At 55.6% G+C, this 57,671-nt stretch carries 42 protein-coding genes (2 of these 42 running past the window's edge); 23 read left to right on the forward strand and 19 right to left on the reverse strand.

Features of this window, described 5'->3' with window-relative positions; all coding sequences use genetic code 11:
• From Q371_RS04750 to Q371_RS04765, 4 genes are all read left to right on the forward strand, one after another.
• On the forward strand, positions 1–491 hold the end of the coding sequence (locus Q371_RS04750; protein WP_034336819.1) for a reverse transcriptase domain-containing protein. Its footprint begins 1,120 nt before the window's first position; the window shows 491 of its 1,611 coding nt (coding positions 1,121–1,611); the start codon falls outside the window, past its left edge; its stop codon occupies positions 489–491.
• A 38-nt stretch (positions 492–529) separates the two neighbouring features.
• Positions 530–3,712: a type I restriction endonuclease subunit R gene (locus Q371_RS04755; protein WP_034336822.1), complete on the forward strand. Its 3,183-nt coding sequence runs from the start codon at positions 530–532 to the stop codon at positions 3,710–3,712.
• Complete coding sequence (locus Q371_RS04760) at positions 3,709–4,461, forward strand: M48 family metallopeptidase (protein ID WP_051963271.1); 753 nt, start codon at positions 3,709–3,711, stop codon at positions 4,459–4,461. Before Q371_RS04755 ends, Q371_RS04760 begins: the two co-directional genes overlap by 4 nt.
• 241 nt (positions 4,462–4,702) lie before the next feature.
• Entirely contained in the window at positions 4,703–6,070 is a 1,368-nt protein-coding gene (locus Q371_RS04765) for a hypothetical protein (protein WP_157442519.1), read from the forward strand.
• A gap of 98 nt (positions 6,071–6,168) precedes the next feature.
• Here the strand turns inward: Q371_RS04765 and Q371_RS04770 are convergent, their stop codons facing one another.
• Complete coding sequence (locus Q371_RS04770) at positions 6,169–7,212, reverse strand: LacI family DNA-binding transcriptional regulator (RefSeq protein WP_034336827.1); 1,044 nt, start codon at positions 7,210–7,212, stop codon at positions 6,169–6,171.
• A 313-nt stretch (positions 7,213–7,525) separates the two neighbouring features.
• On the opposite strand from Q371_RS04770, the gene Q371_RS04775 reads away from it, so the two are divergent.
• The gene (locus tag Q371_RS04775) at positions 7,526–9,745 is read left to right on the forward strand and encodes a discoidin domain-containing protein (RefSeq protein ID WP_034336831.1); all 2,220 of its coding nucleotides are present in this window, start codon (positions 7,526–7,528) and stop codon (positions 9,743–9,745) included.
• 135 nt (positions 9,746–9,880) lie between these two features.
• On the opposite strand, the gene Q371_RS04780 is transcribed toward Q371_RS04775, so the two are convergent.
• Together Q371_RS04780 and Q371_RS04785 are read right to left on the reverse strand one after the other, a co-directional pair.
• The gene (locus Q371_RS04780) at positions 9,881–10,273 is read right to left on the reverse strand and encodes a hypothetical protein (protein WP_157442521.1); all 393 of its coding nucleotides are present in this window, start codon (positions 10,271–10,273) and stop codon (positions 9,881–9,883) included.
• Positions 10,274–10,692: 419 nt separating this feature from the next.
• Positions 10,693–12,597, reverse strand: a complete 1,905-nt coding sequence (locus Q371_RS04785) for a discoidin domain-containing protein (protein WP_034336836.1) — start codon at positions 12,595–12,597, stop codon at positions 10,693–10,695.
• Between the two features lie 439 nt (positions 12,598–13,036).
• Here Q371_RS04785 and Q371_RS04790 point away from each other — a divergent pair, with 439 nt between their 5' ends.
• Positions 13,037–13,840, forward strand: a complete 804-nt coding sequence (locus Q371_RS04790; RefSeq protein WP_034336838.1) for an AfsR/SARP family transcriptional regulator — start codon at positions 13,037–13,039, stop codon at positions 13,838–13,840.
• A gap of 130 nt (positions 13,841–13,970) precedes the next feature.
• On the opposite strand, the gene Q371_RS28055 is transcribed toward Q371_RS04790, so the two are convergent.
• The 6 genes from Q371_RS28055 to Q371_RS04815 all read right to left on the reverse strand — a co-directional run bounded on the left by Q371_RS28055 (position 13,971) and on the right by Q371_RS04815 (position 22,740).
• On the reverse strand, positions 13,971–17,009 hold the full coding sequence (locus tag Q371_RS28055) for an alpha-amylase family glycosyl hydrolase (RefSeq protein ID WP_051963273.1): 3,039 nt from the start codon (positions 17,007–17,009) through the stop codon (positions 13,971–13,973).
• Between the two features lie 319 nt (positions 17,010–17,328).
• On the reverse strand, positions 17,329–17,679 hold the full coding sequence (locus Q371_RS04800) for a hypothetical protein (RefSeq protein ID WP_034336839.1): 351 nt from the start codon (positions 17,677–17,679) through the stop codon (positions 17,329–17,331).
• A 245-nt stretch (positions 17,680–17,924) separates the two neighbouring features.
• The gene (locus Q371_RS04805) at positions 17,925–18,947 is read right to left on the reverse strand and encodes a helix-turn-helix transcriptional regulator (RefSeq protein ID WP_034336842.1); all 1,023 of its coding nucleotides are present in this window, start codon (positions 18,945–18,947) and stop codon (positions 17,925–17,927) included.
• Between the two features lie 143 nt (positions 18,948–19,090).
• Positions 19,091–19,258: a hypothetical protein gene (locus Q371_RS26840; RefSeq protein ID WP_157442522.1), complete on the reverse strand. Its 168-nt coding sequence runs from the start codon at positions 19,256–19,258 to the stop codon at positions 19,091–19,093.
• 258 nt (positions 19,259–19,516) lie between these two features.
• Positions 19,517–21,169, reverse strand: coding sequence for a tetratricopeptide repeat protein (locus Q371_RS04810; protein ID WP_034336845.1), 1,653 nt, complete (start codon positions 21,167–21,169; stop codon positions 19,517–19,519).
• Between the two features lie 248 nt (positions 21,170–21,417).
• Positions 21,418–22,740, reverse strand: a complete 1,323-nt coding sequence (locus Q371_RS04815; RefSeq protein WP_169743789.1) for a phosphotransferase — start codon at positions 22,738–22,740, stop codon at positions 21,418–21,420.
• Positions 22,741–23,117: 377 nt separating this feature from the next.
• Here Q371_RS04815 and hrpB point away from each other — a divergent pair, with 377 nt between their 5' ends.
• From hrpB to Q371_RS04840, 5 genes are all read left to right on the forward strand, one after another.
• The gene (gene hrpB / locus Q371_RS04820; protein WP_034336850.1) at positions 23,118–25,601 is read left to right on the forward strand and encodes an ATP-dependent helicase HrpB; all 2,484 of its coding nucleotides are present in this window, start codon (positions 23,118–23,120) and stop codon (positions 25,599–25,601) included.
• A 24-nt stretch (positions 25,602–25,625) separates the two neighbouring features.
• Positions 25,626–26,000: an ACT domain-containing protein gene (locus Q371_RS04825; protein WP_034336851.1), complete on the forward strand. Its 375-nt coding sequence runs from the start codon at positions 25,626–25,628 to the stop codon at positions 25,998–26,000.
• 271 nt (positions 26,001–26,271) lie between these two features.
• Positions 26,272–26,751 carry a MarR family winged helix-turn-helix transcriptional regulator gene (locus tag Q371_RS04830; protein ID WP_051963274.1) on the forward strand — a complete coding sequence of 160 codons (480 nt, stop codon included), beginning with the start codon at positions 26,272–26,274 and terminating at the stop codon, positions 26,749–26,751.
• A 119-nt stretch (positions 26,752–26,870) separates the two neighbouring features.
• Positions 26,871–27,830 carry a VOC family protein gene (locus Q371_RS04835; protein WP_034337109.1) on the forward strand — a complete coding sequence of 320 codons (960 nt, stop codon included), beginning with the start codon at positions 26,871–26,873 and terminating at the stop codon, positions 27,828–27,830.
• A 16-nt stretch (positions 27,831–27,846) separates the two neighbouring features.
• A complete protein-coding gene (locus tag Q371_RS04840; RefSeq protein ID WP_034336855.1) occupies positions 27,847–28,464 on the forward strand; it encodes an alpha/beta hydrolase in 618 nt (205 codons plus the stop codon).
• Between the two features lie 488 nt (positions 28,465–28,952).
• Here Q371_RS04840 and Q371_RS04845 read toward each other — a convergent pair whose 3' ends face one another.
• The 5 genes from Q371_RS04845 to Q371_RS04865 form a co-directional block, all read right to left on the reverse strand.
• Positions 28,953–29,933, reverse strand: coding sequence for a ring-cleaving dioxygenase (locus tag Q371_RS04845; protein ID WP_034336857.1), 981 nt, complete (start codon positions 29,931–29,933; stop codon positions 28,953–28,955).
• Positions 29,934–30,071: 138 nt separating this feature from the next.
• Positions 30,072–30,530, reverse strand: a complete 459-nt coding sequence (locus Q371_RS04850; RefSeq protein ID WP_034336860.1) for a MarR family winged helix-turn-helix transcriptional regulator — start codon at positions 30,528–30,530, stop codon at positions 30,072–30,074.
• Positions 30,531–30,803: 273 nt separating this feature from the next.
• Entirely contained in the window at positions 30,804–32,057 is a 1,254-nt protein-coding gene (locus Q371_RS04855) for an SLC13 family permease (protein ID WP_034336863.1), read from the reverse strand.
• Between the two features lie 104 nt (positions 32,058–32,161).
• Positions 32,162–33,106, reverse strand: coding sequence for a hypothetical protein (locus tag Q371_RS04860; protein WP_034336867.1), 945 nt, complete (start codon positions 33,104–33,106; stop codon positions 32,162–32,164).
• 182 nt (positions 33,107–33,288) lie between these two features.
• Complete coding sequence (locus tag Q371_RS04865) at positions 33,289–34,062, reverse strand: inositol monophosphatase family protein (protein ID WP_034336870.1); 774 nt, start codon at positions 34,060–34,062, stop codon at positions 33,289–33,291.
• Positions 34,063–34,422: 360 nt separating this feature from the next.
• Here Q371_RS04865 and Q371_RS04875 point away from each other — a divergent pair, with 360 nt between their 5' ends.
• From Q371_RS04875 to Q371_RS25355, 3 genes are all read left to right on the forward strand, one after another.
• Positions 34,423–35,589 (forward strand): HEAT repeat domain-containing protein, encoded by a 1,167-nt coding sequence (locus Q371_RS04875; RefSeq protein ID WP_034336876.1) that lies wholly within the window; start codon positions 34,423–34,425, stop codon positions 35,587–35,589.
• Position 35,590: 1 nt separating this feature from the next.
• Positions 35,591–36,997 carry a glycosyltransferase family 2 protein gene (locus Q371_RS04880; RefSeq protein WP_034336879.1) on the forward strand — a complete coding sequence of 469 codons (1,407 nt, stop codon included), beginning with the start codon at positions 35,591–35,593 and terminating at the stop codon, positions 36,995–36,997.
• Between the two features lie 176 nt (positions 36,998–37,173).
• A complete protein-coding gene (locus Q371_RS25355) occupies positions 37,174–39,027 on the forward strand; it encodes a PAS domain S-box protein (RefSeq protein WP_157442523.1) in 1,854 nt (617 codons plus the stop codon).
• A gap of 165 nt (positions 39,028–39,192) precedes the next feature.
• Here the strand turns inward: Q371_RS25355 and Q371_RS04890 are convergent, their stop codons facing one another.
• Entirely contained in the window at positions 39,193–41,421 is a 2,229-nt protein-coding gene (locus Q371_RS04890) for a tetratricopeptide repeat protein (protein WP_034336882.1), read from the reverse strand.
• A 189-nt stretch (positions 41,422–41,610) separates the two neighbouring features.
• On the opposite strand from Q371_RS04890, the gene zwf reads away from it, so the two are divergent.
• Positions 41,611–43,044, forward strand: coding sequence for a glucose-6-phosphate dehydrogenase (gene zwf, locus Q371_RS04895; RefSeq protein ID WP_034336885.1), 1,434 nt, complete (start codon positions 41,611–41,613; stop codon positions 43,042–43,044).
• A 179-nt stretch (positions 43,045–43,223) separates the two neighbouring features.
• On the opposite strand, the gene Q371_RS04900 is transcribed toward zwf, so the two are convergent.
• Positions 43,224–45,269, reverse strand: a complete 2,046-nt coding sequence (locus Q371_RS04900; RefSeq protein ID WP_034336887.1) for a glycosyl hydrolase — start codon at positions 45,267–45,269, stop codon at positions 43,224–43,226.
• A 378-nt stretch (positions 45,270–45,647) separates the two neighbouring features.
• Positions 45,648–45,920, reverse strand: coding sequence for a hypothetical protein (locus Q371_RS26845; RefSeq protein WP_157442524.1), 273 nt, complete (start codon positions 45,918–45,920; stop codon positions 45,648–45,650).
• Between Q371_RS26845 and Q371_RS04905 the strand changes: the two genes are divergently transcribed.
• The 6 genes from Q371_RS04905 to Q371_RS04935 all read left to right on the forward strand — a co-directional run bounded on the left by Q371_RS04905 (position 45,919) and on the right by Q371_RS04935 (position 54,493).
• Positions 45,919–46,794 (forward strand): MurR/RpiR family transcriptional regulator, encoded by an 876-nt coding sequence (locus Q371_RS04905; RefSeq protein WP_034337112.1) that lies wholly within the window; start codon positions 45,919–45,921, stop codon positions 46,792–46,794. The genes Q371_RS26845 and Q371_RS04905 overlap by 2 nt on opposite strands.
• Before the next feature lie 3 nt (positions 46,795–46,797).
• Entirely contained in the window at positions 46,798–48,282 is a 1,485-nt protein-coding gene (locus tag Q371_RS04910) for a gluconokinase (protein WP_051963277.1), read from the forward strand.
• Positions 48,283–48,295: 13 nt separating this feature from the next.
• Complete coding sequence (locus Q371_RS04915; RefSeq protein WP_034336890.1) at positions 48,296–49,624, forward strand: GH1 family beta-glucosidase; 1,329 nt, start codon at positions 48,296–48,298, stop codon at positions 49,622–49,624.
• A gap of 2 nt (positions 49,625–49,626) precedes the next feature.
• Entirely contained in the window at positions 49,627–50,514 is an 888-nt protein-coding gene (locus tag Q371_RS04920) for an aldo/keto reductase (protein WP_034336893.1), read from the forward strand.
• 526 nt (positions 50,515–51,040) lie between these two features.
• Positions 51,041–52,321: an MFS transporter gene (locus tag Q371_RS04930; protein ID WP_034336898.1), complete on the forward strand. Its 1,281-nt coding sequence runs from the start codon at positions 51,041–51,043 to the stop codon at positions 52,319–52,321.
• Between the two features lie 342 nt (positions 52,322–52,663).
• Positions 52,664–54,493 (forward strand): glycoside hydrolase family 3 protein, encoded by a 1,830-nt coding sequence (locus tag Q371_RS04935; RefSeq protein ID WP_034336902.1) that lies wholly within the window; start codon positions 52,664–52,666, stop codon positions 54,491–54,493.
• Between the two features lie 181 nt (positions 54,494–54,674).
• On the opposite strand, the gene Q371_RS25360 is transcribed toward Q371_RS04935, so the two are convergent.
• Positions 54,675–56,231, reverse strand: a complete 1,557-nt coding sequence (locus Q371_RS25360; protein ID WP_157442525.1) for an RCC1 domain-containing protein — start codon at positions 56,229–56,231, stop codon at positions 54,675–54,677.
• Between the two features lie 620 nt (positions 56,232–56,851).
• Here Q371_RS25360 and Q371_RS04945 point away from each other — a divergent pair.
• Entirely contained in the window at positions 56,852–57,136 is a 285-nt protein-coding gene (locus Q371_RS04945) for a helix-turn-helix transcriptional regulator (RefSeq protein WP_034336905.1), read from the forward strand.
• A gap of 203 nt (positions 57,137–57,339) precedes the next feature.
• Positions 57,340–57,552, forward strand: coding sequence for a hypothetical protein (locus Q371_RS04950; protein ID WP_034336908.1), 213 nt, complete (start codon positions 57,340–57,342; stop codon positions 57,550–57,552).
• A gap of 24 nt (positions 57,553–57,576) precedes the next feature.
• Here the strand turns inward: Q371_RS04950 and Q371_RS04955 are convergent, their stop codons facing one another.
• Positions 57,577–57,671, reverse strand: the final stretch of a protein-coding gene (locus Q371_RS04955) for a hypothetical protein (protein ID WP_034336910.1). Its footprint extends 139 nt past the window's final position; the window shows 95 of its 234 coding nt (coding positions 140–234); its start codon lies beyond the right edge, outside the window; it ends in the stop codon at positions 57,577–57,579.

Raw genomic sequence — 57,671 nt, forward strand, 5'->3', positions numbered from 1 at the left:
ATTATATAAAATTCGTGGGATTCAACATAAATACCAAGACAATACTAATAAGTCATAGTAATATAAAAAAATTTAAAAATAAATGGAACAGAAAAATGATTGATGCCCACAAGCATTTTGGAAGCTTTAGCGATCCAAGATTTAGACTAAGATTAACTCTTCAAAGAGTGATAAATTTTAGGGTAGACGGTGTATCTTATTATGAAACTTGTCAAAAATGTGGACAAACATATTTAAAGCGAAGAAACTGGATTAAGTATTTTTGTAGGATCTCAAATATGAATCAAATTAAAAGATTGAATAATTGGATAAAGAAGCGATTATATCATGAGTTTGATGATATAAACAATTTAAATGTAGAAGAGCTTAAAACTCTGGGTTTTTCTAGTCTTGTAAAGGCATACTATAGGGGAAAATTTTACATGGAATGTGATCATCAAACTCAAAGTATTGAAGTGCATGAGCAGAATGATTCTCAACTACCATTTTAGTATACAGATCAATATATACTAAGACGAAGGAGTAAGAAATGCCATCCCGTTCAGGCTCCACCCGAGAAAACATCATCAGTTTGATCCCTGCCCTCACCCTCCTGAGCACCATGGGTTACAAATACCTGACCCCCTCAGAGGCAGATGCTTTGCGGGACCACAAGCGCTCTGGTGTGGTGCTCACGCAGGTCTTGAGGGAACAACTGGCAAAACTGAACCGTTTTGAGTTCAAAGGGAACCTGTACCCTTTTAGTGAGGCCAATCTGGATCTGGCGACCCGTGAACTGGCAAGCCTGCCTTTTGAGTCCCTGATGTCTTCGAGCATGAAGGTTTACGATCTGCTCACCCTCGGGCGCAGCATGCAGGAAACCATTGAAGGTTACGTGCGCTCCCACCAACTGAAATTCATTGACTGGCAGAACCCAGAGAACAACGTTTATCACGTTTCGGATGAGTTTGTGGTGGAACGGGTGGGCAGCACCAGAACCCGCAGGCCGGACATGGTGCTTTTTGTGAACGGGATTCCTCTGGTGGTCATCGAGTGCAAGCGTCCAGAGGTCGGGGTGGCAGAGGGGGTCAGCCAGCACCTCAGGAACCAGAAGCCAGAGGAGATCCCTCATTTGTATCCCTTTGCTCAGGTGTTGCTTTCGGTGTCCCAGAACGAGGCCCTTTATGGAGCCACAGGGGCCTCCAAAGAGTACTGGGGGTTCTGGAGGGAAGACGACCAGATCACTCAGGACCAGACGCTGGAGCGCTTGATCAATGCCCCTCTGTCTGCTGCCCTGAAAGACAAATTGATGTCGTGGCGCGAAAGGAAAGACCAGCTTCAGATGCAGGAGGTGTGGGCTTCTGGGGCCAGACAGGTCACAGCTCAGGACCGTTTGTTGCACAGCCTGATCCGCCCTGAGCGTCTGCTGGAAATCGTTTATGGCTACACCCTTTTTGACAACAAGATCAAGAAGATCACCCGTTACCAGCAGTATTTCGCCATCAAAGAAACCCTGAAAAGGGTCACACGCATCCTTCCAGATGGAACCCGTGAAGGCGGGGTGATCTGGCACACCACCGGCTCTGGCAAGTCCCTGACCATGGTGATGCTGGCCAAAGCTCTGGCGTTGGAGCCTTCCATCAAAGATCCCAGAGTGGTGCTGGTGACCGACCGTGTGGACCTCGATGATCAGATTTACCGGACCTTCAAAGCCTGCCAGAAGGAAGTCAAAAAAGCAGACTCGGGCCGCCATTTGCTGCACCTCCTGCTGAACAACGAGGGGCAGATCATCACCACCATCATTGACAAGTTTGATACGGCCCGCACGCTGGCCCAGAACCAGACTTATGGTTCCTCGGATGTCTTTGTTCTGATCGATGAATCCCACCGCAGCCAGTACGGCAGCAACCACGAAAAAATGAAACTGCTGCTCCCCAACGCCTGCTATATTGGGTTCACCGGGACGCCCCTCCTCAAAAAAGACAAGAGCACGTCCCAGAAGTTTGGGGGCTTCATCCACAAGTACACCATGAATCAGGCGGTGCAGGATGGTGCCGTGGTGCCCCTCCGGTACGAGGGTCGCATGAGTGACCTGCGTGCAGACCAGCAACAACTGGACCGCTGGTTTGACCGCATCACCACAGGCCTCACCGATGACCAGAAGGCTGACCTGAAAAAGAAATTCCACCGTGAAGGGGAACTGCTGAAATCCAATGACCGGATTCAAGAAATTGCCTATGACATCGGGCAGCACTTCAACAGCACCTTCAAAGACACCCAGTTGAAAGGCCAGTTTGCGGTTTCCAGCAAGGAAATGGCCATCCGCTACAAGCAGGCGTTCGAGCAATTCCGGGATGTCACGGTAGAGGTCATCATCAGCCCGCCAGACACCCGAGAAGGCCACGAGAGCACTGACGAACTGAGCACCCCTCTGGTCCAGCAGTTCTGGAACGCCATGATGCACCGCTATGGAGATGCAGACACTTACCAGAAGTCCGTCATTGAGGCCTTCAAGAACAGCGATGATCCTGAAATCCTGATCGTGGTGGACAAACTGCTCACCGGATTTGATGCCCCCAGAAATGCGGTCCTTTACCTCGACAAGAAGCTGAAAGAGCACAACATCTTGCAGGCCATTGCCCGTGTGAACCGGGTCTTTGAAGGCAAGGATTACGGATTGGTGATCGACTACCGGGGCATTTTCGGTGACCTGACCGACGCCATGGACATGTATGCTGCTCTGGAACAGGAAGGCTTTGACCTTGAAGACATCGAGGGGACCATGGTGGATGTCTGGGAGGAGATCCAGAAGCTCCCAGAGGTGCATGCCAGCGTCTGGGCGGTCTTCAATGGGGTTCATAACAAGTCCGACCATGAGGCCATGCAGAGGCATCTGGAGCCCGAGAACATCCGCGACGAGTTCTATGCTGCTTTGCGTTCCTATGCCAGACTGATGCAGTTGGCATTCTCCAATGGTCGTTTTATTGACAACACACCTCTGGCAGAACAACGCAAGTACAAGGACGACCTGAAATACTTCCTGAACCTGCGGGTGGTGGTCAAGCAACGCTACGGTGAAACGGTGGATTACTCCCGTTACGAGGTGCAGATCCGCAATCTGGTTCAGAAGCATGTGGGTGCAGATCAGGTGAAGGTGATCATGGAACCTGTGGACATCAACAGCACTGCAAAATTCGAGGCAGAAATCGACTCCATTCCGGGTGAGGCTGCCAAAGCAGATGCCATTGCCAGCCGGATCCGCCGGACCATCACGGTCAACATGGAAGAGGACCCCACCTTTTACCGCCAGTTGTCCCAGATCATTCAGGAAGTGATCGATGAGCACCGCGCCAAGCGCCTCTCTGACCTCGAATACCTCAGAAAAATCCGTGAAGTGCTGGAAAAAGCCCAGAACAAAGTGCGCGATGATCTGCCCGTGATGCTCATTCAGCGTTCTGCTGCACAGGCCTATTACGGCATCATCAAAGAAACCCTGAAAGACCTGTCCATCACCAACGACCAGAGTGCAGAGGTGGCTCTGGAGCTGGATGACATCATCCTCAGGCATCAGGTGATTGATTGGTACAGCAAAGAAGACGTTCAGAAAGCCATGAAAAACGACATGGAAGACTTTCTGGTGGGTTTCAAGCGAATTTCAGGGGTTCCCATCAGTTTCACCCTGATGGATGACATCATGGACCGTGTGATTCAGGTGGCCCGCAACAGAGCATGAAGTTCCAAAAAGCCGAACGCATCCTTGAAAACATCACCGATCAGGTGCAATACGGCACCCTGTCTTTGCATTACACCTTGCATTATGTTCGGCGAAAAACCCTCGCCATCCATGTGGAAAGCAACGGTGATGTGGTCGTGGAAGCTCCTGAGGGTGTTCCACTGCGCAAGATCCGTGAGGCAGTCAAAACAAAAGCGGCTTGGATTCAAGCCCAGAAACGTGAAGTCACCCAACTGGCTTCTCCACTGCCAGAGCGTGAGTACGTTTCTGGTGAATCCTACCGCTATCTGGGCAGACAGTATCGCCTGAAAGTCATGGAGGCAGGTTACAACGAGGTTCAGCTCACCAGAGGCATCCTGTACCTGTGTGTTCAAAACCGGGAAGATGCTGCACTGCGAGAACAGTTGCTGAAAGACTGGTACCTGAAACGCGCCAAAAAGATTTTTGCGGACAGGATGCAAGTGGTGGCACCTCTGGCAAACCGCGCTGGAATCCCAGAGCCTTCACGCCTCTCTGTTCGCAGAATGACCACCCGTTGGGGTTCCTGTTCAAAGGCAGGCCATGTGGTGCTCAACACCGAACTGGTCCGTGCGCCCAAAGACTGCATTGATTACGTGATCTTGCACGAACTCTGCCATCTGGTTATTCCCAGACATAACACAGATTTTTACCACCTGCTCACCCGTGTCTGCCCAGACTGGAAATCCCTGCGGGCAAAACTCAATGCCCTTGTGGAGCTGAAACTCTAGCACATGCCTCAATCCCCCTTCGTGAAGGGGGACCGCCCAGAGTGCAGCGATGGGCAGGGGGTTGGCAGGAGAATCATTCCTGCGCACTGCCCGGAAACCTGCGTTTGACAACCCGCTCTGATGAACTTACGCTGAGTTCACCTGCTCTGGTTGGATGTTGGGTTCCAGAGGCTTTGGCTTTCAGTTGGGCCATTTGATGCAGCGTGCCCCTCATCACATCTTGACCGAAGGAGTTTCAGTCATGTCCTCGATGAATGCCAATCGCACCTTGCAATACGCTGAAGCACTTCGCAGAAGCATTCGGGGGGTGGTGCCTCCCGAGCATGACACGGTTTTGCAGGCCATGGTCCATGTTTTTCACCGGCATTTGATGGAGCACCGCAGGGATGAATTTCGCTTGAATGTCCTGCATCAGGCCACCACTGTGGATTTCTTCTCACCGCATCTTTCAAGATTGATTCGTCAGCCGAATTGTCCTGAAGGCATCCACTCAGAAGTCCAGTCTTTGATGTATTTTGCAGCCAACCCCCAACCCATGGTGCCGGAGTCGCAACTGGATGTCCGTCTGGATTTGCAAAAAACCTACGGGAAGCTTCCACAATTTGCCAACATGGAATTTCCTCCATTCGAACTGGACACCCTCAGTGGGATCGAGCGGACCCTGATTGCTTGCATTCGCATTTTCATGCATGAAATGAAGCACCCCCGCCGGGTGGGGTTGTTCAAGGTGTCTCCGCTGACCTCGTTGAGGAAAACCAGTCTGGTGTTCCGCAACGACCACCTCGGGCTTCAGGGGTTGATTGCCACCCACCAGCACCTGAGGGCGCAGGAAATGCAGCAACTGGACCAGCAGCAGATCGTGCGAGAAAAAGACTGGACAGAACAGATGTTGGCTTTCCAGAGCGCATGGCTTTATGTGCACAACCAGTTGGCTGCACGGTTCTCTGGAGGGATTGTGGTGCACTCGATCGGGTGGTTTGATCCAGATGAACCCCTCAAGGTTTTTCAGGAGGGTTACGAGAACAGCCATGAGGACATCCATGCCCGGCTCGCAAAGGAGTATGGGCCTGTCCTGTCCGGGTTGTGTTCGCCCTGGTGGTTTGACCTTGCGGAAGGATTCACCGTGTCTTTTCAGGGGAGCCTGCCTCAGGCCAACGATGCCCTGTTCGCTTTTGGCCAGCAGGTGTTTCCGCACTTGCAGGGTGAAGTTCATGTGGTGGATGTGTCGGGTTCAGGGATGTTCGCAGAAACCTTGCAAGAAACCCACAGCCACCTCACTGTGAATTCGTTGACCACATCCAGTGAAGGTGTCCAGCTTTTGCAAGAATGGCACCAACAGGCCACAGGGGGTGGTCCTGTGCAAAAAACCGTGCTCTGGTTGGGTGCCTTGCCAGTGACAGATGAACTTGTGGCTTTGATGCGCAATGCATCCCGCTGGGGTTTTCGTTTGTTGCATGCCGGAGAGGTTTTTGAGGCCAGTTCCAGAGCAGCTTTGCCAGAGCGCACCGTGCTCTGGCAGAACGGGTACGTTCTGCGGCTTCAAGATGACACCTGGCATTTTCAGAGCCCAGAGTTCCTGAAGGACGCAGGGGCCAGATGGTGGCGTTGATGGAAGTGCCCCTCTGGTGGGTTCGTCTGCAAAGAAGGCCAGAAGATGGCTCTGACCGCTTTGCATCTTGATGTGAATGGGCTTTGGGGTTCAGCGGATCAGGCTGGGGTCTGGGGTGGAGCCGTGGATTCCCTGACCACCAGTTCGGTGGGGAAGGGTCCGGGTTGCTCTGGGGTGTGGCCTTCAATCAGGGCAACCAGCATTTGCACAGCCACTTCACCCATGCGTTGCAAGGGTTGATGGACGGTGGTCAGTGCGGGCCTTGAGGCAGCTGCAATCGGCAAATCATCGAAACCCACGATGGAGACATCCTGAGGCACCCGAAACCCGAGGTCCTGTGCCATGTGAATGGCCCCCAGAGCCATCTGGTCTCCTGAGACAAAAAGAGCTGTGGGTGGATGGGGTTGTGAGAGCAGGGCTCGGGCAGCTTCCTCTCCGCTGCGTTTGGTGTAATCTCCGTGCTGGATGTACTTTTCTTGGACGAGAAGCCCGGCATCCTGCAAGCTGTCCAGATAACCCCTGTGGCGTTCATCGGCGTCGTTGCGCTCGGGGGCAGGAGAAGGTTGGTCGGGCTGTCGGCCTTCGTCTTTCAGTCCGCTGATGAAGCCGATCCGGGTGTGTCCGAGGTTCAGCAGGTGTTGCATGGCCTGACGTGCTCCGCCGTAGTTGTCCACGGTGAGTGGGCGGTCGCCGGGTCCATCCACACTGACCACTTGTGCAGGCAGGTCGGTGTGCTTCCAGCGTCCTTCTCTGGAGGGTTGGATCAGCAGGGCACCGCTGGACAGGCGGGTCATCAATGAGAGGTCGGAGGTGTTGTTTTCGACCAGCATCATGACCACCAGATCGTAATTGAGGGTTTCGGCTGCGCGGGCAGCTCCCTGCACCACTTCTGAGGCGTAGGGTTTGTTGAGTTGTGGGGTGAACACGCTGATCAGGCGGCTGCGTCCTCCTGCAAGCGCACGGGCCATGGGGTTGACCCGGTATCCGGTGGCTTCGATGGCCTTCAGGACCTTGTCCCGGGTGGTGGGGCGCACGTTGTTTTTTCCGTTGATCACGTTCGATACGGTCATTGGGGAAACGCCTGCGTGTTTGGCGACATCGTCCAGTGTGATGGGGGAAGTGTCTTGTGGGGGCAGGGTCATGTCTTTGAACCTCTTTCTCGCTCTGGTTGCATTGTTTCACAAGGTTGCACCCGGTGTCATCATTTTAGCGCTACAATCCCTATTGCAATTTCCGTAATTATAGCGCTAAAATGCAGCAGTACACAGACAATTCTACATTTGCTTTTTGCTGTCTTTGCTGCTGCCAGCGGCCTTTCCGTTTTGGTCTGGTCAGGGCAGATGGATGTCCTGAAGGCTTTTGCCTTTCAGGCTGTGCTCAAACCGTTCCTGCAGGGCCATACACGCCCTGAGGGCTTTTTCTGCACCCACATGGGTGCACTTCATGGAGGATCTCATGCGCAAACACACCTTGCTGATGACCGGACTTCTCGCCTTGTTGGGCAGCTGTGGCACCCAACTTTCCCCCAACCAGAGCACCTCCAGCAAACAGGCGGTCTGCAACCCCGGCAACATTGCAGTGGGTAAAAACGCCACTGCTTCCTCCTCTGAATGGGGCGGCGACCTGTCTGTTGCTGCCAAACAGGCTTTTGATGGCAACACCGCTTCAAGGTGGTCCAGCCTCCACAGCGACCCCCAATGGATTCAGGTCGATCTGGGCAGTGTGCAACAACTCTGCGAAATCACTTTGCAATGGGAAACCGCTTATGGCAAGGCCTTCAGAATTGAAGTCTCCAACGATGGCAGCACCGGCTGGAGCCAGATTTACAGCACCACCACAGGCACCGGAGGCACCCAGGTGCTGCCCGTGACTGGCTCGGGGCGTTATGTGCGCCTGACCGGAACCCAGAGGGGAACCCAGTGGGGCTACTCCCTGTGGGAAATGGGCATCAAAAACACCAGCAGCATCACCTTGCCCACCTCTGACACGCCTGATTTTGGCCCGAATGTGAAAATTTTCAGTCCCACCGATTCCGCAGCCACAGTGCAGGCCGCTCTGGACAACGCCTTCACCCCTTACAACAAAAATGCCACCGCGCAATTTGGCAACCAGCGCTTCGCTTTCCTGTTCAAACCCGGCACCTACAATGTGTGGGCCAACGTGGGGTTCTACACCCATCTGGCTGGACTGGGCCTCAACCCGGATGATGTGACCATCACCCGCAACATCAACGTGGACAGCGGCTGGAACTTCGGAGACGAGAGAAACGCCACCCAGAATTTCTGGCGTTCCGTGGAAAACCTCGCTGTGCTCCCCGAGGGAGGCAGCACCCGCTGGGCGGTGTCTCAGGCCGCTCCCATGCGTCGCGTGCACATCCGGGGCAACATGAATCTGGGACCCTCCAACATGGACTTCGGACAGGGCTACGCCAGTGGTGGATACCTTGCAGACAGCCGTGTGGATGGACAGGTTGTGTCTGGTTCTCAACAGCAGTGGTACACCCGAGACAGCAACATCGGAAGCTGGGCTGGAGGGGTGTGGAACATGGTGTTCTCTGGCGTGACTGGGGCACCTGCCAACAGTTTCCCCAACCCGGTTCATACCACCCTCGCCACCACCCCCGTCACCCGAGAGAAGCCTTACCTGTACATCCAACCAGACGGCAAATACCGGGTGTTCCTCCCGAGCCTGCGGACCAACAGCAGTGGTGCCACCTGGCCCAACACCCCTGGAACCTCTCTGCCTATGAGCCAGTTTTACGTGGCCAAACCTTCGGACAGCACGGCCACCCTCAATCAGGCTCTGGCGCAGGGCCTCAACCTGTTCTTCACACCCGGGGTGTACCACCTGACGGAGACCCTGAACGTGACCCGGGCCAACACCGTGGTGATGGGCATCGGACTGGCCACTCTGGTTCCGGATGGTGGCATCAACGCCATGAATGTTGCCGATGTGGACGGGGTGCGCATCTCCGACCTGTTGTTCGATGCAGGCACCACCAACTCTGCTGCACTGCTGACCATTGGACAGGCCGGAGCAAGCCTGAGCCACGCCACGAACCCGATCAGCGTGCAAGACGTGTACTTCCGCATCGGGGGTGCAGTGGCCGGGAAAGCCACCACCAGCCTGATTGTGAACAGCCACAACACCCTCATTGACCACATCTGGGCATGGCGTGCAGACCACGGCAACTCACCCACAGGCTGGACCATCAACACCGCAGACACCGGCGTGATCGTGAATGGAAACAATGTGCTGGCCACCGGACTGTTTGTGGAGCACTACCAGAAACACGAAGTGATCTGGAATGGACAGGGTGGGAAAACCATCTTCTTCCAGAATGAAATGCCCTACGATGTGCCCAGTCAGGGCGTCTGGAGCAGCGCTGCAGGCACCAACGGTTACGCCTCCTACAAAGTGGGCAACAACGTCACCAGCCATGAAGCGTGGGGCCTCGGGGTGTACTGCTTCTTCAACATTGGCGGAACCAACACCAACATTGTGGCCTCCAGAGGCATTGAAACCCCCAACAATCCCAACGTCAAATTCCACAGCCTGCTCACAGTGTCTCTGGGCAACAACGGGACCATCAGCAATGTCATCAACACCACTGGGGCAGCGGTGCCCTTGCCCAACACCAACACCGTTCCCAGCAACGTGATCAGTTACCCTTGATTTGCAGTCCATTTACAATGCATTGGCAATCCAATTGAAAACCAGCAGAGGCCCATTGGGCCTCTTTTTGTTGCGGTGTGTCCATCCTGGGTTGGATGTGCAGGTATCACATGCTTGCAGAGCAATTGAGCTGATTCATCGAGGAGGGACTTTTACATCCACTTTTGCGGTGAAAGGGTTGTCGCCCCGTATCTGGCAGATGAAAAACTGAGACTTCTGGCTGCCATCTGCAAATCGAATTTTCATGTTGCCCACCCATCTGGCTCCTTGACCACCAGCCAAAACCACCAATGATTGTCTCTTTGGATCGATTTCATCTTTTTCGAGAGAAATGGAGCTGATTTTGATGGTAAATTGGCGTCTTATTTCTATTAAACATCCCATTTCGTAGTCTGTTTTGGTTAAAGGGTTGCTGGATTTGACAGAAAATGGCCACTGCATATACCAGATCCCGGCCCACAAAATGAAGCCAAATGAAATAAGAAAAACAAGTCTTGAAATGGGTTTTCGATGTAGAATTGGTGGCATATGGTAATTTATCACAAATTGATGGTCGTTTTATTGCTGGGGATCATCGCAAGATTATTGATATGATAAGCATTTCTTTTATGCCGAGAATGGATCAAGGCTCAATGCTCATCGGTCGGCAGGACCAACAATAACCGTATCCAACATTCTACCTTAATTTGCAAAAGTGGTTGTACCATCTCGGAGATCTTTTGTGGGAATGTGGACCTGCGCTGGCGGCCCTGAGGGAACAATGGCTGACCCCAGAGGAGCAACTCAAAATCCAACAGGAGCTGAGAGACATGGAAAAATTCGGGTTTTGAAGCGTTTTTGCAGTGGTTTTGTAGCGTTTTTGAAGCTTTGGGTGGGCATCCCACAACAGCCAGAGCCTGAAAGACATCTGTCTTTCAGGCTCTGGTGCAAGGTTTCAAACAGGGGAATTATCTTTTCTGGTAAACCCGCACATAATCCACTTGCATGCTGTGCGGCATGTTGTTTTCTGCCAGAGCGGCCAGTCCATCTGCAGTTTTGGGGCCAGTGAAATTGAGAGGGTTGTTGCGGTACGCGGCAGGGTAAGCTCCATCGTAAGCCACATTCAGAAGGATGAAATTCTTGCGGTTGAACACCCAGAACCCTCGGGCTTCCACTTCACTTCTGAGGATGGTGCGGTACACCTGATCGTCCAGCTTGAACAGCACCTTGGTGTTGTCCCATTCCACTTCGTAGGTGTGCCAGTCGGTGGCCGAATGGTTGGGGAAGTTTCCTGCCACAATGCCTCCAGAGGTGTCCACTTTGTTGAAGGACTCCCCGATGCTGCCCCCTCCGTAGTAACCGGGACCGTGCAGGGAAGCACTGTGCCACCACGAATATCCGATGTTCTCCATGATGTCGATTTCGCCAGCGTTCGGCCAGCCCTGATAAGGGTCGTTCACATCGAAGCCCAGCATCCAGAAGGCTCCCCACACGCCAACCGCACCGTTTTTGGCTCCGCTGGCGGTGCTGGGCATGTTCATCTTGATGCGTGCCTGAATGCGGCCATACAGGAATTCCTGCTTTCCAGCCGTGGTGATGCGCCCAGAGGTGTAGGCTCGACCCTGATCGTTTTTGCGCAACACGATGTTCAGGAGGCCGTTTTGCTGAAAAACGTTGGTGAGGCTGTCGGTGTAATACTGCCGCTCTCCGTTGCCCCATCCGCAAATCCCCTGAGCGCATCCATCGCCGATCTCGTAATTCCACTGGGTGGTGTTGACTCTGGAGGGGGTGGCGGTGCTGTTGAATTCATCTGACCACACCAGAGTCCAGACGCTGCCGGTGGGTTGAGGCTCTGGAAGGGTGGGTGGGTTGTCTGCTCCACCTGCACCGTACACTTTGAATTCGTACAGGGAAACCCCGTACTGGCTGCCATCGCCCGCGGACCAGCCGCGTTTGGTGGAGTTGACCCGGATGTAACGGTAGGCTTGCGTGAGGTTCAGGGGCACCACATCGGTGTATTCTGCAGCTGTGGGTTTGGGGGTTTGACCATCCACCACCTGAGGGTTGGTCTGGAGGCCACCCACGGCAGTCCAGTTTTGACGGTCGTTGGACACCTCAAGGGTGTATTCGCTGGACCATGCGGTTTCCCAGTTGAGTTCCACCCGGTCAATGCGTGCAGGTGCCCCGAGGTCCATCATCAACCAGGCTCTGGGTGCGATGCCACTGGCCCACCGTGTGGTCAGGTTGTTGTCTGCTGCAAAAGGGGTGTCTGTGCCGCGGTCCTGTGTGGTGGAGGCGTAAAGTTTCTGGTTGTCTGAAATCAGCACAGTGGGTCCAGAGGGCAGACCGCTGGTGGGCGCAAACACCTGCAGTTCGCGGATGGAGTACCCGTAGGGGGCCAGAGCACGGGTCAGGCCCCAGATGCGCACAAACCGGGCTCTGGTTCCTGCAGGCAGGGTGACGATGTCTGCGACCCCATCGGTGTTGCTGGTTTTGGTGACGGTGCGGACCCCAGTTCGCCAGTTGGTTCCATCGTCTGACAGGTCAACGCGGTAACTGGTGGCGTAAGCCGCTTCCCAGAACACCTGCACCTCTGAGATGTCCTGTACACTCCCGAGGTCCACGCGCAGCCACTGGTTGTCTTGCTGGAAAGCGCTGGCCCACCTGCTCGCCAGCACACCATCCACTGCACTGGAAGCTGGAAGGGCCTGAGGGTTTTCAAATGTGCTGGCGGTAACGGGTTTGCCAAGGGCCAGATTGACCGCCTGTTTTTGGGCCAATGTTGGGTGTGTGGTCGGGGTTTGCTGGCTGCAAGCACCCAACAGCAAAGTCAGGGCCAGAGGAATGCTGGTGTAAGTCCACCGTTGAAACATGTTTCACCTCTTTTGAAGGGGGCCAGATGGGCAGGCCCCTTGTGTGGGCTCTGGTCTGTGGATTGGGACTCAGAAAGTTCTGGCATGGGTGACTCGGGTCCATGAACCTGACCCCAACCCCGAGCGTTGCCGCTGCTGCAGGGTGGATGTCAGGAGGGAGCGGGAACAGGACCCGAGCACGTCAACCTCCTTGTTGGGCTTTTCTTTGGGAGAATGCCTTTTGGGATGTGCTTGAAGTATAGGCTCTGGGGGTCAAACAGCCGTCAAAAGGAAAAGCCCGGCTGAAAGGTGATCCAAGCACCTTCTGGTGAAAATTATAGCGCTACAATTCTCGTGTCAGAGCCAGAATCAACCCATCGGTCCTAGGGGAAATCCCCATGTCTTTGCTGCATTTCTCCAGACCCAAAGGGCGTTCACCAGCCTTCCAGAAAGGAGTTGCATGGGCCGCACAAAACGATCCACCCAACACCATCCAGTACAGGTGTTTCTGTTTGGCGCACCCCGCATCCAGAGGGCCAACAGAACCAAACCCCTGAAACCCGAGAAAGCCTTGTGGTTGCTGACCTTTTTGGCAGCCCAAGACCGCTGGGTTGCCCGAGAAGAAATCTGTGCCCTGCTCTGGCCAGATGCTGAAACCCCCAGAGCCCGGCACAGCTTGCGACAACTTTTGCAAAGGATTCACAGTCTGCGATGGACCAACACCCTGCAAACCCAATCCGACCAACTGCGTTGGACCCAAGGCAGCGACCTACACGAATTTCGCAGGTGCTTGCACCAAAGAGAATGGCAAAGTGCACTGGACCACCACACAGGAACTTTGTTGCAAGGCATGTCACCAACTGCGTTGGAAGGGTATGGGCTCTGGTTGGAAGAAGAACGCAGGCAACTGCACAGCCAATGGGTCAAAACCGCCACGGCTCTGGCCCAGCAACTGGAGCACCAGAATCAACACGACGCAGCCAGAGAAGTGCTGGAAACCTTGCTGCAGAAAGATCCCCTGTCAGAGCATGCCGTGCAACACCTTCTGAGGTTGTGTGGTACCGTCCAGCACAGGGCTCTGGCCATCCAGCACTACCTCCGGTTTGCCCAGCATTTGCAGCAAGAAATGGGCATGCAGCCCAGTCCTGAAACCGTGGTGCTTTACCAGAACATCTTGCAAGAACATTCCCACTGGTTCATGGACTCCACGGCTTTGCAGTCCAGACTGGTGAATGTAAAACAGGGACCCCTTGAAAGGATTTGACAGATAAACCAGAGGTGATCCAACGTGCAACATCAGGGCAAAGTGGAATGTTTGGGTTGAACGTGCAAGCCAAAGAGAAGCCCTCTGGAATTCCAGAGGGCTTCTCGCTGTGAACTGAAAGCTGTGAACTTTAAGGTTGGGTGTCGGTCCAGCGGTTGAGGGCCACGTCGTACCAGCCTTCTTTGTTTCTGAACAGGTCAGGGGTTTTCTGGGTGGTGTTGTCACCGTTCACGAAGAGCAGGTTGGCGGAGATGGCTTTGGGGAAGGTGTACTTGTACCATCCGTTGCCTTCGGAGACCATGGTCACGCCGGGCCACGTGCTGTTGGCAATGGCAGGGTTGGCGGCCACATTCCAGAAGTGGATGTTCACTTTGGTCCAGGTGGAGGGGGGACGGACGTGGACGGTCAGGTCATCGCTGGGTTTGGTGTTGTACCAGGTGCCGTTGTTGCCGTCGTACCATCCGGTGGTGGTGCGGCTCAGGTCGGGGGTCTTGACGGTGGTGTTGTTGCCGTCCACGAAGAGCAGGTTGGCAGCGGTGGCATTGGCGAAGGTGTAGCGGTACCAGTCACCGGATTCCAGAGCCATGGTCACGCCGGGCCAGGTGGTGTTGGCAATGGCTGGGCTGGCAGAGACATTCCAGAAGTGGATGTTGGCTTTGCCCCAGCTCCAGGGTTTCTTGAAGTACACGGTGATGCCGGTGGTGGTGGTTCCGGTGGGGGTGGCGGTGGTGGTCAGTCCAGCACTGTCGCCAGAGGCGGCGGTGGCCACGATGCGGTAGTTGTAGGTGGTGCCATTGACCACGGTGGTGTCTGCAAAAGTCAGGGTGGTGCCGGTCACGGTGGCCAGAGGGGTGGTGGGGTAGGCGGTCTGGGCAGAGGTCTTTCGGAAGATCTTGTAGCCGGTCACGCAGTCGTTGGCTGCAGTCCAGTTGAGGGTGACTCTGGCATTGCCTGCTGTGCTGGTGAAGCTTCCGGGGTTGCTGGGTGCGGGTCTGGTGTTGGTCCAGGTGTTTGTGTTTCCGTCGTACCATCCGGTGGTGGTGCGGGTCAGGTCAACGGTTTTCTGGGTCAGGTTGGCGCTGTTCACGAACAGCAGGTTCAGGCTGCTGGTGGCTGGGAAGCTGTACTTGTGCCAAGGGGCGCAGAAGCTGGGCATGGCGACGCCGGGCCAGGTGGATCCTGCAATGGCTGGGCTTGCGACCACATTCCAGAAGTGGATGTTGGGGGTGGCCCAAGCGGCGGGTTTCTTGAAGTAGATGTCGATGGCTGCAGGCACGTTGGGGGTGGCGGTGGTGGTGACGGGCACATCGGCTGCGGTGCCTTTGGCGGTCAGGCGGAAGGTGTAGTTGGTGCCGTTCAACAGGTTGCCGTAGGTGTAGTTGGTGGCGGTGGCGGGCAGGCTGACCAGTCCGGTGTAGGTGGTGGCACTGGTGGCTTTGTACTCAAGGGTGAAGCCCTTCAGGCGGCAGTCGTTGATGGCATCCCACTTGAGGGCCACACTGGCGTTGCCTGCCGTGCCTGCAAAGTTGGTGGGGGTGGGGGTGAAGGCCACTGTTGAGCAGGTGCTGCCTCCAGAGGTGATGGCCAGCACGCTTCTGGCGGGGATGTTTCCAAGCACCTTGCCTGTGCTGTTCACGGTCAGGTTGTGGGCTTTTCCGGTGATTTCGGTGACACTTGCGTTGGCGGGCAAGGCTCCACCGCTGCCGATGCCTCCCAGAGCGGTCAGGTCGATGCTCTGGTCGCTGCCGTTCACCAGCACCATCACGGAGGGCTGGCCTGTCAGGGTTCTGGAGAAGGCAAACAGGTTGGTTCCGCCGTTGGGACGCCAGAGTTCGGTGTAAGCGCCTCCAGTCAGGGCTTTGTAGGTTTTTCGGGCCTGATTGAGTTTGGTCAGTCGGGTGGTGAAGGGAGAGGTGGACGCCGCAGAGAAGTTCATGTCTTCACGGTTGGTCTGGCCGGAGGGGTAGTTGTAGGGATCCCCTTTGCCCTGCATGTAAATTTCAGTGCCGTAGTAGATGCTGGGGGTTCCGCGTACCATGTACATCAGGCTGGTGGCAGCGTCCAGACGCTCGCGCATTTCTCCCTCTGGTACGCCCACTTCGATGCCTTCGCTCATGAAGCGGCGTTTGTCGTGGTTGTCGAGGAAGGTGGTCAGGCGAGCAGCATCGGGGTACTTGCTGTCCTGTGCAAGAATGCCAGCCACGGCGTCCAGAGATCCGCGTTTGCCCAGTGAGTTCACGAGGGCTTGCTGGAGGGGGAAGTCAAACACCGAGGGGCTGCCCAGCCTCAGGTATTTGGATACAAAGTCGGGGCCGTAATCGAAGACCTCACCGACGGTCCAGACTTTGTTGACATCGGCTGGACCACCTGCTGCGAAGTACTGGGGCCAGTAATCGTCATAGACGTGTTTCATGGTGTCCATGCGGATGCCGTCGATGCCGGTCTGGTCCACCCAGAAGCGGGTGGAGTCGTTCAGGAAATTGCGGACTTCGGTGTTTTGCTGGTTGAAATCAGGCAGGCCTGCAAGAGGGCAGGTGATGTCGTTCCAGGTGGGGCAGGACATGCTGTGGAACCAGCCGGGTTTGGTTTTGAACAGGTTGGCTTCGTATCCAGCGTGGTTGACCACCATGTCCTGAATCACATAGAGCCCTTTGGCGTGGGCAGCGGCAATCAGGTCTTTGTAGTCTTGCAGCGTCCCGAGGTGAGGATCCACCTGAAAGAAATCTTCGGCCCAGTAGCCAGCGTAACCGGCGTGGTAGCGGCCTTTGTTGGGTCCATCCTGGGTGAGCACTGGTGGCACTTGCAGGTAGACGGGGGTCAGCCAGATTGCAGTGAAGCCCATCTGGTTGAAGTATCCGGATTCGATTTTCTGTTTGAGGCCTGCGAGGTCTCCACCGTGCCAGCCCATGGGGTTGGAGAGGTCTTTGGCATCACCGGGGCGGGAGTTGGTGCCGTTGTCGTTGCTGGTGTTGCCGTTGTGGAACCGGTCGGTGAGCACAAAGTAAATGGACTGTTCTTTCCAGTTCGGCATGGGAAGGGCCGATTTTCCAACAACAGTCTCGGTCTGGGGAGCGGGGGCTGCCGTACTGGGAATCTGGGTGTTGCAGCCTGCCAGCAAACTGACAGTGAGCAGGGCTGCGGCCATGGTGTGCCGGGTCTGAATTTTCATCGTGGCTTCATTTTGAGTAGGGATCCTAAAAAGTTCAATGGGGGTTTGGAAGGGTTTCCATACAACTCATTTTTCTTATTTTGTAATGAAAAAATTGTGCGAAAGATAATTGTTTTTGAAAGACATGGATTTGTGTCATTTCTGGGAATTCCCGACTGGGAAAAGGGTATTTAAAAGAAATGATCTTCCACAATGCAATCAACAGAGGATGAAAAACCGATCTTTGTTTGTTTCAAGCATGAAGATGTAACGGTGTCCTCGCACCCAGAAACCACAAAAAGGCCCCTCAAAGGGGCCAGAGAAAACCGCTTCAAAAGACTCAGGTCATCAACTGGTAAGCCTCGGCAATGGATTCTGCACACATCCCCAGCAGAAAGGGATTGCCACGCACCTCATGGATGCTCAGGGTGTCGAGCACTTCACGCAATTTGCGAATGCAAGCCCGCCTGAAACGGAAAGGGGTGTGCACTTGCAAAGGGGCCGGAGGGGGCAACGGCGAGTCTCCGGTGATGCTGCCCAACAAGCGGTGGGCAGCGGCCAGTTGTTCCTGAACTTTGATGTGGTGCTGCAGGTCCCAGCCATTTTGCAGCCCATTGACGGCTGCTTCAAGCCGGTGAATGGCCTGTTCGATGTTTTGGGTGGCGTTGTTGGGTTCTTTCGAGGTGGTCATGTTTAAAAGCCCATCCTGGTCCGGTTTTTGAAGGGGGCGATGTTGTGAAACTCCTTTTTCATTTAATCATAAAGTTCATGTCTGTTTTATGTTTTTCATCTTTTGGAAGAAGTCTAAAAATTTAGACTTTGATTACTTTTTGGCTACATTTGCAAATTCAAAAGGTCAGCAATGCAAAACCCAGCAATACAAAACAAGGAGAACCTGCAGGTTCTCCTTGTCCTTGATGTGTTGTTTGGTGGTGCTCAGGATGCTTGATGGTTGTGCTGCTGGTCCAGATGGGCCACCATCGCCAGAGCTTCTTGCAAACAGCGGTCTTTCAAGCTCTGGGGTTCAAGCACCTCCACTTTGGAGCCCCACGACAGGACCCACGGGAGGATCTCTCTGGGGAAGCCTTCCTGATCGGTGCCCACCATGATGGTGGCCAGGCAGCTTCCATCGGCGAATTCTTGCTGAAGGGTGAGGTTGGGGAATCCGCCTTCCCGCAAACGCTGGTTGGCGTCCCGGTCAAACTTGAGTTTCACCTGCACAGGGGTTCCGCTGCTGGCCCCGATCACCCCCCACGCTCCCGAGAGGTAAGCTCTGGGGTCAAAACTTTCAGGGATCTGGTAGGTGGTGGGCTGCACCACGGCATTTTGCATTCTGGACAGCTTGAAGGTGCGAATTTGCTGGTGGTATTTGCGTTCGTAACCGATCACGTAAGTGGCGAGGTTGGAACGGCTGACCTCCACAAAGTACACCTCCAGCTCATAGCGTTTTTTGCCGGTGGTGCTGGATGGGCTCTGGTAATCAAACTGCACCACCTTGCCGTGGAACCACGCTCTGGACACGGTTTCCAGCGTGCGGCCTTCGTCGGGCACAGGGCTGGTGCGGTGTTTGAGGCTGGCGGTGCTGCGTTGGGCGATGCTGCGGGCCGGTTCGCTGAGTTTGGAGGCCAGTTTTTCCAGCACCCGCAGGTAGTGGTGGTTGTATCCGGTGGCGTGGTGGAACAGCATCCTTACGGCGTTGTGGGTGATCATGGCTTCCACTTCGTTGAGCTGTTCGCTGTTGCTGGGCAGCACGTAAGTGTAAATGCCAGCCAGGTTTTTGCTTTGCTTCAGACCGATTTGCAGGTCCTGCAGGTCGCGCAGGCAGCGCTGCACGCTTCGCTGGGAAATGTTCAGTCTTTGGGCGAGTTCTTTGGAAGTGCAAGGACGGTCCCGGAGCATTTCAATGATCTCAAAGAGTTTGCGGGCCTTCTTGTGGTGTGCATTGTCGCTTTCAAACATGAACGTTCCTCCTGACGCAAAGGTACTGCAGGGGTGTCGTTGCTTGGTCGATTTTTTGATGCATGGATGCTTTTACTCAAAGAAACTGAGCCTGAGATGCTCAAGTGGGGTCCGTTGCATCTCGGGCTCAGGGAAAAAGGGTTTTAGCCGCCTGCACCGGGACGGGGTGGATCCCCTTCAGCGTGGGCAGGTGTCGATACTGCCCCAAAAGCGAGCAATCCCAACAACAAGGCAGCAATGGCTTTGCGGCCTGCGAAGAAAAGGGCTTTGGGACGACGTGCGGTGGGGGTTTCATGCGTTTTGTTTTGCATGACCGCATAATGAAATTCGAATGCGACAAATCACGTCGTTTGGAAATAAATCAAATCTCAAATCAAATACGTGAATCAAGTTAAATTATGTTATTGCAGAACTATAAATGAAGTTTGATTTTTCAATCACTGTGCATTTCGGTTACAAACCTTTCCGACGTTCTTTGACGCTGCCTGATGCTGAAATGGATGTTTTGTTTTCAATGCACAACAAAAAACCCACCATGTTTGGTGGGTTTCAGGGTTTGGAACACACGTTCAGTCGCGCAACTCTTGCTGGGTCTCCAACACCCACTCCGAATAGATGCCCTCCAGAAACCCACGCACTGTGCGGCCCTGTGCTCTGGCCAGAGCAATGTCATACACCCAATGTGCATCCGGGTCCAGCAAAAATGCACCACCGGGGGCCAGAATGCTTTCCTCCCAGCCCAGCAGGGAACGCAGTTTCTTGATGTGGTTCCAGAGGGCCTGCCCGGCTTTCCTTCGGTTGCCTTCTGCATCACGAAAGAGGGTGTCCAGCAGGCTTTCGAGGGTGTCTTGTCCTCCCTTTTCCAGCAGGCGAACCAGCAACTCGGCACCCTTGGAGGTGGGTTTGATGGGGATGTGACGCCCATTGACCTTGACCCTCAAAACCCCCTCTGCCTGCACCTCGATGGTGTGGGTGCTTTTCAGGGGCAACACCTGCACCTCTGGAAAACCCTGCTGTTCAGCAAACCGAAAGAGCTGTTCCAGACACCTGCGATCTTCTTTCAGGTGCGGTTGTTTGAAGTCAATTTTTTTCAGGTGCTTGCAGGCTTCTTCAATCTGCCCGGTCTGGCGTGCCACTTCTGCCAGACACAACAAAGTCACTTGCCCCGAGCGCTTGCCATTCAGCGTGTCAAAACCTTGCAGGGTTTTGAGGGTGCCTTGCAGGTCTCCCATGCCCACCTGTGCCAGAGCCATGTCTGCCCGGATCCAGTTGGATTGCTGGATGTCAAAAGCCTGTTGGAGGTGCGCCAAACCATCCACCCACTGTCCGGCCTGCAACAAGGTGTAACCCATGCTCCAGAGCAGTTGCTCCCGATCATGCACGTCAGGATGGCGTTTCAGACCATCCTGCAAACAGGACATGGCACGGTCAAGTTCACCAAGGGCTCGGCGTGCTGCAGCAAGTCCCCTGAGCGCAGAGGCCTGAAAATCACGGGCCTCATGGCGGTTTCGCAGTTGCTCCAACTCTAGAAAGTGGCGTTCTGCCTCGATGGGGTTGGGTGCCAGACTGGTGATCCCGAGGTTGTACCTCAGCCATGCATGGTAGTACGGGTCTTCTTTCAGAAGGGGCAAAGCGGTGGCCCACAAAGTGCGGGCCTGTTCAGCTTTGCCCGCCGTGTAATGGGCTGTTCCTTCCTGCATGATGCAGAGTCCCAGAGGCATCCCTTGCAGGTGGCCTCTGGCTTGCTGGAAGGGCAAATCCCACTCTGGCAGGCCCAGCAGGGCCATGCATTCTCCAACGGTGCGCAGTCGGAGGCCTTCAAACCAACCGGACATTTTTTCACCCTGAGCCTGCAGCAAATCAAGGACCGTGCGGGCTGAATGTTCATCCGGGTTGGACAGCATTGCCCAGCCCTTCAGGACCTGCAATTGGGGGGTGATGCGTGCAGCAGGCAAACCAGAGAAAAAATCCAGAAAAGCCTGTTGCTTTCTGCCCCTGCACAGCACAAAACCGAACAGTTCAGCGATGCCTTCGGCTTGCAACAGGTCCTCTGGCAGACCTTGAAAAAGGCTTTCTTGCAACAAGGCAAATTCGTTTTGTTTGCTGGCCTGATTTACCACAAGTTGCAGGGTTGGCAAGACCAGAGCACTCTGGCGGTTTTCCCAGAGGACCATCGCGCTTTCTCGGGTGGTGGAAATGGCATCAGGGCTCAAACGCGACATCTACTGACCATTCTAAGGTTTTGCAGGTTGGATTCAGTGTTCTTTTTGGGGTTTCATTGGAGGGTCAGCAGGTTTCATGGGTTTTCTTGATCCATTTTGATCCTGTGGGATGTCTCATTTCACAAAGGGTGAACAACGAATGGGTCCGGAACGTTTGATTTCAGATCTCTTTTCGACACGAAGACCCTTTTTTCCCATCAAGCCCCTCAGATCAGCATCACAACCCCATGGAATTTGATCTGCTCCCATCATGCTTCTGAAGCCACAGGGTTTTGGGGGTGGTCTTTTGCCTTTTCCAGCCACTTCAAAACATTTTTCAGGTGATCGATGGGGGCCTCTGCCCATTCTGCATGGTCAGGGACACCGGGAATGATGTACCTGTGGTAACTGACTGCGCGGTGCAGTTCTCCGGCGATCACCGCTTTCTGTTGCAGCAGTCTCAGGTCGTCCAGAGGGAGAACGTCTGTCCAGTGCTCAAGGTAAGCATCCACCAGCGTTTGATGCTCTGCTGAATCTTCGCTTTCCAGCAGGTATTCGCTGTTCATGTCCAGAAAAGGATGCCCGATGGCCCCATCGCTCCAGTCCAGAAACGTCAGGTGCCCTTCATGGGCCACCACATTCCCGAGGTGCAGGTCTCCATGCAGCAAGGTGGGTGCGATGGGACTGTGGTCCAGTTCCTCCAGCAGATCCAGCAAAAGAGGCAAAGCATTTTTCAGGCGGTTCTGTTCTTCAACACTCAGGAGGTTGTTCACGCTCAGGGCTTTTTCATCGTTCAGGAGGTCCTGAAAATGGGTCTTCAGAACGCTGCACCTGCGGTCCAGACAGCCCAGAGCCAGAAGTTCATGGGTGTGGGTTTCGGTCTGGCGTTGCACCGTTGCCAGCAATTCCACGGCTGAGCGGGCAGCAGACGCCTCCACTTTGTCCTGTCCTGCACCCTGCATCAGAAAAATCCGCTGCTCAGGATGGTTTTTCAGAACTTTTGGTGCAGCACCTTTGTTGAGGGCATGCAGCCAGTGGGTCAGGTGGCCTTCTCTGGCGAAAAAATCCGGAACCGACTTCAGGTAGACCGGACCTCCAGAGGTGGGCAGGCGGTACAGCACACTGATTTGCCATGACTTGATCAATTCGGGATCACCGGTCAGGGCCCAACTGTGGTCTTGCAGGGCATCTCTGGTCCAATTCAGGGTTTCAGGCAGCCACGTTTTGTCGTGCCAGGGCAATTTGGGATCGGGATTCAGGGCTCTGGAAGCAAGCAGTTGCAGGTCTTCAGGCAGCAGGTCAGGATTGGTCCAGACGCACCCCTCGGGCAAATCAAGGAGGGTGGCCACCAGAGCGAACACGTAACGCACATTCCAACTGTCTTCAGAAAGCTGTTCTTGTTCCAGATGCAGGCGTTGCAGGTAAGAGGGTTTTCCATAACGCTCAAAGAGTGCAGGCACTTTGCTGCCCATGTACAGGCTCTCTGGATGGCTCAGGTGAGGGAGGGTGCCATTTTCCAGCAGCACCCGCGGTTCATGGGGGTGCAAAATCAGGGCACGGGCGAAGAAAGACGTTTGAATTTCGGCAGTCATGGGGCCATCATGCAAAATCCATTGCTGCATGCACAATGGTCCATCTGGCGATGGCTCTGGTTTCACAGCTCCGCCCAATGGCCCATTGACAGGGGAAACAGGGTGCTGCGTTGATGCTTTCCTGTCAGGGTAAGCGCAAAGTTGCTGTCGGGCCATGCACATACAAAATAGCCATCAGCCGTCAGCGATCAGCCAGAAGGAAAGTTTTCTTGCTGCCTGTTGAACTGAACGTCTGAGTGGCTTTCCGTTTTTGGCTTTTTGTTTTGCTGTTTGCAAAAGCCTGAAAGTGAGCTTTTTGCTGAAATCTGATGGCTGATCACTGAACGCTTTTTCCGTTGACTTGCCAAAGGTCAGACTTTGCGCTTACCCTGCTCACAGTGAGCCCTTCTGAACCCCTTCCGATTTTTGAAATTTTGACGGCGTTGAAAACCACGCTGGCCCAGCACAACACCGTGATTCTGGAAGCCCCACCCGGAGCCGGGAAAAGCACGGTTTTGCCTCTGGAACTCCTGCAGGAAGCTTTTTTGCAGGGCCAGAAAATGATCATGCTGCAACCGCGCAGGCTGGCTGCCAGAGCAGTGGCCCGGCGCATGAGCGACCTGCTCGGGGAAAAAGTGGGGGAGACCGTTGGGTACCGGGTGCGTTTCGACACGCAGGTGTCCAGCAAAACCCGCATCGAGGTGGTCACCGAAGGCATCCTGACCCGCATGCTGCAAAACGACCCGGAACTGTCCGGGGTGGCTCTGGTGGTGTTCGATGAGTTCCACGAGCGCAGTTTGCAGGCCGATCTGGCCCTCGCCCTCACCCGAGAAGTGCAGCAGGTGCTCAGGGAAGACCTGAAAGTGCTGATCATGTCAGCCACGCTGGACGGCAATCAACTGTCTGAAATGCTCTCGGCTCCGGTCCTGAGCAGTCAGGGGCGCAGTTATCCTATTGACGTGCGTTATGGCACCGATCCAGAAGGGCCTTTGCCCGGTTCGGTTGCAGGGGTGGTCTCCAGAGCCCTGCAAGAAGAAACCGGTGACGTGCTGGTGTTCTTGCCCGGTGAGCGGGAAATCCAGCAGACCCGAAGCCTCTTGCAAGGCAGGCACCCCGAGGTGTCGGTGCACATGCTGTACGGGGAATTGCCTCAGGACCAGCAGCAGGCAGCATTGCTCCCTGACCCGAGCGGCAAACGCAAAGTGGTGCTGGCCACCACCCTCGCAGAGACCAGTTTGACCATTGAGGGCATCCGTGTGGTGATTGACTCGGGCTGGACGCGCACCATGCGTTTCGATCCGCGCAGTGGACTGAGTCGGCTGGAAACCGTGCGGGTCACCCGCGATGCCGCAGACCAGAGGGCCGGACGGGCCGGACGCCTCGGGCCGGGGGTGTGTTATCGGATGTGGTCGGTGCCCACCCATGCCCAGCTCACTGCGAGTCGGGTCCCCGAGATTCTGGAGGCCGACCTTGCCCCTCTGGTGCTGGAATTGGCCCGCTGGGGAACCGCAGACGTGACGGCTCTGGACTGGCTGACCCCTCCTCCTGCATCAGCAGTCAAGCACGCCAGAGAGGTGTTGCAGGGACTCGGGGCGTTGCAGGAAAACAGCATCACCCCCAGAGGCCGAAAACTCTTGAAGTACCCCACCCATCCCCGTTTGGCCCACCTGCTTCTGGAAGCGGAGGAGGCCGGAATGGGGGCTCTTGGGGCCGATGTCGCAGCCATCCTTGAAGAACGGGATCCCCTGTCCAGAGAAGCTGGAAGCGACCTCTGGTTGCGTCTGGAAGCCCTCGTGCGGTTCCGAAAAAAGGAAGCTTTCGATGGAGACGCAGGCACCCTGAAACGCATTGAACGGCTGGCCCACCAGTGGCGCAGGCTTCTAAGGGTCGGTGAAACCACGCGCCTTCCAAGCCATGAAACCCTCGGGCTTTTGCTGGCATGGGCCTACCCAGAGCGTGTGGCCCGGCTTCGGGACGGTGAGCACCTGCGTTACCGGCTTGCCAACGGGAGGGGGGTGAAGCTCCGAGACCACGACCCTTTGCAAGGCGAAAAATGGCTGGCGGTGGCCCACCTCGACTCGGGTACCGACGAAGGCCGGATTTTTCTGGCCAGCCCCCTGCACATTCAGGACCTCAGAAACGAATTCACCCAGCACGACGTGGTCCAGTGGGACAGCCGCTCTGGCACCCTGCTGGCGCAGCAGGAAACCCGTCTGGGAGAACTCCTCATTGAAGCCCGCAAACGCACCGACATTCCCCCCGAGCAGAAAACACAGGTGCTCTGTCAGGCGGTGCGCTCAGAAGGGTTGCAACTCCTGCCATGGTCGGAAAACACCCTTCAGTGGCAGGCGAGGGTGCAAAGCCTGCACCTCTGGCGTCCCGAGGAGGCTTGGCCGGATGTCTCTGATGCAGCCCTCTTGGAACATCTGGAAGATTGGCTTGCTCCCCACCTGCAAGGGGTGAATCGCCGTGCCGACTTCCAGAAAATCGATCTGCAAAATGCTCTGCTTTCCCTGTTGCCTTGGGACAAACTGAGCCTGCTGGATGAACTGGCCCCCACCCGATTGGAAGTCCCGAGCGGTTTCAAAGTCAAACTGGAGTACTTTGCAGACGGAGCCACCCCGGTTTTGGCCGTGAAACTTCAGGAGATGTTCGGTTTGCTGGACACCCCCACCGTGGGTGGAGGCCGCAAGCCCGTTCTGCTGCACCTGCTCTCTCCGGCCCAGAGGCCTGTTCAGGTCACGCAGGACCTGCGCAGTTTCTGGCAGAACACCTACCCAGAAGTGCGCAAAGAACTGCGCATCCGCTACCCCAAACACCCGTGGCCTGAAGACCCTTGGACCGCCACCGCCACCCGAGGGGTCAAAAAACGCCCCTCCTGATGCCATCTGAAAGAGAGAGAACCCATGCCTCAACTGACCCTGACCTTGCTTCCAGAGACCTTCAAAATCCTGCAATTCCCCCCAGAGACCCCCTTGCCTGCCTTTCCCAGAGGCCCTTTCGTGTCCGTCACTGTCAATGCCGAGGAGGTTTCGGTGGTGTGTCCTCAGGAGGTTCTGCTGGATGCCCCTCTGGTCAGTCTGGACTGGCGTTGCTTCAAATTCGAGGGGCCGTTTGCCTTTGACCAGACGGGCATTCTCAATGCTGTGACCATGCCTCTGGCGGATGCAGGGGTCGGCATTTTTGCGATTTCCACCTACAACACCGATTACCTGCTGGTGAAGGCCCACCAGTTGGACGAGACGTTGCAAGCTTTGAGGGCTGCCGGGCACCACATCTGATTTGTTCGAGCATGAAGCAAAGTTCAATGCCTCCTCATGCGCCGATCAGTCTGAGGTGGTGTAATGCTTGAAACTACCCAAGACAGCAAAACCCGAGTCAGACAGACCGGGTTTTTTGTCATTTTGGACCTCGGGCACATTGTCAAAAAAGGGCACAAGCTGCGTTTTTTCAGGGTGTAGAATCGGATGCACCCTGTTTGGTGCTGGATTTGTGAGCTGACAGACCAACGTTAAACAGTTTAAGATTTAACTTATTGATCAGGAGAAGGGCATGACGCAGACGCCAAAAAAGACCATCAAGCACCTGGAGATCCGCACCTACCGCCGTCTGGCCCACATCTACCTCGACAACCAGTCGGATGTGGAAGACCTGCTGGCAGATCTGGACCTCAGCGTGACCGAGTTTGACCTGCTGGCCCTGGTGCATGCCACCGATGGACTGGCCCAGCAGGATGTGGCGGCTGGAATGCTGGTCAGTGCCCCCAACGTGACCTATCACGTGCAGAAACTCTCCCAGAGGGGCCTTCTGGAACGCAGGTCGGAAGGCAAATTCAAACGCCTCCACCTGACCGAACTCGGAAAAGCCCGCATCGAACAGGCCCTCCCAAGGGTGGTCGAACACCACCAGAGGCAGTTCTCGGGCCTCAGTCGTGAAGAAGTGCAGCTGTTAAACCAGTTGCTGCTCAGGGTCAAACGGGACCGGGACCGCCGGGCCAAAACCCAAAAGCGACAGGTGGCCGAGGCCCTGTGACTGCTTTCAGCAGAAGTCAGTTGATCTGACTTCTGCTTGAGCAAAGCGAATGGAAAGTTCAGGACACTGAGGCGAGGTTGAAACAACGTCTGCTCAACCCAGAAGCAAAGGAGGACAACGTGACGCTGGAACTCAAAGGATTTCACCACCTGACTGCGGTTTCTGCCCGGATTCAGGACAATTACCGTTTTTACACGCAAACCATGGGGATGCGCCTCATCAAACGCAGCGTCAATCAGGACGATGTGAAAGCCTACCACCTGTTTTATTCCGACAAGGTGGGCACACCCGGCCACGACCTGACTTTTTTTGACTGGAGTGTGCCCAGAGAAAAACGCGGCACCCACAGCGTGGTGCGCACCGGACTCAGGGTGCATGGCCTTCAAAGCCTGCAATTCTGGCAGGAACGGTTCCGGGAACTCGGGGTGAAAGCAGAAGAGATTCAGGAACAAGATGGTCGCCTGACCCTGAATTTCGAAGATCCGGAAGGCCAGAGGCTTGCCCTCATCGACGATGGAGGAACCGGAGATCCCAGCATTCCGTGGGAGAAAAGCCCGGTGCCTTCAGAGCACCAGATCCGGGGTCTGGGTCCCATCACCATGAGTGTGCCTGCTTTGCGCTCCACGGACATTGTGCTGACCCGAGTGATGAACATGCAGCATGTCCGGGAATACGCCCTCTCAGATGGGGTCACCAGAACGGTGCACGTTTACCAGATGGGCGGCTCGGGTCCTCATGCCGAATTGCATGTGGCGATTCAACCGGATTTGCCTTTCACCCAACCGGGCGCAGGAGGGGTGCACCATGTGGCTTTCCGCACCCCCGATGACGATCAATACCTTCAGTGGATCGATCGCCTGAGCAGTGTGGGCATCCGGCACAGTGGAGCCATCGACCGCCACTACTTCCGAGCCCTGTACTTCCGTGAACCCAACGGGGTGCTGTTCGAAATCTCCACCGACGGACCCGGTTTTGCCGTGGATGAAAACCCCGAGACCATCGGTGAAAAGCTGATCCTGCCTCCCTTTCTGGAAGGCCGACGTGCCGAAATCGAACGCAACCTCAAACCCATCGACTGACCCCACAGGAGCACCCATGCCCGAGCGTTTTGACTGGATTCACCGTTTCGAGAAAGGCACACAGGACCTCACGTTGCTGGTGCTGCACGGCACCGGAGGCAACGAACTGTCCCTGCTGCAAATTGCCCGAGAGGTGGCCCCCACCGCCCACCTGCTCAGTGTGAGGGGTCGCTCTCTGGACGAGGGCAGCCCGAGGTTTTTCCGCCGTTTCACCGACATCAAGTACGATCAGGAGCAGATCCGTCAGGAATCGGTGTCCTTGCTGGATTTTGTGCAGCAGGCCAGTGAACACTACGGTTTTGATCCGCAAAAAGTGGTCGCTCTGGGGTACTCCAACGGAGCCAACATTGGGGTGGCTGCCCTGATCCGGCATCCACAGAAACTGGCAGGTGCGGTGCTCTGGCGTCCGGTGATGCCTCTGGAACAACCCGAGCAGACCGACTTGGCGGGCAAACCCATCCTGATCACCCTCGGGCGGGCAGACCCATACAGGCCCCACGCAGAACCCTTGCTTGCATTTTTGCAGGGCACGGGAGCCACAGTACAAACCGAAGAATTGCCCACAGGCCACCAGTTGACCCGTCAGGACCTGCTGCTCACCCGAGGTTGGCTGGAACAGCATTTCTCTGGGTGAGGGGTAGGTTCAAGGTAAGCGCAAAGTCGCTGTCGGGTCATGCAAACACCAAGTAGCCATCAGCCGTCAGCGATCAGCAGTCAGCACTAAGGACAGTTTTCTGGCTGCCTTTTGAAGGGAAAGTCTGATGGGCTTTCATTTTGTGTCTTTTTGTCTGGCTGTTTTCCAAAGCAAAAGCCTCTGGAGTGGCTTTTTGCTGAAAGCTGATCGCTGACCGCTTTTCAAGTGACATGCCAAAAGTCAGACTTTGTGCTTACCCTGGGGGTAGGTTTGTCATGTTAATGTCCGTTCACAATGAAGTGTAAGAAAAGCGTACAGGCCCCTCTCCTATACTGACTTCAAGTTCGGTGCGAACGTCCCCTCCAACCCCTTTCGTCTTCTTTCCAATTCCCCTCGCACCTGACGGTCAACTTCACCTCCTCCTTGTTGGTTTGAGAAAAGAGAATCCTCCAGAGCTTGCTCTGGAGGATTCTCTTTTGGGGTCTTGTTCACTCTCGGTTCCCGATGGTGATTCCGTATTCAGGACTGGTGATTTTGCGCACATGGTTCTCGATGTCTGTCCGTCTGGGCTCGTACCATTCGGGGAGTTTGAGGTGTTTGCCCAGTTCGGTTTCGGGTTCATCCACCGCAAAGCCGGGAGCATCGGTGGCAATTTCAAAGAGCACCCCAGAGAGGTCACGAAAATAGATGCTGTGAAAGTACTGCCTGTCCTGCACGCGCGTCACCCCGTAGCCTTTGGCAAAAAGGGCATGCATGTACTCCTGTTGCTCGTCGTCGGAAACGGTGCGCATGGCGACATGGTGGATGGTGCCTGCTCCGCTGCGTCCTTTGCCTTTGCCGGGTCTTTCGACCACATCCACATGGCTGCCCACCCCGCCCGAGACCGCTTCGAAACGGTGACGGGTGCCCTCTGGATCGGCTTCAGAACCCACGTAAACCATGCCCAGATGGGTTTCCAGCAAGACCTGTGAACTTTTCAGGTTCCCCACCCAGAGGGTGACCCCATGAAAGCCTTGCAGGGCGTTTTCTGCTTCGATGGGTCCGTTTTCCCAGTGTTCCACCGGGCTGGCTTTGCTGGAGGCGATGATCTCCAGCAGCATGCCGTCTGGATCTTCCAGGGTCAGGACCGTTTCACCAAAGCGGGTGGAGGTCGTGAAGGGAATGCTCAGGTTTTGCAGGCGCTCTGTCCAGTAGGGAAGGCTCTGAGGTCGGATGGTGTAGCCCGTTGCCACAGCTTCTCCGTTTCCCCTCTGGCCTCTTTTGGCCCCGTACCAAGGAAAAAAAGTCATGATGGTGCCGGGGGTGCCCACCCTGTCTCCGTAGTACAGGTGGTAGGTGCCGGGATCGTCAAAATTGACGGTGACTTTGACCATGCGCTGGCCCAGAACCTGGGTGTAGAAGTCGATGTTTCTCTGGGGATGGCTGGCCATGACGGTGATGTGGTGGATGCCTTGCGCAGGGTTTCGCATGGAAACCTCCTTATGTCCACATTAAACAGTTTAATATTAAACCAATATGTGAAAAAAGCACCTTTTGGCCTTTCATCAAAAAAGCTCTGGAAGTCCAGAGCCTCTTTTTGATTGTTTTGTACAGCATTGCTGCTGTTCTCAGGTGTTCCCAGCCACACCCAGCCCGAGTTTTTTGCACAAATCGGCCAGTGTGCCCAATTCTTCAGGGGTCAGCACCGAAAACACCTGTTCGATCCCCTCCACATGACCCGGCAGGATGCCTGCAATCAGTTGGTTTCCCTGCTCTGTGATGCTGACGTGGATGTTTCGGCGGTCTTTTGAGCTGCGCTCACGCACCGCCAGTCCTCTTTTTTCGAGGTTGTCGATCACCATGGTCAGGTTGCCTTTGGACTTGAGGATCTTCTCGCCCAGTTGCTTCTGGGTCAGTGGCCCGAGGTGAAACAGGGCTTCCAGCACACTGAATTGGCTGAGGCTCAAATCATGGTTTTGCAGGTGCTGATTGGCAGCAGTCTCTACGGTGGACGCTGCGCGGTGCAATTTGATGTAGGCATTGAGTGCCTGAATTTGACGGTCGTTGCCCTGAAATTTGGTGCCCATGGTACCGACATGCTACACCATAGGGTCCAGAATGCCTCAGGGGCAGCGCAAAGTCGCTGTTCGCTCAGTGCAAACAGAGAGAGCCATCAGCGATCAGCGTTCAGCCAGAAGGAAAGTTTTCTTGCTGCCTTTTGACCTTCAAATCTGAGTGGGCTTTCACTTGTCGTTTTTGTTTTTTGCTGTTGTCGAAAAAAAGTTTTAAGGTGAGCTTTTCGCTGACCGCTGACCGCTCTTTCAGTTGAAGAATCAAACTGGAGGCTTTGTGCTTGCCCTTCAGAACACATCCAGAATCACGTAAGCCAGCACAGCCCCCACCACCGTCATGCACAGGCCCCAGAGCAGCAACCCCTTGAACACCCTTGCACGGTTGACCTGCTCGGGCAGGGCAGCAAGGCACAAGGCCCCGAGGGTGGAAAGCGGACTGACATCCACCATGTGGGAGCCCACATCAATGGCCACCACAGCGTCTTGCAAACTGCTGCCCCCGAGTTTGGAGACCAGCTCTGGCACCAGAGGGATGAACAGGGGCATCACCACACCACTGGAACTGCTGCCCACCGAAGCCAGTCCGGTCACGAAAGCCAGAGCAGCATGCAAGAAGCCCTGAGGGGTGTACTGGGCCAGCATGGAGGTCAGCAGGTCCAGACTGCTGGTTTTTTCCAGCAAGGCCAGCAGCACACTGATGCCTGAAATCAACAGGATCACCGACCACGGCAGGTTTTTGATGCTGTCTTCCGAAGGGGCCACTTTCAGGACGGTCAGCACGGCCACCAGCAGGAACGCGGCCATGCTGGCAGGCCATTTCAGCACGATCACCGACAGAATGAAGCAGGCAAGGGCCAGCAAAGACACCCGGTTTTTCCAGTTCAGAGGCTCTGGTCTGGCAGGGGTCTCGGGTTGAGGGGTGGTTTCAGAGGTGTGGGTTTTCCAGCCTTGAAAGATCAGGTAGGCCAGCACTGCACTCACCGTCTGGATCAATGCCACCATCCCGAAAATGTGGAGGTTCAGGCCCTGCTCCAGTCCAATTGAGCGCATCAGTTCAGTGTTGATGCTGCCTGTGACCGCCACAGGAGAGAAGGTGCCTGCATTGGCACCGGTGCACACCACAATCGCCATCAGGACCGGATGCACCCCTGCTGCCACCCCGACCCGCATGGCCACAGGGGCGATCAGGGCGGTGGAAGCGATGTTTCCCGGCCCCAGAGCCGAACTGATGAATGTCAAAAAGAAGAACACCATCGGCAGGCGTTTGCTGTCTCCTCGGGCCAGTTTGAGGATGCGTTGGGTGATCTGATCGAGGGTGCCGTTTTGCCTGAGGAGTTCAAAGAACAGGGTCACCCCAACAAGCGTCAGGAGCAGGTTTCCGGGCAACAGGGCACCAAATTCGGTGGGTGCAAGGCCTGCTCCAGCGGTGCCGATCACGAACGCCAGAGCCATGGCCAGCAACCCCACATTCAGGTCTGTGCGGATGGCCCCGACCACCAGAACCCCCACCAGACCGAGCAGAGCAAGCCATGCCAGTGTCATGCCTGTATTTTGACAGCCCAGAGGTCAGAATTTGTCCTTCGAGTGGGACTTCAGGTTTAAAGCATCTGACAGAAGGATTCAAACAGATCTTTCTGTTTCACACATCAAAACAGCAGACCTGCTGACCGTTCACCACTGAGACCACTGATCACCATGCGTTCTTTTTGGTTGCTGAGCAGACGCTGTCCCCAAGGCACTTCACCCCCATCGGACAAATTCAATTCATTTCCGTCTGGCATCAAGGCGAACACATAAAAACACAACCCAGAATAGTACCCTTTGCCCCCGATCCGGTGAGGATCAACCTCACACACCAAGTTTGAAAAAGCGGTTTGCAGGACATCCAAGATGTCTGTTTTGATGCGGTCAGGTTGGGTGTCTCTATGAAAATCTGTCACCTTGACTTTCAGGGCAAGTTCTGGCGACACAAAAGCCCTCAGGGCTCTGAGCTGCACTTGCAAGTGCTGCAACACGTGCTGAAATTCAAAACCCCTGCTGCCCAGATCCCGACCAGCACTGACCATGCAGAACAAATTGAAGTGGGTGGACACCCCAGGAATGAACGGAATTTGGGGCCTCAGCAAACGGTGGCTGGCACCCAGACGGACAACCTCTCTGGATTTGGGGTGGGCTTTCCGCAGGGTTTGCCTGCGGGCAGCGGCTTCAAGGGCCAACACGTTGGTGGCATCCGAAACCACTTCCATGCCTCGCACGGTGGACACCGACCAATTCTGGTCCACGCCCGCCACCACCGAACAGGTGCCCAGAGGGGTCACAGGGGACAAATCGAGCACTTCCACTTCCTCTGGCAAGGTGTCAAAGAGTGTGGTTTCCCAGTTCAGTAGTTGTCTGGGGCTGACCTGTGCAGGCTTCACAAATCGGTTTTGCTGATATTCCGCAAGTACCTGAGCCGCTGACCGCCTGTGGGCCTGCTGGCGGTATACTTCCAGCAGCAATGATGTGAGGTCGGTGGGAGCAAGATCTGAAGCCAGTTTTTGAACCAGACCCGGTAACCCAAGTTCTTTTTCGATGCGGTCAATCAAGCCCATGGTGGTGCCTCCTGCCTTCCGGGGTTGAGGGAAGGTTTCACCATCACAACAGTTTCTTTGTTTCGTCACAATACGCATCTTCAGTTAAAAACATCCGCTGATCACCACCAAGAGCGGTGTTCTGACCGCTCTTGGAGAACACCGCCCGAGCAGCAAATGAGTGCGTGTTGGACTTCAGATCTTCAGGTCTTCAGCAACCCGAGCAGTTCATCATGCAGGTGACCGTTGCTGGCCAGCAAGGAACCTCCCAGCACAAAAGGTTCACCAGAAACGGCAGTGACTTTGCCTCCGGCCTCCTCCACAAGCAGGGAACCTGCTGCAGTGTCCCACGGTGCCAATTTGAGGTCCCAGTAAGCGTCCAGCCTGCCTGCTGCGATGTAGGCAAGGGTCAGGGTGGAACTGCTGTAACGGCGCACCGACAATCCCTTGTGGATCAGGGTGGTGAACTGCTGCAAGGCCACCTCTTTCAGGTGGCCCTGTCTGGAGAAACCTGTGGCAATGGCCAGAGGGTCCTGCATCGAGGCAAAAGCACTGACCTGAATGGGTTCGCCGTTCAGGAAGGCCCCTTTGCCTCGAATTGCGGTGAACATTTCTTCTCTGGAGGGGTCGAACACCACTCCGGCTTGCATCTGGCCATCCACCTCGAAGCCAATGCTGACCCCACTCATGGGCAGGCCGCGCACATAGTTGTGGGTGCCGTCCAGAGGGTCCACAATCCAGCGGAAACGGCTTTCTCCAGTGCTGCCCCCCTCTTCACCCAGAATGGCATGCTCTGGGGCATTTTGGTGCAAGATCTGGCGGATGGTGGCTTCACATTCCTGATCCACTTCGGTGACGAGGTCGTTGAAGTGGCTTTTTTGCTGGATGTTTTTCAGTTGCTGCTGGCCTGCCTGTTGCAGTTTTCCCGCGGCCTGTGCAGCCAGAGTGGCGATTTGGAGGGCTTCTTGTGCGTGCATGCCTCAATTATCGAAGTCCTGTGCATGAAGAAGATCAGCCTTCAGGAAGTTGCTTAGATGACCCGGTGATGGTTTGCTTTGCCAGACGGCAAAGGCACTTGAGAGAAGGTTCAGGTTTGCCCATTTTCTGAATGGGGTCCTGAACATTGTGGGAAATCCACAAGCATGGATTGTGCACTTTCTGCGCATAATGCACCGTCTGCCCATGGGCATTGGGGAAATCCCTTAGATGCATCCAAAAGGGCAGCAAACGCAGATCAACCCACAGGAAACACTGAAGAAATTGCAGTTCAGAAATCACAGCTCAGGGATCACATCGAACATTTCATGGGTTTGGACATTTGAGGAGGATGGATTGACATGTGGAGACGCTGGGGCCTTTCAGGCCTGAATCATCTGTCATTGTTTTTGGGATTGCTGGTGGTGGGCAGTCTGGCCGCTCTGGTGTTCGTGCTGCTGGTGCCTGCGTGGCAAGAACAACCCGAGGTGGTGTATCAGGTGCTGCTGGCCCTGATTCTGCTCACGGTGCTGTCTCTGGTGGGAGCCGTGGCCTACCAGTCTGGTTATTTTTCGTACAGTGAGTCGCACTTTGAGCGCACCAACAAAGAGCGGGAACGCTGGATGGGCGTGTGGCATGAGGTGCTGTTCAACCGTGCCCCTTTGCCCACCCGCACGGCAGACCCCATTGCCGCCGAAGCCCTGCTCATCATCAAAGACACCCTTGAACCAGAGAAGTCCGAGAAGGCCCGTCACATCTATGAAATGACTGGACTTCTGTCCAGAGACATGCACATCCTGCGCACCAGTTCTTCCCGTCTGGAAAAGGTGCGGGTGCTGGAACGCTGGGCTTTGCTGTGCGATCCGCAGACCCACCCAATGCTGTATCAGCAGTGCTTTTCCAAACACCCTGACCTGCAACGTCTGGCCCTGACTTCGCTGGCCCGTTCCATGGCGGTGTCTCAGGTGCCCCGAAAAGAAGTGGCCCGCACCTTTGAGCGTCTGGTGCGCGATGACCGGTTCAGCTCGGGTTGGATCGAACAGGTGCTGGTGCTTTTGGGAGACCGCGGCGTGCTCCTCTTGCAAGACCTCCTCAAAGACGAAGAACAGAGCATGCAACTGCGGGCTTTGCGTGCCCTGACTTACGTGCGTGCAGAAGAATGTCTGGATGAATGCCTGACTTTGCTGAATTCCAAAAATCCAGATTTGCGGGCAGCCAGTCTGAAAGTGCTGGTCAGCATGCAGCAGGTTCCCTCAGAAGCCGTACCAGAGGTTTATGCTTTGCTGGAAGATCCCGTCTGGTTCGTGCGGGCACAGGCAGCTCTGGCCTGCAAAGCCATCAAAAACGAACAGGTGACCACCTTGCTGTATGACGCTCTGGCCGATGAAGCGTGGTGGGTGCGTCACAACAGCGCACAGGCCCTGCTGGAACTCGGCCCAGAGGGGCACCAGACTTTGCAACTGGCCATGCATCAGCATCCCGACCGGTACGCCCGAGACATGGCTTCGCAATCCTTGCAGGCGGCCTGAGATGGAGAACTGGCAAAGCACGGTTTTGTATGCTCTGGAGGTGCTGATTGTGGTGTATTTTGCTGTGCTCAATAGCATTTACGCCCTGAGCATTCTGGTGGCAACGCGGGTGATGACCACCTCTGCCCTCAAAGGGGAGAAGGTGCTGATGAAATCCTACATGGAGAAAGGTTACTACCGCCCCATCAGCCTGCTGGTCCCTGCCCACAATGAAGAAAACACCATTGTGGCCTCGGTGCACTCTTTTCTGAACTTGCAGTACCCCGAGTTCGAAGTGATCGTGATCAATGACGGTTCAAAAGACCAGACCCTGCAAAAACTTCAGGAAGAATTCCTGCTGGAAGAAACCCGCGAATTCCCTTCAAGGGTGCTGGAATCCAAAAAGGTCCTTGGGTTGTACCGCAGCATCAAATACCCCCATTTGCTGGTGATCGACAAGGAAAACGGGGGCAAAGCCGATGCCCTCAATGCCGGAATCACCCACTCGACCAAGCCCCTGTTTTGCTCGGTGGATGCAGACAGCATGCTGGAAGCCAGAGCCCTGATGCGGGTGTCCCGTCAGTTTCTGGAAGACGACCACCTGCTGGCGGTGGGTGGAACCGTTCGGGTGATGAACGGCAGCCAGATTCTGGAAGATCAGGTTCAGGAAGCCCACGCCCCAAAAAGCTGGATTGAACGGATTCAGGTCGTCGAGTACACCCGGGCTTTTCTGGCTGGACGGTCCACCTTCAGTCAACTTGGCGTTCTTTTGATCATCTCTGGTGCTTTTGGACTGTTTTCCAGAAAGGCTGTGCTGGATGTGGGCGGTTACCGCACCGACACCGTAGGCGAGGACATGGAACTGGTGGTCCGTCTGCACCGCGAAATGCGTGAAAGAAAGCAGAAATACCACATCCGCTACACCATGGACCCAATCTGCTGGACACAGGTGCCTTCTGATCTGGGGATGCTGCGCAAGCAAAGAAACCGCTGGCAGAGGGGGCTTGTGGAAACCCTCTGGACCCACCGCAAAATGTTCTTGAATCCCCGTTATGGTCGCATTGGGATGTTCAGCATGCCGTTTTACTTGCTGTTTGAGGCTTTTGCCCCTGTGCTGGAGGTGTTTGGTTACCTGCTCACCCTGTACCTGTGGCTCACCGGACAGCTCAACGCCGATTTTGCCGTGCTCTTTCTGGTGATGGCCTTGCTCTACGGCACACTGGTCAGTGCCGCTTCGCTGGGCATCGAGGGCTTCATGATCAAGCGCTATGCCCGGTTTCAGGACCGCCTCGGTTTGATCTTTGCCACGGTGCTGGAACAACTCGGGTACCGACAGGTGCTGGCCTTCGAACGGGTGCTGGCTCTGGTCACCCTGTACACCCGAAAAGGACAGTGGGATGTCCAGAGACGGCAGCAGATCCGACGGTAATTTCAGCCCAATTTCTTAAGATTCAGGCAGTCCCCTGTACGTGTGGCTGCCTGAGTTCTTGTTTTGCTCGGGCAAAAAAGGCTAGAAAGATAAATTACAGATGAAATCGTCTGCATGGAAAGGTGGGCTTGTGGAGCACCATCGGCAAAAAGCCCCATCCCAGCAAAGGAGGTCCCATGAACACCCCTGACTGGCTCAAACTGACCTCCGCTGCTCTGGAGTCCACTTTTGATGCCATTCTGATTCTGGACATCGTTCCCGGACAGCCCCGCATTCTGTACGCCAATCCTGCTGCTGAACGCCTGACCGGTTACCCCAAACCTGACCTCGAAGGTCACAACCCGAGGATGCTGGAAAGCGAAAACATCTCCCAGCAGATCATCTCAGAAGTGGTCTCCAATGTGCGGTCCAACCTGCCTTACCAGTGCCGTGCCCAGTTCAAACGCAAAGATGGCAGCACCTACTGGGCTGAACTCAGCCTGTCTCCCATCGACATTGAACCGCAGGGGCGGTACTGGATCTCCACCCATCGGGATTTGTCTTCGGAAATGCGGGCACAGGAAGCCCTCAAAAACCGCGATGACCTGTATCAACTGATCCTCAACAACAGTCCCGGTCTGTACCGCATGTACAACCGCGAAGGGCGTTGCGTGTACGCATCGGCGGCCAGTGAAAGGATGCTCGGGTATGCCCCCAACGAGATGGTGGGGATGTCTTTTGACCTGTTGCACCCCGAGGACCACGGACACCTGACCGATGCAGACATTGAGGAAATCTGGCAGGGCAAAGCCGACTACCGGGCCTACGAGTACCGGGTGGTGCACCGCTCGGGCCGCACCCTGTGGGTGTCCAGCACCATGCGGGTGATCGGACATCCAGAGCAGCCCGGAGAACGCCTGCTCTTGGTGGTCACCGAAGACATCACTTCACGCAAAAAGGCCCAGCAGGAAGCCCGCGAACAGAACCAGCGCTACACCTCGTTGCTGGAACTCAAGTACCGCATTTTGCTGGCCAACCAGCCTCTGGAGGTTGCAGAAGAGGCCATCAAACTGGCCTTGCCCCTCACCGAATATGAATTTGGTTTCTTCATCAGTTTTCAAGAAGAGAACCTGCACCTTGAGGCTTTTCATGGGGCGAACCCGGAGGTGCGCCAGCAGATCGAGCATGTGCTGGCCCGCAACACCCGTGCCACGGTCCTGCAACTGCTGGAAGGCACGAAACCCCTGTTCATTGGTGCAGAGAACACCCGCATCGGGAAAACCGACGTTCAGAACCGCAAACTGTTCCGCGCCTTTGCCCTGCTGCCCATCCACGCCGATGGTGAAGTGTACGGTGCCATCAGTTTCGTGCACAGGGGGCATATCGAGGTCTCACCATCCACCCAGAGGTTGCTCGGGGCCATTGAAGAACGGGTGAGCCTCGCTTACAGCAAACTGGTGGACATTCAGCGTCTGGAAGCCTCCCGAGAAGAAACCATGCGCACCCTCGGACTGGCCCTCGAATACCGCGATTACGAAACCAAAGGCCACACCGACCGGGTGATCGAACTCTGCCAGAAACTTGGGGAAGGGGTCGGGCTGGACGAAGAAACCCTCAAGGAACTCCGCTGGGGAGCGTACCTGCACGACATCGGCAAAATTGCCACCCCGGATGCGGTGCTCCTCAAACCCGGAAAACTCGACCCAGAGGAGTGGGCCATCATCAAGCAACACCCGGTGGTGGGATTCGAACTGACCCGTTCGATTCCCTCCCTGCCAGAGCGCACCCTCGACATCGTGCTGCACCATCAGGAACGCTGGAATGGCTCGGGATACCCGGAAGGGCTATCAGGCAAGACCATTCCTTTTCTGGCCCGACTCTTTGCGGTGGTGGATGTGTACGACGCACTGACCAGCGAAAGACCCTACAAAAAAGCCTTCAGCCACGAGGCGGCCATTTCACAGCTCTGGAAAGAAGCCGGAACCCTGCTGGACCCGGAACTGGTGCAGGTGTTCGTGCAAGTGATGACCGAACCTGTTCCAGAGGCATGAGGGAAAGAGGCCCCTCTGGGGCCTCTTTCTTGCTGGTCAAGCTTCACATGTGCTGTTGACGGTTCTGAGATGTCCTGCACGAGGATTTCTTGCTGTGAACTGTCTACTGTCTTGCTCTGGACGAGGACCACAAGCACACCCTCTCCTGTGACCCTGCCCCAGCATTCATTTTCCAGACATGATGGAGAAGCTGTCTCCGGGGCCTTCAGCCTCGTAACCCACCGACACCAACCCGAGGTTGACCATGGTGGACTGGCTGGTGTCCACTTTGCCACCCGCATCCAGAATGTTGCCTCCGCCGTCAATGGTCACATAGGGTCCGAATTTTGCACCCACATCGGCTTCCACAGGGCCAACAGAACCCCCCGCAGACACTTTGCCCCCGGCAAAAATGGTGAGTTTGCCATCGAAAGCGTAACCGTAATTGCGCAGTTGCAACTTGCGGTCAGGATTGCGCCCGGCCTGCTTTTCAATGAAGCGCTCTTTGGGATCGGTCAGTTTGACGTAACGCTGGGACTGTTCGTAACCAACCACCACGAAAGCGGCAAGAACCCCTTCGGTGGACGCCTCCACCTCGACTTTTTCGCACATGTAGGTCACTTCCAAAAAGGCCACCGAAGCTTTGGGTTTGATGGGACTGGCTTCGCAGGCTTTGGCGTCCTCGGGGTCTTGGGCCACCAGATCCGGTGGGGGAACTTCATCCTTGCAGAAGGTGCCGTATGCCCCTGCGGTGACCACATGCATGCCCACCACAGACAGGTAGGTGCTGTAGTTCTGGAAGTAAATGGCTTTCATCTGGGTGGTGGCCGCCTGATAAAATTCTGCGTCGCTCAGGTATCCCACCAGACCACTCAGCACCTTGTGAAAGGGACGGTAGTAGGCACGGTAGGCTGTGTCGTACTGCTGAAGGTCTCCCAGCAGGGCAGAATTCCATTGTTTGCCCGCAGCGCACATGCGCTTGTCGTGCTCAATCCGGGCACGTTCCTGACAGGGACCGTTCCCGTTGCACCCGAGGAGTTCAGAGCTGTACTGGGTGGCGCTCTGTTCTGCTGCCTTGATGTACCTCTGGTCCACAGGTTCGCGGGCTGCGAAGTACTGCTGGTGGGCCTCATCCACTTTCTCGTACAGTTTGTTGATGTCTGCATCTTCAGGGTCTGCAGAGTTGATGGGGCCCATCAGGTGCAACGTCACCTCGCCGGTCATGCGGGTTTTGGGGTTTTTCAGAAGCTGGTTGCCCTTGTTGTAAATGCCCGGCCAGAGTTGCTGGAATTTCTGGCTGTTCTGCTGCGCGGCCACTGCAGCCCGGTTCATTTCATTGCTGACAAAAGGGGCGGCTTCGGTGGCCTCGCGGATGTTGGCAGGCATCGGAATGTTCGGAAAGCGCCCCTCGATGCCTTTGGACATGGTGTAAGCCTCTTCATAAGGTTTGAGGGTGATCACGTCCACCTCTGGAGACTCTACGGGTCCACCCCCCGGTCCCACCATGTCTTTGAGGGGCATCCGGTAATTGCCCAGACGGTACCATCTTGCGGCCTCCGTGCACTTGCCCTGTTCACCCAGAGCCTGCGCCAGATTCTTTTTCGCCTCGGTGAGCAGGGGTTCAAGGCGCACCGCTTCACGGAGCACCACTTCAGCCTGTGCGGGCCGATTCAGACCCAGCAGGGCATGCCCCTGATTGTTGAGGATCATGGCGGTGGGGTTCATGCCCCACGGGGTGTTCAGGGTGCTTTGCTGTGCTCGGGCAGCCTCCAGCAAAGCGAGGCTTTCGTACCAGAAACCGTAAAAGTTTGCCAGACCGGACAGGCTCACCAGATCCTCTGGGTGGTTGGGGTCCAGTTCATGGGCACGCAACAAAAACGCCATCGCTGCCAGAGGTTTGCCATTGGCCATGGCAATCGGCACTTTTCCGCGCAGTTTGCTTGCAGACTGGTAATCGGATGTGGCTTTGAGGGCTGCAAAAGTCTCTGGGGCCAGAGACCCCTCAAGGGCCGCTTGCAGCATCCCGAGGGCTTCGGTCAGGTTCACAGGACGTTCGCTCCCTGCCAGGGTTTCCGGTTCGATGGGGGCCTGAAAAGGGCTCTGGATGTTCTGCTGGGCGATCAACTGGTCACGCATCCCCACCAGCAGGGTGTAACCGGGATCGGTGGGTTTCATTTCCTTCAGGCGGGTTTCGAGTTGCACCAAGGCTTCAGAAAGCTGGGGTTGCAGCACCGCGGAAACATCCGGCATGGAGGTCTGGCCTCCGGCACGGCTCGGGCAGCGCACCTGATCGGTGGTGGGAATGGTGGTGGTGTTGCTGATGGAAAGGATGTCCGGGGCGGCCTGTGCGCCGAGTTGCAACAACACCCCGAGGGTGCAAATGGATTTGAGCAGGGATTTTGAAGGCTGTTTCATGTGAACTCCTCGAAGAAAGCTTCTTCTGATGGTGTCACTGTACTTCTGGACCCATGATTGCAAGATGATTGCCGTCACTGCACGGGGTTGACTGGCGTTTCCTGTCCCGACATTCTGCACTTTGGTTGCGATTCATACGAAAAATTTACCGATCTGCCTCTATGGTGAAAAAGACCGAAGGAGGCACCCATGCCCATTGAACCTTTCACCCTTGTGATCCTCGGAGCGACCGGAGATTTGACCCGCAGGCTCCTGTTTCCCGCCATTTACCGATTGATCAAAAAAGAACGCCTGCCCGAGTTCAAGGTGGTGGGTTTTGCTCGCGAAGACTGGACCCCCGAGCAGTTTTTGAAGCACCTTGAGAAGAACCTCAAAGAATTTGTTCCGAACTTCTCAAAGGACGTGTGGGATGAACTCAAAGGGCGCATTGATTACCTGCAAGGGGACCTCACCCCAGAGCACCTGAAACAACTGGAAGAAAAACTGGACGGCAACGCCCTGTTTTATCTGGCTTTGCCTCCGCAGTTTTTTGATGAAGCGGCCATTTCTCTGGGTGCAGCAGGTTTGCACCGCGAAAAGAACGGCTGGCGCAGGCTCATCATCGAAAAACCGTTCGGCTGGGACCTTTCATCGGCCCAGCAACTGCGCAAACACCTGCACAAGCACTGGAAAGAGCACCAGCTTTTTCGCATCGACCACTTTCTGGGCAAAGAAACCGTGCAGAACCTGATGGTGTTCCGTTTTGCCAACCGCTTCATGGAGCCCATCTGGAACAGTGCCAACATTGCACAGGTGCAAATCACTGCTGCCGAAACCCTCGGGCTGGAGGGGCGTTACAAGTACTACGATCAGGCCGGAGCCCTCAGGGACATGCTGCAAAACCACCTGATGCAGATTTTTGCCCTGACCGCCATCGAACCGGTCAGCCGCTGGAACGCCGACAACCTGCGCCAGCACAAAGTGGAGGTGCTCCAGAGCGTGCGCAGCATCCCTCTGGACCGGGTCAAGGAGTTTGCGGTCCGTGGGCGGTACGGTGCGGGTGAAATGGACGGCAAAACCGTGCCGGGCTACATGGAAGAAGAGGGGGTGCCCCACACTTCACGCACAGAGACTTTTGCTGCGGTGAAACTGTACATCGACAACTGGCGCTGGGAGGGGGTGCCTTTCTACCTGCGCAGTGGAAAACGCATGAAAGAGACCTACACCGAGGTGGCCGTTCAGTTCAAAGAGGTGCCCACCCAGTTGTTTGATGGGGTGGAGGACCTCTCCAACTGGCTGATTTTCCGCATGAAGCCCGCAGAAAGCATTGAACTGGTGGCCTACGCCAAAACCCCCGGCCTGAACCTCGAAACCCGTCCGGTGGTGCTCAGAACCGAGTTGTCCCGCAAGGAAGAAGAGGATTTTTCCGCGTACGAGCAACTGCTGGTGGATGCTGCCGAAGGCGACCAGACCCACTTCCTGAGGTACGACGAAGTGGAAGAAGCCTGGCGCATCCTCGACCCCATCCTCAAAGCGTGGACACGGGGCCAACCCGAGGAGTACCCCTCAGGGGCTCTGGGACCGAACGGACAGGGGAGATTGATGGATCCCGGCCATTACTGGCGCACCCCCGAGGACGATTGAGCCTTTTTCGATGTCTGGCTCCCACCCACTTGTCGCTCAGGTCGGGGTGACCCTCGGGTTTGGGTCTGTGTTCAGCGTCTGAACGCTCCTTGACGTAGAAGGGGTGTTCAGAATGGTGGTGTGCAAAACGAAACACCCCGACTTTTCAGCCGGGGATGGAACATGCCAGAGCCTAACCTTTAAGGCACTGCGATGATTTCATCCAGATACAGGGTGCCCGAGTTGGGTGTCCCGTCGTTCTTGTTGACGTAAATCCCGAAGGACCGGATGTCTTTGAGGGTCTCTGGGGTCATGGTTTTTCCTGCATTTCCGGTGTCCCAGGGGGCGGGTTTGAAGCTGCTGAAGGGAATTTCCAACCAGGTGGCTTCGGTGCCTGCAATGGAGGGGTAAGCCTCGAAGGAGATGCCGCTGGCATTGACTTGCAAGACCAGTCGGTTGCCGCTGCCGTCGGGTTTCAGCCAGAGTTTCAGTTTGTTGGTGCCGGTCCAGTTCACGCCGGACATGTTTTTGACCTGTCCGGTGTAGCCCTGACTGCCCAGCGTATAAGCAAATTTGAGGCCGTATTTGCCACTGCCCAGTGTGCTGGAATCCAGAGTGATGGTGTTCAGGTCTCCGGCGGTGCTGTAGACGGCGTCAAGGAGTTCGCTGCTGCCTTTGTAGCGGTCGAAGGTGTCCACCACCAGAGGGTTGGTTTCTCCGCTGGATTCCCCAACATACAGGTTGATGGTGTCTTTCAGGAGGCTGCCGTCTTGCAAGTAGGCTTTGACGGTGATGCTGGTGGCACTTTCATCGAGTGCAGCATCAGGTTTCCACTGGGCGGTGTAGTAACTCATGGGGCTGGAAGTGTCCTGCACCATGGGGAACTCGGTGGGGTCGCTGCCGATGCTGTACACCACTTTGCTGGGCTGGGCGTGCAGGATTTTGGTTCTCAGGGTGTGGGTGCTCTGGCTGGACAGGGTTTGCTGTCCGGTGGGGGAGACCACATGCACCAGAGGTTTCTCTGCAATGGTGTTCACGGTTTTGCTGAACGGGTTGGCGTTTTGCACCTGTTTGCTGAAGGAGGTGAAAGGGTCCAGAGAATATTGCACGAAGTCTGACAGCAGTTCGTGGCTGCCAAGGCCCGGTGCACTGCGGTAGGGCACGAAAATGTTGTCCGTCCCGAAGTTGGCCCAGGTCAGCATGTAGGCCATGCGTTTGGCGTCCGGGTCGGATTTCAGGGCAGAGAGCAGTTTGGTGAAGAATTTCAGGTCTTTGGTGCCTGTGGGTTTGACCCCCACATACCCGAACTCGGTGAAGGCTGCGACTTTGCCTCTGGCGTCAGCGATTCTGGAAATCAGACTGGCGTCTTGTTTGGCCCCTTCGAAGTACCCTTCGGATTTGCCATCGTAGTAACTGTCAAAGCCGAGGATGTCCACATATTCATCGCCGGGGTAGGTTTCCATGAAGGTCTTCTCGGAGTTGTTGAACGGTCCGTTCGGAGAGAATCCATACAGGAAGTTGCGCACCCCTTTGACATCGCGCAGGTATTCCACGGTGTAACGGTAGATTTCGATGTACTGCTCTCGGGTGCGGTAAGGTGCACCCCACCAGAACCAGCCACCGTTTTGTTCGTGGAAAGGACGGAAAATCACCGGGATGGCTTGCCCTGCATCGTCTTTGAGGTTGAGGGCAAAGTCTGCGACCATGTCCAGAAAGTGGTTGTATTCGGCGTGTTTGCTGCCTCCGGGCAGGATCTGGGACACCACATTGCCTTTGGTGTCGTAGAAGTTTCCGCCGGTCACAAAGTTGGGCATGTGGGAGGAGAGGGCCAGCACCCCACCTTGCTCGTGGGCTTTTTTCATTACCTGGATCAGGTTGTCGCGGCTCTGGGTTTTGTTTCCGAACACCCCCGGTTTTTCGTGGCCTTCCAGAGAGAGGGTGTCCCATCCGAACATGCCAGGGAAGTCTCCGACGGCTTTCTGGACTTCCGATTGGGTGCCGTCTTTGGCGGTGATGGAGAACCCTTCGGTGGTGGCATGCTGGTGTCCGAACAGGATTTCTTTCCCGCGCAGTTCTTGCAGGTACACAAACAAGGACCTTGCTGCAGGTTCAGCCTGTGCATCCACAAGGTCTACCGTGTGGATGGTGGGTGAGGTGGGGCCAGACGATGCAGCAGTGCAGGCAGCCAGAGACAGCAGGGCCAGCATGCCAGAGGTGCGGAGGACAAAACGCGAAAGTGTGGTCATCAAAACTCCTCAATGTGAAATGTTTTGAACACCTCAGGGTCCATCCGTGCAAGTGGAACCTGAGGCAACTCTGGCGCAGGCCAGAGGGTGCGTTCCAGAAGTCGTGGCAGAAGTGCCCTGAATATAGGTTTTGTTTAGGAAACTGTCAACAGTTGTGTAGATGTTTTGAGGGGCATTGGGGATTTCCTTTATCTCCATATCGGTGGGATTTTGTGTGATTGGTGGCAATTTTTGGAGATGGATCTGCTTACAAGCCGTTTAGTGAACAAATTCATGCTCTGGATCTCTGGAAGGGCTTTCCTTGTTCTTTTTGATCGAAGAGTCCTTGTCTGTCATTGCAAAAAAATCCCTTGAAAACAAAACATCCTTTCAAAATCTTCATCTTGTTTTGAAAGGAAAACTCCAGAAGAGGTCTGCTGGAAACCCATCAAGGAAACCAGAAATTTGATGTTTCAGAAGCGTATTTCTGGTTTGATCTTCGCTCTGGAGGATGGATCTTTCCTGTGGGTCGCAGGAGGGTACCTGTAAGTGGAGGCAAGCAGCAAGAATTTTTATTTCATTTTGACGCATGGATTTTGCAAACCCGGCGTTACAATGAATGCATTCCACCTGTGCTTTTGTGTTTTCGGGTTTCAGAGAAGGAGCACCCATGACCCAACCTCCCCCAGCCCACCTGCCTCCACTGTTGCGCAAACTCCATGTCCTGCGCGAGGAAGTGGGCGCAGCCAGCGTTCGGATCATCGACACCATTCTGGCCAGTCCAGAGGAGTTCTTGCGCTGGACCATCGCGGACCTTTCGGCCATTTCGAATTCCAGTGAAGCCACCGTGGTCCGTCTGGTGCAGGGCCTCGGGTTCAAGAGCTATCAGGATTTCAAGCTGAAACTGTCTCGCACTTTGGCCTCCTCGGAACGGGAAGGCACGGCAGCTTCGATTCAACCGTTTGATCCTCCAGAGCAGGTGCTGCACAAGGTCTTCGAGGCAAGCCTGATGTCGTTGCGGGACACCCTTGAGCATCTGGAGCCAGAAGCCTTTGTGAAAGTCACCGAAGTGCTGGCGCAGGCCCGGCGCATTGAACTGGTCGGGATGGGCAGCTCGGGGTGGGTGGCACAGGACGCCCACCAGAGGTTTCTCAGGCTGGGTTTGTTGTGTGGCGTGCACACCGATCCAGACGCGATTGTCAGTGTGTGTGCTCTGCTGGAACCTGCCGATGTGCTGCTGGCCATCAGTTGGTCGGGAAACCGTCCAGAGGTCCTGCATGCTGCCAAACTGGCCCGTGACAATGGAGCACAGGTGATCCTGCTTTCAGGGCTTGGACGTTCCCCTCTGGCCCGCATCGCCCACCACACCCTGACGGTTTCTGCTCCAGACAGTCCATACCGCAGGGAAGGGGTGGCTTCGCGCCTCGCACAACTTTGCTTGCTGGACAGTCTGGTGGCTGCCTTGCACGTGATGGGTGAACCGTTTTCCAGCCGTCGCATCCAGAAAATGGAACAGGCCCTCAAAAAAAGCCAGGAGCGCAGGTGAACCGTGTACATCAGGACTGAACCGGTGATGCTGGCCATCGACATTGGTTCCAGCAGTGTGAAAGGGCTGGCCTACGACCAGAGGGGACAGGCCCTTGCAGGGATTCAGGCGCGTGTGCCTTGCCCTCTGGTGTACTCTGACGGAGGAGCAGAAGCCCGTTTAAATCGCATTGTTCAGGCCGTCGATCAGGTGCTGGACATCCTGCACCTCAGGGTGGGGGCCAGAGAAGTGCTGGGTGTGGCTTTCACCAGCATTGCGTCCAGTCTGGTGGCTCTGGACGAGGGGCTTCGACCTCTGGAACCGGTCCTCACCTATGCTGATACGCGCAGCCACCATGCATCCAGAGCACTTCCTCTGGACCTCTCAAGGGTGCACCGCACGGGTTGCCCCGATTACAGCGCCTACTGGACCGCCCAGATTCCTTACTGGAAAACTGCGTTTCCCCATGAAGCAAGGTTGTGGTGCAGCGTCGCAGATTTTTTGCTGTACTGGTATTTTGGAGGGGAAGTTCGGACTTCTTACTCTCTGGCTTCATGGACGGGTTTGCTGAACCGCCATACGTTGCAGTGGGATAGCACTTTGCTGCAACAGTTGGGCCTCTCTGTCTCCGAGCTTCCCCTCTTGACCGATGCGACCGTGCCCCACCAGCACCTGCTTCCAGAGCATGCCAAACGCTGGCCGAAATTCGCCCACATTCCTTTTTTTCCAGCCATTGGGGATGGGGCCGCAGCCAATCTGGGCAGTGGGGCGACCCGCGCAGGTCAGGTGGCTCTGACGGTGGGAACCACCAGTGCCCTGAGGTGTGTGCTTCCTTCCAGAGACACCCCTGTTCCAGATGGGCTCTGGACTTACCTGATCGATCAAAACCATGCCCTGATGGGAGGTGCCCTGACCGAAGGGGGCAACATCCACCAGTGGATGCGGGAAACCCTGAACCTCGGGCCGTGGAATGAACTGGAAGGGCAACTGGCCCACATGGCCCCGGACAGCCATGGCCTGACGTTTGTGCCATCGTTCAGCGGAGAGCGCAGCCCAAATTACGACCCTCTGGCGACCGGAACGGTGCATGGCCTGAAACTCAGCACCAGACCCATCCAGTTGCTGAGGGCAGGCATGGAGGGCATCGCCTACCGCATGGCAGACATTGCCAGCAGGTTGCATCTGGCCCTCTCTGGACCGCCCACCTACATTGCGAGCGGTCAAGCGGTGCTGTCTTCGAATGTGTGGTTGCAGATGTTTGCAGATGTCTTGGGAGGCCCCGTTCTGGTCACCGACCTGCCCGATGAATCCACCGCCAGAGGGGCTGCACTGATGGCCCTCTCTGCACTGAATATTCTTGATCCTTACGACCTCCCCTCAAGGGTGGTGGTGGGGGCGTTCGAACCGGACCCTCAAGCCCATGAACTCTATCAGGACGCCATGGAGCGTCAGGTTCACCTGATGAAACAGCTCAAACAGGCAGCACAGCAGACCCCTTTTCTGGTCTGAGAAAGGCAACACCATGACTGAAAACTTCCGATTTCCCGCCGATTTCCGCTGGGGTGTGGCCACCAGTGCCTACCAGATTGAAGGGGCCGCATTCACCGATGGACGGGGACCCAGCATCTGGGACGCTTACGCCCTGATGCCCGGCAAGATTCTGGGCGGTCAGAACGGCACCGTGGCCTGCGACCACTACCACCTCTGGGAGCAGGACCTCGATTTGATTCAGGGCCTTGGATTGAGTGCCTACCGATTCTCGGTTTCCTGGCCCAGAGTGATCCCCGAGGGCACCGGCAAAGTGAACCCTCTGGGCCTCGATTTTTACGACCGTCTGGTGGATGGAATGCTGCAAAGGGGCCTTGAACCGCACCTCACCCTCTACCACTGGGATTTGCCTCAGGCCCTGCAAAACCGGGGCGGATGGGCCAATCCGGAAATCGTGCACTGGTTCACCGATTACGCCCTGACTGTCTACGAAAGGCTCGGGGACCGCATCAAGAGTTATTGCACCTTCAATGAGCCGTGGTGCACAGCGGAACTCGGGCACCACATTGGGCGGCATGCGCCGGGTATTCAGGACCTCAAAACCGCGCTTCTGGCCTCTTACCATATCCAGTTGGCCCACGGGGAAACTTTATTGGCCTTGCGAGCCCAGAACACCCGGGCGGAACTCGGGACGGTGCTGAACCTGTATCCGGTCGATCCGGCCACCGACAGCGAAGCCGATCAGGAGGCTGCCCTCTTGCTGGACGCCAAAATCAACCGCTGGTATCTCGACCCGGTGTTCAGGGGGACTTTTCCAGAGCGTGCCGTGGCCCATTACGCCGAGCACATGCCCAGCATCGACCCCGAGCGCCTGAAGGTGGCGGCACAACCTCTGGATTTCCTGGGGGTGAATTACTACTACCGTTACTGGGTCAGCACCGAAGGCAAAACCTTGCAGGACGTGGAACGCACCGACATGGGCTGGGAGATCTACCCTGAGGGCATCTATCGCCTGATGAAAGACCTGCACCAGGAATACCCCGCTCCGAAGTACTACATCACTGAGAACGGGGCTGCCTTCAAAGATGAGTTGCAAAACGGTGAAGTGCACGATGAAGCCCGTGTGCGTTTCCTGAGGGACCACTTGCAGCATCTGGGCCGGGCGATGCAAGAAGGGGTTCCGGTGCATGGGTATTTCGAGTGGTCTTTGCTGGACAACTTTGAATGGGCTTTTGGGTATGCCAAGCGGTTCGGAATTGTGCATGTGGACTACGAAACCCAGAAACGCACCCTCAAGGACAGTGCCAAATGGTACCGGGATTTCGTGATGCAGCAAAGAAAATTTCAGGCAGAGGAGGTTTGAGCATGCATCAGACAGGAAACATCAAAACAGATTCGGTGATCCACGCCTCCAACAGTGGCACCTTTGCGATTGGAAAAACCTTGCAGGTGTTCCGCCTTGGGTTTGGAGCGATGCGCCTGACCGGAAAAGGGGTGTGGGGCGAGCCCCAAGACCCCGAGAACGCCCTGAGGGTGTTGCGCCACGCTCTGGATCTGGGCATTGATTTCATCGATACCGCAGAAGCTTACGGTCCGGGGGTTTCGGAGGAACAGATTTTCAAAGCCCTGCATCCCTACCCCAGAGGTCTGGTCATTGCCACCAAAGGGGGCCACACCCGTCAGGGACCGGACCAGTGGACCGCTCTGGGCCGTCCCGAGTACCTCAGGCAGAACGTGGAAATGAGCCTCAGGCGTCTGAAAGTGGACACCATCGACCTGTGGCAACTGCACCGCATCGATCCGAAAGTGCCCAGAGACGAGCAGTTCGGGGCCATCAAAGAAATGCAGCAGGAAGGCAAAATCCGCTTTTTTGGTTTGTCTGAAGTCAGCATCGAGGAGATCGAGGCGGCCCAGCAGGTGCTGGAAGTGGTGACGGTGCAGAACCGCTACAACCTGCTGGACCGCAAATCTGAAGCGGTGTTGCGTTACTGCGAAGCGCACAACATCGGGTTCATTCCGTGGCATCCCCTGAATGTGGGGAACCTTGCCGGGGCAGGAGGGGTGCTCGACGAGATCGCCCAGAGGTTGCAGGCCACGCCGTCACAGGTGGCTCTGGCATGGCTCCTCAAGCGCTCACGGGTGATGCTGCCCATTCCGGGCACCTCCAGCATCCAACATCTGGAGGAAAACATGGCCGCAGCCAGCCTTGAATTGACTGTGCAGGACATGGAAGCTCTGGAAAAGCTGGCCTGAAATTCAGGGAAAGCGCAGGGGACAGGGGAAACACAAAGTCGCTGCATGGGTCCTGTTGCGTCAAAAGCTGTCAGCAAGCCATCCGTGTTCAGCAAGCAGGGAAATCTTCCTCTCACCTCTTGAAGTCCAAAAACCTGTGGTGGCTTTCCCTCGTTCAATTGCTGTTTTCGAAAGCGAAAGCTGAGGAGGGTGCTTGTTTGCTGATGGCTGACTGCTGAACGCTGACCGCTTTTTCAGTGGGTCTACCAAAAGTCGGACTTTGAGGTGATCTTGTTGCAGGGGATCTGAAGGAAAAACCCTCAAGTTTGAAAATTTTGTACTGAGTATTGAAAAAAATTTCAAGCGTGTGCAGGGAGAGCAAAAACCCCCTTTCAGTGCGATGCAATTTTGACTTCTGTTTTCAGGATTTGAAAAGTAACTTAAGTTCCTTGAACTTGAGGCATCCGGGGGCCATACTGAAACCTCAATGCGGCTGTAAACGTTTACCACGTTGCTGTGTTCATCCCCAACATCTCCCGAGGACCCCATGCAATCCCTGTACGCCGACATCCACGACTCGAAACGATTAAACACCCTCAAGCTCTCGGTCTGGGAAGGCTGCATCTGGCAAATCTATGCGACCTGGCTGCTCGGCCCGATTTTCATCGGGTACCTCGGGCATCTGGGGGCCACCAGTGCAGAACTGGCTTTCGCAGGAAGCATTCCCTTTCTGGCCCAACTCACCGGACCCATCACCGCATGGTGGGTGTCTCTGGTCAAAAAACGCAAGAAGCTGATGTTTTATCTGGGCATGGTCAGCCGCCTGCTCGGCCTGATTCCCCTCACCCTGCTGTTTGTTGAAATGCCCAGAGATGAAAAAGTCTTCTGGTTGCTGCTTGGACTTACCTTCACCAACATCTTCCAGTCTGCTGCTGGCACCATCTGGAGCGGCATCATGGGAGATGTGGTCCCCGGCCAGATCCGTGGGCGCTTCTTTGGCATGCGAAACGGTCTGATGGGGGTGTGTGCAACGGCAGCTTCACTGGGGGGTGGCCTGATCATCGACCATCTGGTGTCGCCGATGAATTACGCTTTGCTGTTTGGAGCGGCCTTTGTGCTGTCCATTGTGTCCACCTTGATGTACCTGATGTACCACGATCCTTTTCCTTCTGCACCCAAACTCACCTTCAAGGATGTGGTCATGACCCCCCTCAGAGACCCGGAGTTTGCGCCTTTCTTGCGGTTCATGACCGTGTGGGGAGGGGCACAGGCGTTTTGCACCGTCATGTTGACTCCTTACTTCCTGAACGAACTGCACTTCACCATGACGCAGGTGGGCCTGTATGCCGCCCTGACGGCAGCGGTGGGCTTGCTGGTGAATTACCAGATCGGTTTCATTGTGGACCGCATCCCCAACATGCTGGTTTTGAAAATCTGCGCCCTGCTGAGTGCTTTTCTGATTCCCCTCACCCTGATTGTGGTGCATCTGACCCACTGGACTTCTCTGGTGTGGGTGCTGGCGGTCATGGAAGCGGTGATTTACAGTGCAGCCAACCTGGCGATTTTCAATCTGGCGATGCACAAAACCCAACCCGGCAACCGTTTGCCTTACCTGTCCTCAGGCAGTTTGCTCTCTGGGGCGGCTTCTTTTGTGATGGGTCTGGTGGCAGGCTGGGTGGTGACAGTGCTGCAAAAACCCGGTGTTCCCGGTGATTACCTTGAATACTTCCTGCTGTGCATTGTCTTGAGGTTGGTCTCGTTGATGCCCATCCGTGGGGTCAGAATCGCTGATGCAAAACAGGCCGAGTTGGCTTCGCAAGGGCAGTGAACTGCTTTCCTTCTCCAAGTCTTGAAAGCGCATGCAAAACCACAATGAAAAAGTGGTGGATTTTCATGTGTTTTTGGAAATCTCTTGTGCAAACGCTGTCAAATGTCCTATACTTGAAGCCAGATCCCATGTGCACCCGTTTCCTTCAAACCACCAGAGAGATGTCTGCCCAGATGCAGATGTTTGGATCGGGACCAAAGAGGATCACCTCTTTTCTCTGGTGCAATGGGCATGGTATTATCGAATCGATTCGATATCCTGTCTGAAGTTGTCCAATCCACCGCCCACACACCTTTCCGTGTAGAATAAACTGTACCGGTAAAGTTACCTTCAAGGAGCACCATGACCCAGCACACCCCCTCCCAAACCTTCATCGAAAACCTGCTCTCAGAAATGACCCTTGCTGAAAAAATCGGACAGATGACCCAACCCGAGAAAAACAGCGTCAAAAAGGGCGACATTGCCCGATTCAGCCTCGGGTCGGTGCTCAGCGGAGGGGGAGGCAACCCCACCGAAAACAACCCCAGAAACTGGCGTGAAATGGTGCTGGGATTCATCGAAGAATCCCAAGGGTCCCGCCTGAAAATCCCCCTGATTTACGGCGTGGACGCCGTGCACGGACACAACAACATGTTTGGGGCCACCATCTTCCCCCACAACATCGCTCTGGGGGCCACCCGAGACACCGACCTCGTGCGCAGAATTGGCCGGGCCACCGCTCTGGAAGTGGCTGCCACCGGGGTGCGCTGGGATTTCGCCCCAGCCGTCTCGATTCCTTACGACATCCGCTGGGGACGCAGCTTCGAAGGCTACAGCCAGGACACCCAACTGGTCGGCCAACTGGCCGCTGCCTACATCGAAGGCCTGAGGGGCGAAAGCTGGAACAGCCCGAGCAGTGTGCTGCCATCTGTCAAGCACTTTGTGGCAGACGGAGCCACCACCTTTGGCAGCTCCAGACGCATCTCTGGTGACCCCAACGCCCTGCAAAACGATGCCACCCTCGCCAATGCCCATGTGGATGCTTCCATGCAGGCCCTCCTCGACCTCGGGGCATGGCAACTGGACCAGGGCAACAGCGAAATCGACGAACAAACCCTGCGTGAAGTGCACCTGCCCCCCTACAAACGGGCCATAGAAGCCGGAGCCCTGAACATCATGACTTCCTACTCCAGCTGGAATGGGGTCAAAATGCACGGTCACGATTATCTGGTGAACACCGTCCTGAAAGGTGAAATGGGCTTTGAAGGCTTCATCGTCACCGACTGGGAAGGCATCGACCAGATTGATGCGGATTACTACACCTGCGTGGTCAAATCCATCAACGCTGGCATCGACATGGTGATGGTGCCGTTCAAATACGAGCGTTTCATCGAAACCCTCACCCGTGCTGTGGAGGCCGGAGATGTGCCCCTCTCCCGCATTGATGACGCTGTGCGCCGCATCCTGCACACCAAACACGCTCTGGGCCTCTTTGAAAACCAGCCCCTCCCCGAGCTGGAAGTGGTCGGCTCCAGAGCCCACCGCGAAATTGCCCGCGAAGCTGTGCGCAAATCACAGGTGCTCCTGAAAAACGAGGGTGTGTTCCCCCTCAGCAAGAACGCCAGAGTGCTGCTGGCGGGCAGTGCTGCCAACGACCTCGGGGCACAGTGCGGCGGATGGACCATCTCATGGATGGGCGGACATGGCCAGATCACCGAAGGCACCAACGTGCTGGAGGCCTTCAAAGCCACCCTCAGCCGTCCTGAACTGCTCACCTACAGCGAAGACGGCACCACCGACCAGCGCTTCGAAGTGGGCGTGGTGGTCATCGCCGAAGAACCCGCTGCCGAAGGCATGGGAGACCGCTTCGAACTGAAACTCACCGATGCCCACATCCAGACCATCCAGAACGCCAGAGCCCACTGTGACAAAGTGGCCGTGCTGCTGTTCTCGGGCCGTCCTTACGTGGTCACCGAACACATCTCTGGCTGGGATGCTTTTGTGGCCAGCTGGCTGCCCGGCTCAGAAGGTCAGGGCATCGCCGATGTGGTGTTTGGAGATTTCCCCTTCACTGGAAAACTGGGATTCCACTGGCCTTACAGCCAGCAAGACCTCCAACTCACCCCTGAAAGCAAACACCTGTTCAAAATCGGGGATGGCCTGACCACCCTCAAAACCCCTGTCACGATCTGACCTGCGTCTCGGGCTCCTGCCCTTTCCATCCAAACCTGCTCTGGCTGAAATGCGGCAAACTATTCAGCCAGAGCTCCTTTTTGTTGCTCTGCTGCGTTTATCAGTGAAATATTCTCCTGAATCCTTTTGTTTCAAAAAACCCTTTCCAGAGAGACATCCTTTTGTTCTTCTGTCAAATGCCCTAAAACACCCTCAACTGCTCTGGCAGCAAAACATCTTCAAAAGGTTCTGCCCCGAGTTGCCCGGCAAAATTGCTGCCCCAACCCCACAAGGTCTGGTTTTCGGTGAGCACCACGCTGTGCGCCCGACCTGCCGACAGGGCCACCACAGAGGGCAAACCCTGCACTTCTCTGGGGGTCCACTGGTCCTGAGCATTCCCGAGGCCCAACTGCCCATTCTGGTTTTTGCCCCAACTGTACACTTTCTGGTTCTGTGCAAGGGCCAGAGTGTGTGAGGCTCCAGCAGCAAGGCTCTGGATGGCCGGAAGTCCTTGCACCACCACGGGTTTCAGTTGCCTGAGGGTGTCGCCGGTCCCGAGCCTGCCGTTGTGGTTGTCTCCCCATGCAAAAACCACCCCATCTGCACGCAAAGCCAGCGAATGGTGGTGACCCGCTGCCACCTGCACGATCCCGGTCAGTTCGGAGATCTGCACAGGTCTGGTCTGGCTTGTGGTGTTGCCGATCCCGAGTTGCCCATCCAGATTCCAGCCCCATGCCCACACGGTTCCATCGTTTTTCAGGGCCAGTGTGTGACCCACTCCAGCGGAAACCTGCACGATTCCAGTCAGGTCTGGAATTTGCACAGGTTTGCTCTGGCTTTCGGTGTTGCCCGTCCCGAGTTGCCCCACATTGTTGTTGCCCCAAGTCCACACGCTGCCGTTCTGCTGGACGGCCACCGTGTGTTCCAGCCCAGCAGCAATGGCCGTGATTCCGGTCAAACCTGAGACGTGAACTGGAGAAATCTGGTCTTCAGTATGCCCGAGGCCCAACTGACCCATCTGGTTTGCGCCCCATGCGTACACTTCACCTTGTCGGGTCAGCAGCAAGGAATGGTTCCAGCCTGCCGCCACCTGCATCACCTCTGGCAGGGGAGAGGTGCCCACCTGACCGTAACCGTTCCATCCCCACGTTTGAAGCTGACCTTGCCAGACCAGCAGGTTGTGCTGGTTTCCGCTGGAAAGGATCTGTTCTGAAGGCAAAATGGGCGGATAAACCTGCAGCCGTATTCCTTTCAGGATTCGGTTTTCCAGAGTGCAAGCGAGGTCCGCCGTTCCGGTCTTCAAAGCCAGCACGTTGTTTTGCTGAACCGTTGCCACCTCGGGGGTTTTGCTCGACCACAGGCAAGGGGCCTGACTGTCCAGAGGTGTGAGGCTGCCCTGCAACACCACATACACGTTGTTTTGCAGGTTCTGGGGCGCAGCGTAATACACCGTGTGGCCCATTTCAGAGGTTTGATGGGCCTTCAGGGAGCGCACCGCATAATATCCAGCCTGTTCATCCATGGGATAACGGGTGGTGTTGGCATCCAGATGGGCTTTGACTTCAAACTTTTCTCCCTGTTTGCTGAACATCACCTCATATGCGGTTTCGTCCGGGGTGTCTTTCCACTCCAGATGGGGCCATCCTTGCAAGTTGGTGAGGGTGATGCCCTCTGGCGTGGCGGGCATCAAGGAGGGAGGCGAAACCGTGTTGCAAGCTTGCAGGAACATCACTGAAAACAGCATCCAAGTGGTTTTCATGTTCGTTTGTGGGGCATCAAAGGCCGGACTGGGCCGGTGTGGACGCTCCCCACCGATGCATGAGGCACCGCCCTGGCATCCACGAAAATCCCAGAACAATGGAGAATGCGAAAAAACGCACTCTGGCTGGTGTGTTCAGCACATCAGGTTTTGACGGTCGAAAAATCAAACAAGAAAGAAAAGACACCAAAGAAAGGGTTGATGCCCAATGTGTAAATTTATTTTAACACTTTTCTGCAAACACTGCTAATGGTTTTCCCGTATTCAGATGGAAAAAAGCCATTGTGGATGTTGCTGGACATCTGGAGCAAGTTCACAGCAGACAGGTCACCATCAACCCCCTTGTGCAGAAGTCATCGGGCATCTCCCATCTGTTCACAGTGCTGGATCGATGGACCAACAAGAGTTGCTTTCGGGCTTTGTGCAACCTTTTGTGCCAAACCGAATGGAGGGGGCAGCACAAGATGAGAAAAGGATGTCCAGAGTCACAATGGTAACAAAAGCATGAAAAATAAACATGGTATTCTGGAATACAGATTGCTTTATACTTGCCCTCAGGGCCGATCCCGAGGTCCACAGAAATTCCTTACAGAAAACCCGAACAGAAAACAAGGTGCAAGGTGCTGGAGAATCGAACTTCCAACCATACGGTCTTCTCTTTTCATCCCGGTTGCTTCCTGAAGCGGGAATGCACAGACCGTGGAGAAAACCTTGCTGATCTTGCAAAAGTGCTGGACTGCACTCTGGAAATGCTGGAACATGTCTGCGCAGGCGAAGCCCCACTCACGCCAGAGATGGCCTACCGCCTGCAACACCACTGGGAAATCTCCGCAGGACTTTTGATTGGTGCCCAGAGGGACTTCGAAGCTGGACTGCCCTGGACCATTGTGGACCAAGACACTTGAGTTTTGAAAAAACCCTTCTCAGACGCATAAAATTTCAGTGTGGCTTCAGGTTTGAGGTTTCAATCTCGGCTCAAAGCGTGTAAAATCAATGGGCAGTCCCCATGTTGCAGTCCCCTGCAATGCAAAAAGACCCGAGCCCCCGAATCACAGGATGTCCGGGCGTGCCATGCCCGAGGGTCAGACTTCAGAAAAGCAGGTTTGAGATGCAGCTGTACTACATCATCGAGAACAACCTCATGACGGTGATTCAGGCACCGAATGCCCTGTCCGCTCTGGAGCATTATGCCATCACCCACGGATGGCGGCTCCCCACCGACGTGATGCGGTTTGTCTCCCAGGGTTACTGGGAGGTGTTTGGTGGCGAAATCCAAATTTTCGACCACAACCCGCAAGAAATCCTCAACCCACCCGTTTGAGCACCCCTTGGGGTGCTTTTTGATTCAGTGGTCCACCCAGCCCACAATCGCAGACCTGCGAATGAACAGGTAGGCTTTTTCGGTGTACTGCTCAGCAGAATGAAAACACCGGACCCCGA

Source organism: Deinococcus misasensis DSM 22328, from assembly GCF_000745915.1.
Classification (GTDB): domain Bacteria; phylum Deinococcota; class Deinococci; order Deinococcales; family Deinococcaceae; genus Deinococcus_C; species Deinococcus_C misasensis.

Excerpts from the sequence above, each read along its gene's own strand:
- Q371_RS04845 (WP_034336857.1), bottom strand. The coding sequence starts at position 29,933 with ATGCGAAACCCTGCGCAAGGCATCCACCACATCACCGTCATGGCCAGC.
- Q371_RS26845 (WP_157442524.1), bottom strand. The coding sequence starts at position 45,920 with ATGGGTGCTCCTTCTCTGAAACCCGAAAACACAAAAGCACAGGTGGAA.
- Q371_RS04815 (WP_169743789.1), bottom strand. The coding sequence starts at position 22,740 with ATGACTGCCGAAATTCAAACGTCTTTCTTCGCCCGTGCCCTGATTTTG.
- Q371_RS04950 (WP_034336908.1), top strand. The coding sequence starts at position 57,340 with ATGCAGCTGTACTACATCATCGAGAACAACCTCATGACGGTGATTCAG.
- Q371_RS04800 (WP_034336839.1), bottom strand. The coding sequence starts at position 17,679 with ATGACCACCTCGAAAGAACCCAACAACGCCACCCAAAACATCGAACAG.
- Q371_RS04830 (WP_051963274.1), top strand. The coding sequence starts at position 26,272 with ATGACGCAGACGCCAAAAAAGACCATCAAGCACCTGGAGATCCGCACC.
- Q371_RS04760 (WP_051963271.1), top strand. The coding sequence starts at position 3,709 with ATGAAGTTCCAAAAAGCCGAACGCATCCTTGAAAACATCACCGATCAG.
- Q371_RS04875 (WP_034336876.1), top strand. The coding sequence starts at position 34,423 with ATGTGGAGACGCTGGGGCCTTTCAGGCCTGAATCATCTGTCATTGTTT.
- Q371_RS04900 (WP_034336887.1), bottom strand. The coding sequence starts at position 45,269 with ATGACCACACTTTCGCGTTTTGTCCTCCGCACCTCTGGCATGCTGGCC.
- Q371_RS25355 (WP_157442523.1), top strand. The coding sequence starts at position 37,174 with ATGAACACCCCTGACTGGCTCAAACTGACCTCCGCTGCTCTGGAGTCC.
- Q371_RS26840 (WP_157442522.1), bottom strand. The coding sequence starts at position 19,258 with ATGCAAAACAAAACGCATGAAACCCCCACCGCACGTCGTCCCAAAGCC.
- Q371_RS04855 (WP_034336863.1), bottom strand. The coding sequence starts at position 32,057 with ATGACACTGGCATGGCTTGCTCTGCTCGGTCTGGTGGGGGTTCTGGTG.
- Q371_RS04850 (WP_034336860.1), bottom strand. The coding sequence starts at position 30,530 with ATGGGCACCAAATTTCAGGGCAACGACCGTCAAATTCAGGCACTCAAT.
- Q371_RS04905 (WP_034337112.1), top strand. The coding sequence starts at position 45,919 with ATGACCCAACCTCCCCCAGCCCACCTGCCTCCACTGTTGCGCAAACTC.
- Q371_RS04785 (WP_034336836.1), bottom strand. The coding sequence starts at position 12,597 with ATGTTTCAACGGTGGACTTACACCAGCATTCCTCTGGCCCTGACTTTG.
- Q371_RS04865 (WP_034336870.1), bottom strand. The coding sequence starts at position 34,062 with ATGCACGCACAAGAAGCCCTCCAAATCGCCACTCTGGCTGCACAGGCC.
- Q371_RS04765 (WP_157442519.1), top strand. The coding sequence starts at position 4,703 with ATGTCCTCGATGAATGCCAATCGCACCTTGCAATACGCTGAAGCACTT.
- Q371_RS04935 (WP_034336902.1), top strand. The coding sequence starts at position 52,664 with ATGACCCAGCACACCCCCTCCCAAACCTTCATCGAAAACCTGCTCTCA.
- Q371_RS04840 (WP_034336855.1), top strand. The coding sequence starts at position 27,847 with ATGCCCGAGCGTTTTGACTGGATTCACCGTTTCGAGAAAGGCACACAG.
- Q371_RS04790 (WP_034336838.1), top strand. The coding sequence starts at position 13,037 with ATGGGCCGCACAAAACGATCCACCCAACACCATCCAGTACAGGTGTTT.
- Q371_RS04860 (WP_034336867.1), bottom strand. The coding sequence starts at position 33,106 with ATGGGCTTGATTGACCGCATCGAAAAAGAACTTGGGTTACCGGGTCTG.
- Q371_RS04880 (WP_034336879.1), top strand. The coding sequence starts at position 35,591 with ATGGAGAACTGGCAAAGCACGGTTTTGTATGCTCTGGAGGTGCTGATT.
- Q371_RS04775 (WP_034336831.1), top strand. The coding sequence starts at position 7,526 with ATGCGCAAACACACCTTGCTGATGACCGGACTTCTCGCCTTGTTGGGC.
- Q371_RS04920 (WP_034336893.1), top strand. The coding sequence starts at position 49,627 with ATGCATCAGACAGGAAACATCAAAACAGATTCGGTGATCCACGCCTCC.
- Q371_RS04780 (WP_157442521.1), bottom strand. The coding sequence starts at position 10,273 with ATGCCACCAATTCTACATCGAAAACCCATTTCAAGACTTGTTTTTCTT.
- Q371_RS04770 (WP_034336827.1), bottom strand. The coding sequence starts at position 7,212 with ATGACCCTGCCCCCACAAGACACTTCCCCCATCACACTGGACGATGTC.
- Q371_RS25360 (WP_157442525.1), bottom strand. The coding sequence starts at position 56,231 with ATGAAAACCACTTGGATGCTGTTTTCAGTGATGTTCCTGCAAGCTTGC.
- Q371_RS04930 (WP_034336898.1), top strand. The coding sequence starts at position 51,041 with ATGCAATCCCTGTACGCCGACATCCACGACTCGAAACGATTAAACACC.
- Q371_RS04825 (WP_034336851.1), top strand. The coding sequence starts at position 25,626 with ATGCCTCAACTGACCCTGACCTTGCTTCCAGAGACCTTCAAAATCCTG.
- Q371_RS04915 (WP_034336890.1), top strand. The coding sequence starts at position 48,296 with ATGACTGAAAACTTCCGATTTCCCGCCGATTTCCGCTGGGGTGTGGCC.
- Q371_RS04810 (WP_034336845.1), bottom strand. The coding sequence starts at position 21,169 with ATGTCGCGTTTGAGCCCTGATGCCATTTCCACCACCCGAGAAAGCGCG.
- Q371_RS04805 (WP_034336842.1), bottom strand. The coding sequence starts at position 18,947 with ATGTTTGAAAGCGACAATGCACACCACAAGAAGGCCCGCAAACTCTTT.
- zwf (WP_034336885.1), top strand. The coding sequence starts at position 41,611 with ATGCCCATTGAACCTTTCACCCTTGTGATCCTCGGAGCGACCGGAGAT.
- Q371_RS28055 (WP_051963273.1), bottom strand. The coding sequence starts at position 17,009 with ATGAAAATTCAGACCCGGCACACCATGGCCGCAGCCCTGCTCACTGTC.
- Q371_RS04755 (WP_034336822.1), top strand. The coding sequence starts at position 530 with ATGCCATCCCGTTCAGGCTCCACCCGAGAAAACATCATCAGTTTGATC.
- Q371_RS04890 (WP_034336882.1), bottom strand. The coding sequence starts at position 41,421 with ATGAAACAGCCTTCAAAATCCCTGCTCAAATCCATTTGCACCCTCGGG.